Genomic DNA, 57334 nt, shown 5'->3' on the forward strand with positions numbered 1-57334 from the left:
GGACCCCCCCCTTTCCCCCAATTTTGCGGTCCCGGGCCAACCCGGACGCCGCAATGTCGGCGAAACGGAGTCGATCAACCTGGCCGGGCGGTCAGAGCGGCAGCCGGCCGGCGCCGGCGAGGGGGTCCACCAGGAGTGGGATCAGTGGGGCCGGTAGGACCGGGTCGCGGCGCAGGGTGGGCGTCCAACCCGCGTCGGCCCCGAGGTCGGGGTCATGGGTCGCGTTGTACGCCGCCAGCAGGTCGACCGGCCGCGCTGGCCCGCCGCCGCGACGCACCCAGGAGCCCCGCTCGGTCAGCGCGGTGCCGCCCCAGTCGTAGAGCAGATCGGCCGGGTCGACCATCGTGTCCAGGGTGAAGAAGTTGTTCTGCGCGTAGATCGCCGACTGGACACCGACACCGAGCGCGTACTGGAAGTCGTCCCCACCGAGCCGGTAGTGGTTGTTGTAGACATCGACCTGACCGAAGCGCACCCGGGGCAGCCGTTGCAGGACGCCGTCGAAGAGGTTGTGGTGCAGGGTGACCTTCAGCCGGCCCACGTCCGGGCCGACGGTGTTGGACGAGCCGATCAGCATCAGCTTGTCCCGCCCGGTGAAGCGGTTCCACGACGCGGTGACCAGGCTGGCGGTGTGCGTGACGTCCAGCGACCCGTCGTGCACCTGGTACGGCCGTCCGAAGTAGACCGGTTGCGCGCTGTCCGGGTTGTCGCCGTCGGTGAAGGTGTTGTGGTCGATCCAGACGTTCTCGCTGCGACGTACCGAGATCTGGTCGTACTGGCTGTTCCAGTTGCCGGCCTCGCCGTCGGTCGGTGACCAGGCGGGGAAGCAGTCCCGGGCGTCGACGAAGGTCACATTGCGGACGATGACGTTCGACGCCCGGTCGATCATGAGGGTGAGCCCGGTCAACCGGGCGCCGCGCAGCCCGACGATGGTGGTGTTCGGCCCGACGTTGATCTGGGTCTGCCGGGTCTGGTTGGCGACCGACCGCACCCGGGCCTCCTCCAGTGGCCCGCTCGGCGCGACCCGACCCCACACCGCCGGGTCGTACGCGGCCAGGTAGGCGTCCAACCGGTACGCCGGATCGGCCAGGTCGCCGCAGCTCAGCGGCGTGCCGTCGGGCCCCTCGAAGCCGTCCACGGCACCGTCGACGTAGATGAGCTTCGGAGTGGCATCGGTAACGTTGCTGGCGTTGTCGCCGCCCAGCGCGGCGACCAGCTCGGCCCGGCTGCGCACCACCCGGGTCCGCTCGGGGGTGGCTGCCGAACCGCCGGTGGTGCCGGCGGCCTCGGCCGCCCAGCCGTCCCGCTCGGGCAGGGCCTGCCGGCCGAGGTGACGGGCCGACCAGGACAGCCGGTCGGGGTCGGGACTGGGCGCCGCCGCAGCCGGTGCGGCGACGAGCAGGAGTGCGGTCGCCGTAGCGCCGGCGAGGAGTCTGCGCATCGATTCTTCCCATTCGCTGGTGGTGGGGGTCTGTCGGAGGTGGCCCGCGGAAGTCCGGGCGGCGTTCGCACTCCGGTCGCCGTCGCCCCCTATCCCGCCAGCTCGGCGCGGTAGGCCGCGGCCGCCCACGGCACCGCCAGCTCGCTCGGGAGGGCCCCCCGCTCGGCCGACCGGCGCAGCACGTCGACCACGCCCCGCAGGTGGCGGACCCGCTCGCCGCCGTCGCCGACCGTGGTCACCAGGTCGCCGTCGAGCAGCCGGGGCTCCGGCGCGGCCCGCAACGCGTCCAGCAGCGCGGTGAACGGCGCGGTACGGGCCAGCGGTGCGATCAGCGGCACCCCCGTCGGGTCGGCCCGGTGCGCGAGCAGGTTCTCCAGCAGCCCCAGCCGTCCCGGGACGCGGCGGGTCACCACGTCCCCGGGCAGCCGGAGCCGGTCCGTCGGGTATTCCAGCACCGCCTGCCCCGCCGTACCGGTCACCACCACCTCGCCCGCCACGAACTCCTCGGCGGCCAGGGTGACCGCCGCCAGCACGGGCGGGCCCGCGCGGAACAGGACCCGCAGCACCGCGGTGTCCTCCACCTCGATCGGGCGGACCCGGTAGCGCTCCACCTCGATCGCGACCGGCCAGGGTGTCGCCCCGTTGAGCGCCTCGGCGATCGCCAGGCACTGCATCACCGCGTGCGCGAGGGGGTTGGCCAGTGCGCCGTCCAGCACCGGCCGGCCGTTCAGGCTCCGTCGACCGGCCCAGGGGGAGCGGGCGTAGTAGGCGTCCGGCCGCTGCCACGCGGCGACGGTGGAGATGCCGGTGACGGTGCCCAGCCGGCCGGCGGCCAACGCGTCGGTCAGCGCGGTCAGCGCCGCCGAGCCGAGCGCCTGGAAGCCGACCTGGGCCACCCGGCCGGCGGCGGTCAGCGCCCAGGTCAGCTCCTCGTGCTCGGCCAGCGACAGCACTGGCGGCTTCTCCAGCAGCAGGTCCGCACCGGTGGCCAGGGCGTCGCGGGCGATCGCCAGATGGGTGTGTGGCGGAGTGCAGATCACCACGATCTCCGGCCGGGTGGCGGCGAGCATCGCGCGGTGGTCGGTGAACACCTCGACCCCGGGCGGCACCGGCGCCGCCTGGTCGTCCTCCACCGGGTGGACGTCGACCAGGGCGACCAGCCGTAGGCGACCGGCGGCGTGCAGCGGCGCGATCACCCGCCGGTGCCACCGGCCGTGCCCGTTCGCCCCGATCACCGCCACCCGGGGCGGCGTCGCCCCGGTCACCGGGCACCGGCCAGGGTGGCCTCGACGCCGTGCCGCTCCAGCGCGGTCAGCCAGGCGATCACGTCGGCGCGGACCTCGTCGTCCCCGGCCACCTCGACCGGGATGACCTCGCGCAGCGCGAAGACCGCGTCGACGGTGCCCGCCGGGCTCTGCACGCCGGCGTCCAGCGCGGCGCGGATCGGCCCGGCCAGTGGGTCCTGGAACGGCAACGGGTGCCCGTCATCGGCGTAGCCCAGCGCGAAACGCAACCAGGCGGCCACCACCAGCGCGCCCCAGCGCGCGGACCGACCGGCGGCACGCAGGTCGGCGATGGTGTGCAGGACCCGCTGCGGCAGCTTCTGCGAGCCGTCCATCGCCACCTGCAGGGTGCGGTGGCGGATCGCCGGGTTGCCGAACCGGTCGAGGACCTGCTCGCCGTAGTCGACCACCCGGACCCCGTCCGGCGGCGTGAAGCTCGCCGCCACGTCCTCGGCGATCAACCGGCGCAACACGTCGGTCAGGTGCGGGATCTCCAGCGCGTCGGCGATCGTCTCCCGACCGGCCAGCGCCCCCAGGTACGCCACCGCCGAGTGCACGCCGTTGAGAGTGCGCAGCTTCAACCGCTCCCACGGGCCGGCGTCGTCGGTGAGCACCGCCCCGGCGTGCTCCCAGCCCGGCCGGCCGCCGGGGAAGTCGTCCTCGATCACCCACTGCGCGTACGGCTCGGCGGCCACCGCGGCCAGGTCGGTCACGCCGAGCGCCCGGCGTGCCGCCTCGATCGTCTCCGGGGTGCTGGCCGGCACGATCCGGTCCACCATGGTGCCCGGGCACGTGACGTTGCCGGCCACCCACTCGACCAGCCCGGCGGGCACCCCGACGGCCCGGCCGACCGCCTGGTCGACCATGCCGCGCAGTCGTCGGCCGTTGGCCGGCAGGTTGTCGCAGCTGACCAGCGCCACCGGTCCCGCGTCCGCGGCGGCCCGGGCGGCCAGCCCGCGCAGCAGCAGCCCCGGCACGGTCATCGGCGGACGGCCGCCGGCCAGGTCCGCGGCCAGTGCCGAATCCGGGGACAACCGACCGGTCACCGGGTCGAGTTGGTACGCCTTCTCGGTGACGGTCAGCGTCACGACGCGGACCGCCGGGTCGGCGAGCAGCGCCACCACGGCATCCGGGTCGCTGGCCGCGTGCCGTACGCCGCTCAGGGCGCCCACCACCCGGGTGGCGCTGCCGGCCGCGGAGAGGGTGCTGACGCTGAACAGGTTGTCCTGCGCGGCGAGCGCCTCGACCAGGGCGGTGCTGCGCGGGGCGACGGCCACGATGCCCCAGTCGCCGCCGGCCGCGCCGACCGCCGCCTCGGTGTAGACGGCCTGGTGCGCCCGGTGGAACGCGCCCAGCCCCAGGTGCACGACGCCGGCCGGCACGGTGCCCGGCCGGACCAGGGGACGGGCCTCGGCGGGCAGTTGACGCAGCATCCCCAGGCCGAGGCGGGACGCGCCGACGGTCACCGCCACGCCGGGCCGTCCGGGAAGCGGAACTCGGCGATCGACGCCGGCTTCATGGTGGCGCTGTAACCGGGTCGCTCGGGCAGCAGGTAGCGGCCACCACGGGTGCGTACCGGGTCGACGAAGTGCTCGTGCAGGTGGTCGACGTACTCGATCATCCGACCGTCCAGGCTGGCACCCACCCGCAGGTAGTCGAAGATCGCCAGGTGCTGGACGTACTCGCAGAGGCCGACACCGCCGGCGTGCGGGCAGACCGGCACCCCGAACTTCGCCGCCAGCAGCAGCTCGGCAAGGACCTCGTTGACCCCGCCGACCCGGCACGCGTCGATCTGCATCACGCCGATCGCCTCGGCCTGGAGCAGCTGCTTGAAGATCACCCGGTTGGCGGCCACCTCACCGGTCGCCACCCGACACCGGCCGTCGGTCAGCTCGGTCACCGCGCGGGCGATCCGGGCGTGGCCGAGGATGTCGTCGGCGTGCGTCGGCTCCTCGATCCAGTACGGATCCACCTCGACCAGCGTGGCCATCGCGGTGATCGCCTCGTCGACGTCCCAGACCTGGTTGGCGTCCATCATCAACAGCGCGTCCGGGCCGATCTCCTCCCGGATGATCCGGGCCCGGCGCAGGTCGTCGACGAGCGGGCCGCCGACCTTCATCTTCATCGCCCGCCAGCCCTCGTCGTACGCCTGCCGGGTCAGGGCCCGCACCTTGTCGTCCGGGTAGCCGAGCCAACCAACCGAGGTGGTGTACGAGGGAAAGCCGTCCCGTTCGAGCGTGCCCAGTCGGTCGGCCAGCCCGTCGCGCCCCTTGTCGAGGATGGCGGCGGCCTCGTCCGGGGTGAGCGCGTCGGTGATGTGCGTGAAGTCGATGCTGGCGACCAACTCGTCGGTCGGCAGCTCGGCGAGGAACCGCCACATCGGTTTGCCGGCCAGGGTGGCCCGCAGGTCCCAGACCGCGTTGACCAGCGCGCCGGTCGCCATGTGGATGACGCCCTTCTCGGGGCCCAGCCAGCGCAGCTGCACGTCCGCGCTGAGCGAGCGCCAGAACGCCACCGGCTCGGCCGCGATCTCCTCGATCGTGCGTCCCCGCACGTGGTGGGCCAGTGCGCGGACCGCCGCGCAGGTGATCTCGTTGCCCCGGCCGTTGGTGAAGGTGAAACCCGCGCCGACCGGCCCGGCGTCGGTGCCCAGCTCCACGTACGTCGCCGAGTAGTCGCCCCGGTTGATCGCGTCGGAGCCGTCGCCCCGGGCGGCGGTCGGGAACCGCACGTCGTGCACCTCGACAGAGGTGATGGTCACCGTCACTGAGCCTGCCTTTCGTTCGCGACTGCGGGGCTCCGCTGCGCTGCACTCCTCGCGCTCACCGGTCGTCCCCTCCGAAGTTGAAGACCCGCTTGGGCAGCCGGTACGCCAGGTCGACGATGGTCTCGGCCGCCTCGTCCATCGGCAGCCGGTGCTCGGCGACCAGCCGAGCCAAAAAGCCGGCGTCCACCCGACGGGCCACGTCGTGGCGTACCGGGATGGAGCAGAACGCCCGGGTGTCGTCGACGAACCCGGTCGTGTTGTAGAAACCGGCGCTCTCGGTGACCGTCTCCCGGAAACGGCGCAGCACCTCGGGGGAGTCCAGGAACCACCAGGGCGCGCCGAGCAGCAGCGCGGCGTACCCGCCGGCCAGCGGGGCCAACTCGCGGGTGAAGGTGTCCTCGTCGAGGGTGTAGAGCACCAGCCGCAGCCGTGGGTCGTTGCCGTAGCGCTCCAACAGCGGGGCGAGCGCGTGCACGTACTCGGTGGCCTGGGGGATGTCGCCGCCGACGTCGCGGCCGTGCCGCGCGTGCAGCCAGCGGTTGTGGTTGCGCACCGCGCCGGGGTGCAGCTGCATGACCAGGCCGTCGTCGAGCGACATCCGGGCGAACTCCATGAGCATGTGCGCCCGGAACGCTTCAGCGTCGGCGGCGTCGGCCGCGCCGCGTCGGCCCCGGTCGTACAGCCGCTCGGCCTCCTCCGGTGTCAGGTCCAGGGTGCGCGCGGTGGGGTGACCGTGGTCCGACGAGGTCGCGCCGGCGGCGATGAACGCGCCCCGCCGGGCCCGCAGCGCGGCCAGGTAGCCGGCGTACGTGCCGGTGTCCTCGCCGGCCAGCTCGCCGAGGCGCTCCACATTTGTCGACCAGCCGTCGAACTCCATGTCCACCACGTCGTCCGGGCGGAAGGTGGTGACCACCCGGCCGCCCGGCCCGCCCCAACCGTCGGCGGCGAGCTTGGCGTGCTCGCCGAGGTCGTCCAGCGGCGATTCGGTGGTGGCCAGCACCTCGATGCCGAACCGCTCGAACAGCGCCCGGGGCCGGAAGTCCGGCTCGGCGAGCCGGGCTGCCAGCTCGTCGTAGAGGGTGTCGGCGGTGGCCGGGCCGAGCGGCGTGTGCACCCCGAACACGGTGCGGAAGGTCTGCTCCAGCCAGAGCCGCGACGGGGTGCCCCGGAACAGGTGCCAGTGCGCGGCGAAGCGTCGCCAGATGACCCGGCCGTCGGTCTCCACCGGGCTGCCGTCGCGGGTGGGCACGCCCAACTGCGCCGGGGGTACGCCCTGACTGAGCAGCATCCGGGTCAGATAGTGGTCGGGCACGATGAGCATCTGCGCCGGGTCCGGGAATGGCTGGTCCTCGGCGAGCAGGGCCGGGTCGACGTGCCCGTGCGGCGAGATGATGGGTTGCGCCGCGGCCAGCGCGTACAGCTCCCGGGCGAGCGCGCGCTGGCCGGGCTCGGGTGGCAGGAGCAGGTCGGTGTGGTCGAACGTCGGCACGGGGATGGGCTCCTCGTCGGTGGTCAGCGGGGGGTGAGCAGGTCAGCGACCCGGACGGGTTGACCGGTCTCGAAGGACCGGTTGGCGGCCAGGCCGGTGAGCAGGGCCAACGCGCCGTCGTCGGCGGTCGCGGCGCGGTCCAGCGGGTCGGGTTGGCCGCCGAGGAGCACCCCGGTCATCCGGGCGTCCGCGCCGCCGTGCCCGTGCCGGCTGCGACCCTCGACCGGGATCTGTCGGGGCGGTTCCCAGAACGGGCGCACGGTGAGCGTCGCGCCACCGCCCTCGGCCGGCGCCTCGGTGCCGTGCAGGGCCGCGCCCTTGACCGCACCGGCGGTGCCCCGGTCGACGAAGTCGTTCTCGGTGACCTCCAGCTCCAGCCGGCCCCGGCTGCCGTTGACCATCACCCGGTAGCCCTCCCAGGGGGCGTACGCGGTGAGGTGGTACGTCATGGTGGCGCCGGTGGAGTAGCGGGCCAGCACCGCCATGTCGTCCTCGATGCTCACCCCGGGGGCGAAGACATTACGGTCGCGCTGGTAGCCGTCCTCGGCCTCGCTGTCGAGGTACAGCTCGCGGAGCCGGGGGTGCGCGTCCAGCCGTAACGCGAACGGGTCGTCGACCGCGGCGGGGGAGCCGTGTGCCCGCTCGTAGTCGCGGGCGTAGCCGTGTCGGCGGCCGTCCTCGCCGTAGAAGAAGAGCCGACCGGCCGCGTACACCTCGACGGGGGTGGCGGCCAGCCACCAGTTGACCAGGTCGAAGTGGTGGCTGGCCTTGTGCACCATCAACCCGCCGGAGGTGGCCTTGTCGCGGTGCCAGCGGCGGAAGTAGTCGGCGCCGTGGCGTACGTCGAGCAGCCACTCGAAGTGCACCGAGCCGATCTCGCCGACCGCGCCCTCGGCGAGCAGCCGGCGGACCTGTTCGTGCAACGGGTTGTAGCGGTAGTTGAACGCGACCGTCACCCGACCGCCGGTCTCGGTCACCGTGTCCAGGATCCGCCGGCAGCGCGGCACGTCCACGGTCATCGGCTTCTCGGTGACGACCTCCCGGCCGGCGCGCAGCGCGGCCACCACGTACTCGTCGTGAGTGACGTCCACGCTGGTCACCAGGACGACGTCGACGCGCTCCTTGTCCAGCATCGCCGTGAACTCGGCGGCCGGGTACGTGGGCACCGGACGGTGGCCCAGCTCGGCCAGCCAGCGGTTGTGCGCGTCCATCCGGGCCTGGTTGACGTCGGCGAAGGCGACCAGCTCGGTGGTGTCGGCGTGGTCGAGCACCAGGGCCCGAACGAACATCTCGGCTCGTGCGCCGGTGCCCACGACGGCGTATCGGACCCGTCCGTCGGCTCTCGGTGACATTCGGTCGCCTCCCCGGTGATCCTGCAAAGGTTTGCAGTGAAGTAATCACGATCGATCCGACTGCGTCAACGATGGCGATGCAATCAGCGGTATTTGTCGGTGTTTGCGCGGTGACTGATCACCAAGGGGAGCCTGGGCGCAACAAAGCCGTAACCATCCACCGTTGACACTGGAGCAACCGTTTGCATTAATGGGCCACACCCACGTGACCGCCACCACATCGGACGAAGGAGCCGCCGTGCCAGTCACCATCCGGGACGTCGCACGGGCATCCGGTGTGCACATCTCCACCGTGTCCCGCACCTTCTCCGCTCCGCACCTGGTCAACCCGGAGACCCGGGTCCGGGTGCTGGCCTGCGCGGAGGATCTGGGCTACCGGCCGAACCGAGCCGCCCGAGCCCTGATCACCGGACGTACGCACAACATCGGGCTGATCATCGCGGACATCGCGAACCCGTTCTTCCCGCCGCTGATCAAGGCGGCGGAGAGTCAGGCCCGGCACCGCGACTACCACGTCTTCGTGGCCGACACCAACGAGGACCCGACCGTCGAGGAGGAGCTGGTCCACGCGCTGGCCAAGCAGGTGGACGGTGTGCTGCTGTGCAGCCCCCGGATGAGCAACAGCCTGATCGAGCAGCTCAGCCGTGAGGTGCCGCTGGTGGTGGTGAACCGCCAGGTGACCGGTCTGCCCTGCGTCCTGATGGACGTCGGGCAGGGCGCCCGGGCGGCCATCGAGCACCTGGTCGGCCTGGGTCACCGCAGCATCGCGCTGCTCGGTGGCCCGCGCAGCTCGTGGACCAACCGGGAGATGCGCCGAGCCGCCGGCACGGCCGCCCGAGCCGGCGGCGCGGAACTGACCGTGCTCGGCCCGAACGCGCCCACCGAGATCGGCGGCTCCGCCGCCGCCGAGCAGGTGCGGCGCAGCGGCGTGTCGGCCGTGCTCGCCTACAACGACCTGATGGCGATCGGCCTCATCGAAGGGCTGGACGCGCTCGGGGTCCGGGTGCCGCAGGAGGTGAGTGTCGTCGGGGTCGACGACATCACCCTGAGCCGGCTCACCCGCCCCAAACTGACGACGGTGGCCACACCAACCGGGGCCGCCGGCCGGACGGCCGTCGACATGCTGCTGCAACAGGACATCGAATCACCGCGCGGCGCGCGGGGCTCCGGTGCCGGCACGGCGCTCGGCGTCCGTCGTACCACCGCACAGGTAATGCTCCAGACCGACCTGGTCATCCGCGACTCGACCGGCCCGGGCCCACACGCCCGACCGGCACGTCCCCTGGCCGCGCCGCAAGGCCCGGACCCGCATTGCCCTGCGGGCCCGGGCATCCCGACCGCGGCCACCGGTGACGCCGTCGCCTCCTAATGCCAAGGAGTGAGCGCACATGCACCCCGCAACGCCCCCCACCACTGACGCGCCCGTCGGGCGCACCCACCGTACCCCGCTGCCTCGACGGCGACTGTTGCGCGGCCTGCTCGCCGCGACGGTCGCCGCGCCGCTGATGTTCGGGGCCGCCGCCTGCGGAGACGACGGCGGCGCCGCCGACCCGAACGCCCCGGTCAAGCTCTCCATCTTCTGGTGGGGCGCCGACGCCCGGGCCAAGCTGACCGAGGACGCCCTGGCCCTCTACACCAAGAAGCACCCGAACGTGACCTTCGAGAAGACCTGGCAGGCCAACCAGGGCTACTTCGACAAGCTGGCCACGCTCACCGCCGGCGGCAACCCACCGGACCTGTTCCAGATCGACGACAACTACCTGGCCGAGTACGCGGGACGCAACACCACGCTGGACCTGACCTCCTACCAGGAGTCCGGCAAGCTGGACACCTCCAAGTTCCCCAAGAGCCTCTGGCAGTACGGCGTGGTCGACGGCAAGCTCGCCGGCCTGGCCGCCGGGGAGAACACCCAGGGTCTGGTCTACAACAAGACGCTGCTGACCAAGAACAACCTGCCCGAGCCCACCACCGGGATGTCCTGGGAGCAGCACATCGCCTGGGCCGAGGAGGTGGCGAAGAAGACCGGCGTGCCCGGCACCCAGGACCCGAGCGCCGACTACAAGGCGTTCTGGGTCTGGCTGCGCCAGCAGGGCAAGGACCTCTACAAGGGCAAGGAACTGGGCTTCACCGCCGAGGACGTGACCACGTGGTTCGACCTGTGGAAGGGCGCCCGGGACCGCAAGGCCACCCCGACTCCCGACGTCATCCACGAGGGCAACTCCAGCGACATCAGCAAGCAGTTGGTGGTCACCGGCAAGTCGGCGACCTCCTGGGTCTGGGCCAACCAGATGCCGGACCTGAAGAAGAACACGAAGGACGAGCTCGGCGTGATCGCCTACCCGGGTGACCCGAGCGCGCAGTGGGCCCGGGCCTCGATGTACTGGTCGGTGTTCAAGGGCAGCAAGCACAAGGACGTCGCGGTCGACGTGATCAACTTCCTGAACAACGACCAGGAGGCGGTCAAGCTGCTCGGGACCGACCGAGGCCTGCCGTCCAACCTGGACCTGCGCCGGGTGGTCAGCGACGACACCACCGACCCGGCGATGAAGCAGTCCATCGCCGTCGAGGCGGAGCTGACCCAGAAGTTCGGCGAGTCCCCGCAGGTGCCGATCAAGGGACACAGCAAGGTCAAGTCCGAGCTGATCAAGGCCGCCGAGAACGCCCAGTACGGCCGCGCCACCCCCGCCCAGGCCGCCGCCCAGTTCGTCGAGGCGTGCAAAGCCGCCATCGCCTGACCGCCTCACCAGGCGAGGAGAGGAGCTGTTCGTGGCGTTGACCACGGCGCCCGACCCGACCCGACGCGGCCCCGGCTCCGTCCGGGCCCACGCCGACCGGCGTGGGCCCGGACGCCTCCGGCACAGCGAAGGTCTGGCGGGGTACGTCTTCCTGTCGCCGTGGCTCATCGGCCTGATGGGTATCACGGCGGTCCCCATGCTGTTGTCGCTCTACCTGAGCTTCACCAACTACGACATCCTCACCCCCTTCTCCGAGGTGGAATGGGTGGGGCTGGCCAACTACGAACGGATGTTCACCGCCGACCCGTCGTACTGGCACGCGGTGCGGGTCACCCTGACCTTCGCGTTGATCGCCGTACCGCTGAAGCTGGCCGCGGCGCTCGGCGTGGCGCTGCTGCTCAACCGCGCCTGGCGTGGGGTCGGGCTGTTCCGAGGGCTGTTCTACCTGCCGTCGCTGCTCGGCGGCAGCGTCGCGCTGGCCATCGTCTGGGTCAACATGTTCAACCGCGACGGCGCGTTCAACTCGCTGCTGAGCCTCTTCGGCATCCAGGGCAAACCATGGGTCAACGACCCGGACTGGGCCCTGGAGACGCTGATGGTGCTGGCCATCTGGCAGTTCGGCGCGCCGATGGTGATCTTCCTGGCCGGGCTCAAGCAGGTGCCCACCGAGCTGTACGAGGCCGCATCGGTCGACGGCGCCGGCCGGATCCGCCAGTTCCGCAACGTCACCCTGCCGATGCTCTCCCCGGTCATCTTCTTCAACCTGGTGCTGGAGACGATCAACGGGTTCCAGGGTTTCACCGCCGCGTTCGTGCTCAGCAACGGCACCGGCGGCCCGGTCGACTCCACCCTGATGTACACGCTGAACCTCTACATCACCGGCTTCACCGACCTTGAGATGGGCTACGCCTCGGCGATGGCCTGGGTGTTCCTGCTCGCCATCGCGGTGATCACCGCGATCTTCTTCAGCACCGGGCGGTTCTGGGTGCACTACTCCGACGGGGAGGACCGGTGATGGTGACGGTGACCCCGACGGCCGACGTGCCGACCGGAGCAGCGACAACGGCCCGCCGACGGACCGGCGGTCGGCCGGTGCTGCGGCTGCTCATCCTGGTGGCGATCGTCGCCGTGGTGCTCTACCCGCTGATCTGGATGATCGGCACCTCGGTGAAGTCCCAGGAGGAGATCGTCAACAACGTCGGGCTGCTGCCGGAGCGGTTCACCCCGGGCAACTACACCGACGGGTGGTCCAACTTCGACGTCAGCTTCGGCCGGTTCTTCCTCAACAGCGCCATGGTCAGCCTGCTCACCGTGCTCGGCAACGGGCTCTCCTGCCTGCTGGCCGCGTACGCCTTCGCCCGGCTGCGGTTCCGGCTGCGCGGCATGTGGTTCGCCGTCATGATCGGCACGCTGCTGCTGCCCCAACACGTGCTGATCGTGCCGCAGTACATCCTGTTCCGGACCCTGGGACTGGTCGGTGGGGACTGGCCGTACCTGCCGCTGCTGATCCCGCAGTTCCTGGCAACCGAGGCGTTCTTCGTGTTCCTGATGGTGCAGTTCATGCGCGGGGTCCCACGCGAGCTGGACGAGGCGGCCCGGATCGACGGCGCCGGCCCGTACGGCATCTTCCGGCACATCATCCTGCCGCTGAGCCGCCCCGCGCTGGTCACCACCGCGATCTTCTCGTTCATCTGGACCTGGAACGACTTCTTCCGCCAGTTGGTCTTCCTGTCCCAACTGGAGGACTACACCGTGCCGGTCGCGTTGACGCTGTTCATCGACTCGACGAGCCAGAGCGCGGTCGGGCCGATGTTCGCCATGTCGGTGCTGTCGCTGTTGCCGGTCTTCCTGTTCTTCGTCGCGTTCCAGCGGATGCTCGTCGAGGGGATCAACACCAATGGCATCAAGGGCTGAGCCGGAGGATGCCGGCGGGCGGCGGGACTGGCGCGACGTCGCCCGCGACGCCGCCGACCTGGCGCTGCTCGGCATCCTGCTGACCCTCGCTGCGGCGCCCCTGCTCACCGCCGCCACGGCGGCGGGCACGGCCAGCGCGGCGGTGCACGACTGGACGCGGACCGGCAGTTGGCCGTCGGCGCGGGCCACCCTGCGCCGGTTCGGCCGCTCGGTGCTGCCCGGCGTGCCGGTCAGCCTGCTCGCGCTCGTCGTGGCCGGGCTGCTCGCCGCCGATCTGGCGGCGCTTGCCACCGGCCGGGTGCCGGGCGGCCCACCGGCGTTGGTGGTGACCGCACTGGTCGCGGCCGGCCTGGCCGGGTACGCCGGGCTGGTCGTCGTCGAGGTGGGCGGCAACGGGGGCGGGCGCTGGCGGGCGGCGGCCCGGTCCGCCGCCCGCGCCTGTCTCGACGCGCCCACCCGTTGGGCGGCGCTCAGCGGGGTGGCCGCGCTGGCCGGGCTGCTCGCCGTGCTGGTCACCCCGGTCGCGGTGCCGATCCTCGCCGGCTACACCGTGGCCGCCCTGCACGCCGTCGCCGCCCGCCGGTCGGCCTCTGCTGGCCCCGCCGGCCGCCGCACGGCGCCCGCCCACCCGGAGCTGCCGTGAGCGGGGCGCAGGAGCCCGCGCGGCTGCTGGTCGACGGGACGGAGGTGGCCCGGTACGTGGTCGACCCGGCGCTGGACGCGCGGCACGGGCCCCGGCCGTACCTGCACCCGGTGCGAACGCTCGGCGGCACGGTGGTCACCGACGCGCTGCCCGCCGACCACGTGTGGCACCTCGGCGCCTCCCTCGCGGTGCAGGACGTCAACGGCGCCAACCTGTGGGGAGGCCGCACTTATGTTCGCGACGTCGGCTACACCTGGCGTGACGACCACGGTCGGATCGCGCATACCGGCTGGTCGGAGCGCTCCATCGACCGACTTGCCCACCGGCTGGAGTGGCGCGACCCGCACGGGGCGGTGCTGCTCACCGAGCACCGCCAGCTCACCGCCGTGCCGCTGACGCTTGACCGACCGAGCGGCGGCGTGTCGGCGTGGCGGCTGGAAATGGACTACACGCTGAGTGCCCCGCCTGGGCAGGACGTGCGGCTGGGCAGCCCGGCCACCAACGGTCGCCCCGGCGGGGCCGGGTACGGCGGGTTCTTCTGGCGAGCGGTCTCGGCCGAACCGGCGTCGGTGTTCAGCGCCTCGGCGACGGGGGAGGAGGCGGTCAACGGCTCCACCGAGCCGTGGGTGGCGCTGCGCGGCACCGGGCCGGACGGTAGGGCGTACACCCTGGTCTTCACCGGGCTCGGCGACGGCGACCGGTGGTTCGTGCGGGCCGCGATGTATCCGGGTGTGGGGGTGGCCTTCGCGTTCGCGCAACCGGTCACCGTCGCGGCCGGCAGGGAGCGGCGGGGCCGGCACGGCGTGGTCGTCGCCGACGGAACCCTCGACCGCGATCGGGCCGCCGCTCTGGTCGCGACGATGTCGTGAACTCCGCGCCGGGTCGGGCGGCGCGGTCAGCGGGACCAGTCGATCAGCTCGCGGATCGCCACCTGGTACGCGGCCTGGGTGTGGTAGGGCCAGTGTCGTTCGATCGGAGGCGGGACGGTGTCCGCCGGGTCGATGGTCAGGCCGCGGGGATCACGGAGTCGAATGTCGACGTCTCCGGCCGCCGGGTCGGCGCAGGGCGGGGGCGTGTCCGGGACCCTGGGGAAGATCGACCCGCCGATCGGATCGGTGTCCCGCCACAGGTTGCGCCATCGCCACCCGATCCGCCCGCCGAGGTCGCAGAGCGCCTCCGGCCCCAGGTACGCCGGATAGAGCCGGGCGTAGGTGCGCCGCAGCGGTGAGCCGTAGGTCAACAGCGAGACCCGGGCCAGCACGGGCGGCGGTAGTTGCAGGATGGTGGCGGCGGCGAGCACCGAGCCGTGGCTGTGGCCGGAGAGGACCACCGGCCCTCGCGCGGTGAGCCCGGTGATCCGTTTCGCCAGCTCCGGGACGGCGCGGGCGGCGTAGCAGGGGGGAGCGAACGGGTGGACCGTGCGGGGCCAGAAGGTGCCGAGGTCCCACAGCACCGCCACCAGCCGTCGGGTCTGGGACGACCGGTACGAGCGGAAACCCAGCACCATGAGGCTGATCACCAGGAGGCTGATCACCCAGACACCCGCGTCGGTGACGTAGGCGGCGAGCACGGGGAGTGCACCGCTCTGCCCACCGAGCCGGGCGGCGAGCTGGGTGGGACCGATCCCGATCACGTCGAGAGTGACGGTGGCCAGCCCGAGCGACGCGATCACCAGGAACGCGATCAGCACCGGGCCAAGTTCCTCGGAGACCCGGGACCGGGCGATGGTCTCCCGGACCAGGCGCAGCCGGTGGGCGTCCTCCGCCGGCACGTCGGGGTAGTCCCGCTCGATGATGCGCGCCGCCAGCTCGCGCCGGCGCCGCCGGCTCGCCAGAAGGGTGGCTGAGGTCACCGCCGCGCCGATCAGCAGCGCGGCGAGCCCGGCGAGCGCGGCCCACCAGTAGGCGACCGGCGGCTCCAGTGGGCCGACGAGCGGCGAGTTGGGCCGGATCGGATCGGGGATGTCGCCGTGGTCGAGGGCGTCGGCGATACGGTAGACCAGGGTCGCGGTGAAGGCGGCGCCGACGCTCACCGCCGCCGCTGCCATGATCGGGGTGCCGAGCCCGCGCAGGAAGGGGCGCTCGGTGCGGACACCACGCTGGCGGGTGTACGTGACGACGGTGAGCATGACGAGCAGGACGCCCTGCACGGCGACCACCCCGGCGGCGGCGCCCTCGTACCCGGGCAGTTTGCCCGAGCCGGACGGTGTCGCGCCCGCGAGGGTGGCGACGGCGAGGCACAGCACGCTCACCCCCACGGTGGCCGCCCACAGGGGGCGCAGAAGCCGTCGGGCCCCCGCCGCGCTGGCCGGCGCGGGCAGGCAGAGAAGAATCACGTTGAACACGAGCAGCCCGACGGCCACCCCGAACGGCGCGACGTGTCGGGGCGCGCCGAACCCGGCCGGCGAGATACCCGCGATCAGAGAGACGTTCAGCGTGCTGATGCCGAGCGCCACGTGGATCTGACGCAGCCAACCGATCGTCTGCTCGTCCTGCCAGAAGCCGGCGTCGGCGAGGCTCCCGGTCTCGCCGTCCGCGAGCGCTTGCGCCGATGACGGGCCGAACCCCTCGAAAGCCCGCGCCGACCGGGTGCCGATGGCCCAGACGACCCGCAACGCCAGCAGCGGGACGGCCGACAGCAGGGCCAACCGGGGGCCGGACGGAAGCATGTAGAGCCAGGCCAGGTAGGGGCGGCTGGCCCGGCACCCGGGGTACGGCACGCACTGCCACCCGATCAGGTCCAGCGTGACGCCCACGATCGCCAGCACGAACGTGGCCGTGAGGGTGCCGGCGAGCAGGCGGCACAGCATGCTGAGCAGCCCCCACCGGTCGTGCCCCGGCGGTCGCAGCCAGACCGCGAGGTTGCTCAACATGAAGGGCAGCAACAGCAACATCGAGGCCGTCCGCACCGCCGCGCCAGCGGTCAGGGAACCCCAGCGGTACGCCTCGACGGCGACTCCGGCCGTGGCCCCGCCGGCGGCGCCGCTCCCCGGCCGGGGCCGGAAGAAGCCCGCGTGTGTGTCCCCGGCGACGCGGGCCACGATCGGGTGGTCGAGGATCCGTTCGGCGGTGACGCCGGAAATGCCGTGCACGCGCAGCTCCACTGCGTCGCACCGCGGCGTCCTGTCCACGCCGTCAGGGTCACAGACAATCCACCCGAGCGTTGCCGATATCGCAAACGTCAACGGGTGGGCAGCGCGGCGGTGACCCGGATGGCCTTGACGATCGCCGGGATCGAACCGATCAGCAGCACCAGCCCCCAGATGATCGCGATCACCGCGAAGACCAGCGCCGCCACGTCGTCGACGATGCTGACCAGGATCACCGGCACCAGGTTGTGCAGGAACTCCAGCACGACCGTGCACAGCAGGGTGGTGAGGATCAGCAGGACGAGGCCCTTGTTCTGCAGGAAGCGTGGCTGGGCCAGCACCAGCAGCCCGGCCCACACGAGCTTGAGCAGCAGCACCAGCCCGAGCAGCACCGCTGCCTCGCCCACCGGGAAGAACCCCCACAGGGCCAGGTACGCCAGCGTGCCGAACGGGACGGCCAGGAACAGCGACACCATGATGGACAGCTCCACGAATGCGATGACCAGCGCGATCAGCCCGACGATGATCAGGACGATCGAGAAGATCAGGCTGGCGACGCCCTGCACCCGACCCTGGACGCGCTCGGGCAGCAGCAGGCCCAGGCAGAACAGCCCGGTGCTCCACACCGCCACCGCGTCGATCAACGCCAGGTAGCCGGTGCCCCGGCCGGACGGCTCGCTGACCCCGGACACGTCGTCGAGCTGGACGTCCAGCGTGCCGGCGCTGTCGGCCAGCGCGGCGCCGGCGTCGGCGCCGCCGAGCAGCAGCCCGGCACCCAACTCCACGCCGATCGCCAGGACGATGGCGAGCATGGCCAGCAGCAGGAACGGCTTGCGCAGGTCACCCACGGTGGCACCTTCCTCTCGGGTCAGGATGTGGCCACGACGACGGTGCAGCCACCCAGGCCGGGGCAGGTCAGGCCCACCTCGGTGGCCTGGTCGACGGCGATCTTCGCCACCGCGCCGGTGCCGTCCGACGCCGGCTCGACCTCGTCGCGGATGGTGAGGTGGGCGTCGCCGGGTGCCGGTGCGACGACCGTGAACCGTGCCGCGCTGCGCAGCACCAGCGTGCGCAGCCCGCCGGGGTCGACGACCCGCACCACGCAACTGCCGGTGAAGACCAGCCGGCCCGTCTCGTCGGCGCAGTCGGCGCTGACCGTTGTCGGGTCCACCGCGGCACGCTCGCCGCCCAGCGCACCCAACCGGTCGATCAGCCCGTGCCGGGCTCCCGGATCGCCCTGGTCGTCGCGGCCCGTGCCCACCGCGACCACGAACAGCGCCACCAGCAGGACGGCGAGCAGCCCCAGCAGCGCCTTCTGTCGGCCGCTCATCGCGCGGCAGCCTGCGCCACGATCTCGGTGAACCGGATCTCGTCGACGCCCGCGAAGTAGCGGTTGGTGCCCTGTGTCTTGCCCACCACCGCCAGGGTGAGCCGATGCGGACCCTTGGTCAGCCGGACCGTACCCACGTCCAGGAAACCGGTCTTCTGCACCTTCGGGGTGAAGCCGAGGAAGGCCCCGCCGACCTGGGTGCCGTCGATCACGAACACGGTGTTGGCGTAGTCGAACGAGGTGGTGCGCACCGCGGCGAAGCGCCACGTGCCGTCGGCCGGGATCTGCACCGTCACGGTGACCTGGTCGCCGATGGCCAGCCCCTGGAAGAACAACTGCTTGTCCCCGGACCAGGTCACCTCGCAGCAGTTGGGTTGCGCCCCCACGACCGCCCCGCTGGTCCGGGGCGACTCCACCACCGCGGCCTCCACCAGGCTCTCCGCCTCGATGGTGACCACCCTCGGCTCGCCGGGGGCCGGCTCGCCGTCGCGGGTCAGCAGCACCACCCCCACGGTCACCACCACCAGCACCAACGCCGCCGCGGCGGCGATCCACAACCATGGGGTACGCCGTGGCGGCGCGACCGCCCGCACCTCGTACGTGACCCGGCCGCTGGAGCGGGAACTCTCCTCCGGCGCGGTGTTCGCCGAGTACGCGAACCCGGTCATGTCGTAGCGCCGTGGCGGGGTGCCCGCCGGCACGGCGAGCTTGACCAGGAACGACACCGAGCCCTGCCCGGGGACCACCCGCTGCGGCTCGGCGACGGTGAACCACGCACGCTGGGAGCCGTCACCGGGCGCCACGTCGAACACCACGGTGTCCGGCGCGTTGCCCGGGTTGGAGACGGTGAAGGTCAGCTCGCCGCTGTTGCGCGGGTCGAGGGTGAACTGCTCGGCGGCGGCGACGACCGCCCACTCGGTGGTCATGACGACTCCTCTTCCAGGACGATCTCGACGGTGGTCGAGGCGGGCTTCTCCGCCTCGACGATGCGGGTGATCACGGCGAGTTGGCCGGCGGCGGCGGCCGGCACCCGCACCACGACGTGAAAGGGCTGCTCGGCGGGTTCGTCGATCGCGAAGCCCGGCATCCCGGTGGCCAGCTCAAGGGCCCTGCGCATCCCGTACGGGGTGCCCCGCCAGCGGGCCAGCAGCGCCCCGTTGGCCACGAGGTCGCGCAGCCGGCCCACCGGCAGCGGCAGCGGGGTGTCCGGCCGGGGCGAGGCCACCACGTGGTCCATCGCCACCCAGCGGGTCAACTGCACGACCAGCCCGTCCGGTGCCCGGTACGGGTCGAACAGGGCGTCCACCTCGGCGAGGATCGCCTCGTCCGGGGCGTGCAACCCCTCCATCACGTCCAGCAGCGCCCAGAGCACGCTGCCCGGCACGCAGGCCCGCTGATAGGCGGCGGGCAGCAGCCGTTCAATCGCCGAGCGCCGCATCTTGGCGCACCACCTCGATGTCGTGCTCGCCGGAGCAGAGCAGCCAGGTATCCGGGACGGTCACCACGTCGGCGGTGGCCTGGTTGGCGCTGGGCGTCCAGTCGACGGCGTCGGCGCTGCGGTACACGCCGCGTTGACCGCCGGCCAGGATCAGCCGCTCCGCGGTGCCGGAGCCGCCGCCGGTTGCGTGGCCGCCCGCGCCCCCGCTCACGGCGAGGGCGTCGACCGGCACGAACCGGGTCCGGTCGCGCAGCGGCAAACCGCAGTTGACCATCACCGGTTGCCACTGCGGCTGTGCGGCCAGGGTGTCCAGCCGCAGCACCCCTCCGCTCTGCGTGGCCGCCACCGCCTGCTGGCCGGCGAACGCGAGATCCCGGCAGGTGCCGCCGATCCACCCGGCCTGCATCGACTGCCACTTCACGTCGGACTCGAACAGCCGGGTGCGGTGACAGCCCTGGCCGGGCTTCTTCGGGTCGGGTTCGCCAGCGCCGCTCCACAGCAACGTGGCCGGGCCGTCGTACTGCACCGTCAACACGCGGTTGTCCACGTTGGAGAGACCGACGTGCGTGAAGCTGCCCGGCCGGCCGCCAGCGGTCGACAGGTACACCCCGAAGCTGGCCTGCGCGGCGACCGCGACGCCCGGCGCACCCCGCTCCGAGACAAACGCGCGCACCGCGTAGAACCCCCGGTCGGCGTCGGACGGGTCGACCAGGATCTGCAACGGCACCGCCCCGGGCAGCAGCGACACCTCGTACAGGCCGGTGTCGGTGGCCACCAGCAGCGCGCCCGCGCCGTCGCGGTCCAGCCAGGCCACGTCGGAGATCCGCGAATCCAGGTCGGTGAGCAGCGACCACGTCTCGCCCAGGTCGGTGCTCAGGTGCACCCGGGAACCGCCGGAGGCGCGCAGCGTCACCACCGCCACCGAGCCGGGACGCGCGACGATGCCCGGCCGCACCGGCGCGGGCGCGGGCGCCACCCGCACCACCGTCTCGCCGTCGAACCGGCCGGCCGGCTCCCAACCCGCGCCGCCGTTGCTGGAGCGGAACATCACCGGGCCGCGCCCGGCGTACCAGGTGCGGGGCTGGTACTGGTCGACGGCGAGGGCGCGTACCTCGGCGTCGGGCGCCTCGTCGACCACGAACCGGACCGACTCGACGTAGCGCACACCCGGTTCGGCCTGCTCCAGCAGCCGGTACACGTTGGACGCCCGCAGTGGCTCGCCGAACGGCCAGCCGGCCGGGTTGAGCGCGGTCGGCAGCGGGCTCAACGTCTGGTGCAGTCGGTCGTGGATCCGGCGACGGACCGCGTCCACGTCCTCCTCCCGCCGGACCACCACCCGGGCCCGTACCGACACCGCCTTGAAGCGGGCCCAGGTCGCCCGGGACCGGATGCCGACCATCCGGCGTTCCTCCAGGTCCGCCTCCACCCGGTGCCGCGCCTCGGGCACCTCGTGCTCGCGCAGCACCGCCACCGGCAGCCGTCCACCGGGGCGGGCCGTCGGCGGCACGTACGGGACCAGCACCACCTCCACCTCACCCGGCCGGGCGAAGCTGTAGACCGCCGCGCGGGTGAACGCCCGGGCCCTCGCCACCGCGCCGGAGCTGGTGGCCAGCACCTCGAAGTCGCGGGCGGTGACCGCCCGCTGCTGGGCGAAGAACTCGTACGGGCCGCGCAGCAGCACCGATTCCAGCGCCTCCATCTCCCGGCCGCCGGCCGCCGGCGCGGGGTTGTCCACGCGTACCCCCGGTAGTGGGTCACGCAGGCTGGTCAGCGTGCCCGCCGCCACGTTGCCGGTGGGCCCACCGCCGGCCCGGTACCAGAGCCGGATCTGCCGTCCGGCCGGCGGCACGGCCGCCACGGTCACCGACGCCGGACCGCTCGCCGTGGCCGGTTCGGGCGCGGCCGGCGTGGCCTCGTCCGTCGCGGCGTGGGCCGCACCGGCGGGCGGTCGCAGATCGAGGGCCGGGGCGAAGGTGACGGTGCCGGAGCAGCGATCGACCAGGTAGACCTTGGCCTGCGGGCCGAGCCCGGCGAAGCTGTCCACCGGCCGCCAGATCTCGAACGTGCGGCCGTCGTGCTCGCGGGCCGCCGCGCCCAACTCCACCGAGCCGGCCGGCACCTCCACGCCGAGCAGCAGGTCCAGCGGTTCGGCGGTGTGCGCGAGCGGAGCGTGGGCCGCCCGCAGCACCTGACCCGGCTGGCCGGTGCCCACGCCGAGCAGCTCCGCCTCGACGGGTTCGCAGTGGTGCATCCGGACCGTCACCGAGGTCTCGCCGGCGGGCAGTAACGTCGGCTCGGTGCTGACGAACACGACCGGCCGGGGATCCGCGCCACGGGCCGCCGCGACCCGCAGGCCGGCCGGGATCCGCACCGCGCCCCGGTCGGTGCCGCTGCGGGTGAACCGGACGTCCGCCCAGGCCGCGGTGGGCGCGTGCCGGGTGACTCCGAGCAGGTTCAGGAACGAGACGTACGCCTTCTCCGGCAACTGGTTCAGCCGGTAGATCATCACCTCGGTCAGGTGCGCGAACGCCTCCACCAGCGCCATGCCCGGGTCGTGCGCCGACAGGTCGGTCCACGCCGGGCAGGACTGCCGGATCCGTTCCCGGGCCTCGGTGACCAGGTCGAGGAACCCGCGGTCGTCCAGGTGCGGCACAGGCAGCGTCATGACGGTCCTCCCTGCGCGGGTTCGTCGACCGGGAGCAGGTCCACGGAGAAGACCAGCTGTCCGGGTGTCAGGCTGGCCCGCACCCGGTAGTCCAACCGGATCACCAGCCGCCACGCGTCGTCCGGGTCCGGCCCGGCGTCCACGTCGATCACCTCGACCCGTGGCTCCCAACGGGCGATGGCCTGCCGGACGTAGTGGATGGCCAGGCCGGCCGTGGTGTCGTCGTTGGGCGCGAAGACCAGCCGGTGCAGCCGGGAGCCGTACCCGGGTCGCATCAACCGCTCGCCCGGCGTGGTCGACAAGAGCAGAAACAGCGCCTGTCGTACGCTCTCGTCGCCCTCGGTCATCGCCAGGCCGCCGGCGGCGGTGAGCGCCAACCCGCCGGTACGGCCGGCGTCGAAGCCGGCGCCGACGAAGCGGAAGGCCCTCACCGGTCCGCCCCCAGGAACTGCTGGCGGGGGTCGCGCACCGTGTGGTGGACCAGCCCCGGCGGTGTGCCGTCGGTGAACCCCTCCAGGTGCGACAGCACCACCCGGTGCCCGCCGACGCGGACCCAGTCGCTGTAGCCGACCCGGACGGTCAGCGTCTTGCCGCACGGCTTGATCGTCGGCCCGTAGTTGGGGCAGGCTTTGATGTCGCGCCCTTCCGGATCGGTGTCCACCAGCACGGGCACGCCGGTGACGGTCACCCACTGCTGCGAGGGTCGGTTCTCGACCCGGCCGTCGTGATCGCAGGTGATCACGGAGTCACGGTGGATCCAGCGCATCAGCCGCCTCCTTCGTGGTGGGCGCGGGCGAGCGAACGGGCCTGCTGCGCCGCGGTGGTCGGGTCCTCGGTCGACTCGGCGTGCAGGAAGTCCACGCTGCGGGCGCGCACCACCATGGCCCGACCGGGCGCCGAGATCACCAGGTCGGACGCCGCGTGCAGAGTGGCCAGATCGGGGGTCAGTTCCAGATAGCTGCCGCCCTCGGTTGCCAGCCGCAGGCTGCGCTGCACGTCGTCGACGACGATCGACTGCCCGCCGGCGGTACGCAGCGTCCAGCGCCGCGCCCGGCCGTCGTCGATGCCCGCGTCGTACGGCTCGACGGCGCCGAACAGCGAACCGAGCACGATGCCCGAGGCCGGCTCGCCACCGGGTAGCACCACCAGCACGGTGTCGTCCGGATCGGGGAGCGCCACCAGGCCCTTGCCGCGCCCGGCACCCGGGCAGAGGACGGCGAGCCAGCCGGCGTCCAGGTCCCCGTAGGCCGGCAGGGTCAGCCGGACCCGGCCCAGCCCGTCCGGGTCGGCGACGTCGGTGACGGTGCCGAGGGTGACCACCGCGCCGCCGATGTGGGCCGCTGGAGTGGTCGGCGGCACCGTGGAGAAGCGGGTCAGGTGCCCGTTGCCGTCCACGGTGTGCACCACCTCGGTCAGCACGTACGCCCCGGCGACCGGGTCGGGCACACCGCGCAGGTCGATCCGGCGGCCCGGCCGCAACGCCGGATCGCCCTCGGCGACCCCCTCCGCGGTGACCAGCGCCGCCGCGCGAGTGTCCAACCGCGCCTGCGCCAGCGCCGCCAACTCGTCGTCGCTGCGGCCGGGCTGGTCGACGGCGGTGCGTACCCCGTCGGCACCCACGTCGGCCGGGTCCGGCCGGTCACCGGCCGCTCGGCCGCAGCGCGCCTCGTCGGCCTGCTGGCTGATCAACTCGGCCCGCTGCGGATGCCAGCCCAACGCGGCGCTGGCACCGCTGGCCTGGTCGGCGTTGGTCGCCAGCCGCAGGGTGTGCACACCCGCGCCGAGGGTCAACGCGACCGGCTCCCCGTAACCGGCGAGCGTGACCAGCCGGACCCCGTCGCCGTCGGCGGCCAGGTGCAGCCCGGCCCGACCGGACACCTCGCGCAGCAGCTCCAGATCGTTGTGCCGGTGTTGCAGCAGCCGCTCCAGCCGTGGCCCGTCGACCTCCGCCGTCACGTCCAACCCCACCTCGCCGCACAACTCCCGGGCCAGCTCGACGGCGGTCACCGAGGTGAAGACCCGCAACCCCTGCCGCTTACGCAACCGGTGCAGCGCGTCGTACGCCCGCAGCCGCAGCACCGCCGCTCCGTCGGCGGCGTACTCGACCTCCACACCGGTGACCTCCCCGCTGAACAGGGCGTCCTCCTGGTCGGCGAGCCGGACGTCCAGCGCCGTGCCGGGGCGGACCGCCGGGTCGAACGCGCCGGCCCCGACGGTCGTGGCGAGCACCAGCTCGGCCTGGGTGGGCTGGTCGAGCCGCGCTGCCACCCGCAGCGAGCGGACCCGCTGACGGGCGGCACCGGCCAACTCGACGCCGTCGAGCAGGACGGTCAGCGCGCGGGGCGCGACGCTGCTCACGGCGTAACCCCTGGGGCTGGGTTCGGGCCGGTTGGTGTGGGGCCGGTCGTCGGTCCGGGCGTCGGGCCCCAGGCGGCGGGCGCGGTGGCGATCGAGGCGCCCACGAACGATGCGCCAGCACCTACCGCGCCGGCCAGCGCCCGCGCGACTCCGGCCACCGCACCCGCCACCGTCGACCCGCCGCCCGCGGTGCCGGGCGGCGGGACGGCGAGGGTGGTGCCGGCCGGCACCGCCAGCGGATCGGTGATCCGGTTGTGTTCGGCCAGCAGGCGCCAGCGCAGCGGCGAGCCGAGCGCGTCGTTGGCCAGCAGGTCGAAGCGCACTCCGGAGCGGCCCGGCTCCGCCGCGCCGTCGCCAGCGGCGATCACCGCGCTGCCCGGTGCGGCGGTCGGGGTGCTCGCCGCGGCCAACTCCTCGGCGAAGCCGGCCTCGGCCTGATCGGCCGTCTCAGCGGCCCGGACGAGCTTCAGCCGCAGCCAGGAACGGCGGGGCGAGCCGGTGCCGGTGAACGCGTCGAACCGCTCCGCCACCGCGATGATCACACCGGGCACGTTCCAGGTCTTGCCCCAGACCAACCGGACCAGCGGCGGTCGCAGCCAACCATGCTCAGCGGTGGAGTTCTCCGCCAGCATCCACAGGGGACGGGTGAGCACCCGGACGTCGGCCGGGCGGACCTGCGCCTCCACGAAGTCGACGTCGAAGAGCAGATCGAGCACCAGCTCGGTCCGACCGCCGCCGGTGAACACCAGTGGGTCGTCGGCCAGCCCGGACCCGGTCAGCTGCCCGCCGGCGGCACCCCGGGGGCGTACGCCGGCGAGTCGGGTCACCTGCACGGTCTCCGGGTTGAGCAGGCAGTCCACCCGCTCGCCGGAGGAGTCGATGAGGAAGGCGACGCGTTCCATCAGTCACCCGCCTGTTCCCGGTCCAGGCGCGCCAGGTGGGCCGCGTCCACCGCCGCATCCGGCACCGTCCACAGCGGTTGGTCGTCCGGCAGCGCGGGCCATGGCCCGTTGGCCACCACCGACCATCCACCGCCGGCCAGGCCCGAGCCCGATTGCCCCGTCCACGCCCCCCTGGTTACCGCCTCACCGGCTCGGTGCCCGGGCCACGCTGGCTCGTCCGGAAGGGCCGGCCAGGGGCCGCTGGCCGCCGCATTGGCCAGGGACGTCAGCGACGCAGTGCTCGCCGACCATCCGCCGGCCGGGCCGCGCTCCCAGCCATCGGCCCGGGCCCCTGCTCCGACCGCCCCCGCCTCAGGGCCCCACTGTCCAGCCTGCTGCGCGGCGTGCTGCCCGGCGTGCTGCGCGGCGTGCTGCGCGGCGTGCTGTCCGGCGTGCTGCGCGGCGTGCTGTCCGGCGTGCTGTCCGGCTCGTTGTCCAGGCCATGCCGGTTCGTCAGGCAAGGCCGGCAAGGCCGGCAAGGCCAGCGAGGCCGGCGAGGCCCCGCTGATGGTGGCGCGGGCCAGGCCACCTCGCCTATCGCTCGTGGCGAGCCCGGTACCCCCTGCCAACGGCGCACCAGCCGAATCTGTCCCCCTCGGCCCGCCCCCACGTCGATCCCCCGGAAACCCGCCCGGACCGCCCCCTGACTCGTGTTGGCTGCCCGCGAACCCGCGCTGGCCGCCCCCGAACCCGTCCCGCCCGCCCGAAAGCCCGTCACCGGCGACGCCACCGGTGCCGGCAGTAGATCTTGGAAGGAAAGTGCCCCTGGAGGGGCCGAAATCTTCCAAGATCTGCGCGGGCCGCCTCGAAGCCGGGGATGCGGGGGGTGCGGTTCGGGTGGGAATCGGTTCCCTGGTCCGTTGGCGGGAGCGGCTGGTAAGCGATGCGAGCGGGCCGGGGGTCGCAGGGCGGATCAGCGGGCGGTCTGGGGTAGCGGTTTCGCCCGCCCGGGTCAGCCCGTTCCCGCCTACGGCTGCGGCATCGCCCCACGGACCTCGTTGCGCCGTCTTATCCGGTCCGCCCGACTCCCAGGACTTCGTCCCCGCGCCGGGCCCACCGGCAGTACCTGTGGCACCGGACCTGCCGAGGCTGTTTGCCGTATCGGAATCCTGGGACCCACTCGCACCAGAGCCACCGCGCTCGCCAGCGGCACCAGCCCCGCCCGCACCGGCAGGCGACCAGGTCGACGCCTCGGCTGGGGTGCCGTAGCCACCCGACTGATCGGCGCTGGACCGTTGGCCCGGTTCACCCGTTCCCTGCGCGGCCGGAGCCGTACCACCGGCTCCGGCCCAACCGGTCGGCCCGAATCCGACGTGCCGTTCGTCGTGGACCGCCGCGTCGCTGGTGCCGGCCCGGGGTATGTCGAGGTCCAGGTCGTGCAGCAGACCGGGCGCGTGTTCGGCGACCAGGTCCAGCCAGTGCTGCGGGGGTTCCCCGAAGCGTCGCGGGGTCGGCCTGAAGGTGTCCGAACGTTGGTGCTCGACGCGCCCGGCGAGGCGCTGCATCGTCCCGGCCGCCGAGCGCAGTCGGCCGGCCAACCAGCTACGCGGGAGTCGGCGCGGTGGCACCGCCGGACTCCAGCTCCAGGCCCTCGTAGCGCAGGGTCAACGAGGCGATGGCGATCTCGTGGCTGAGTGTGTTGAGATGTGCGCCGCGCCACCGGGTGGGCCAGGCGTCGATCAGGTTCCAGCGCAGCACCTCGGCGGTCCCGACCGAGTCCAGCAGCACGACCGAGACGTTGCGACGGTTGAGCGTGCCCTGCGCGGTGGCGTTCACCCAGTCCCACAGCTCCCGGGAGGCGGTGAGACCGAAGTGCAGCGTCACCGGCTCGTACTCGGCCTGGCCGGGCACCATCCGCATCCGGCCCAGGCCGTGCTCCCGGTACGGCTGCCCGGGGATGTTCACCTCCAGCCCGGTCATCTCGGTGAAGTGGCCGTTGGTGACGCCGTTGATGAGTAGCCGGAAGTTGTACGCCCGGTACGGGTCGACCGGGGCGCCGGGCTGTGGGGTGGCTGTGGTGGGCATGTCAGCCTCCGATCGTCTCGGTCTCGGTGCCGCCGGCCCACTGGCTCAGCTTGAACACCACGAATTCGGCGGGTTTGACGACGGCGATGCCGATGTGGGCGATCACCATGCCGGCGTCGCGCACATCAACCGGGTTGGTCTCCTCGTCGCACTTGACGAAGAACGCCTCCTCGGGGCTGCGCCCGAGCAGCGCGCCGTCGCGCCACACGCGGGTGAGGAACGCCCCGATGTCGCGCCGGATCGAGCGCCAGAGGGTGAAGTCGTTGGGCTCGAAGACCATCCAGCGGGTGCCGTTGGCGATGGCCTGTTCGATGGCGATGCTGAGCCGCCGTACGTTGAGGTAGCGCCACTCGCTGGCCTCGGCGGCGAGCGTACGGGCGCCCCAGACGCGGATGCCCTCGCCGGCGAAGTAGCGGATCACGTTGACGCCCTTGGGGTTGAGCACGTCGTGTTCCGGTCGGGTGACCAGGTAACCGAGGTCGACGGCACCGCGTACGGGTTCGTTGGCCGGTGCCTTGTGCACACCGCGCAGGGCGTCGGTGCGGGCCCAGATGCCGGCCAGGTGCCCGCTCGGCGGGGTGAGTTCCAACTCCCCGCTGATCGGGTCGCGTACCCGAAGCCACGGGTAGTAGAACGCGCCGAACTCGGACTGCCGGGGCCGGTACGCGGCCCCCTCCGCCCCGCCCGAGCCACCAGGGCTACCCGAGCCGCCACCCGTACCCTCGGCGGGCTTGGGGGGTTTGCCGGAGGACGGCGTGGCGACCCGCGTCAACGCGGAGATGTCGTCGATGTCCGGTGCCGGGTCGCAGATCGCGACCATGGTGCGGGTGCGCTCGGCCATGCTGAGCAGCGCCTCGTGTGAGACCACGTCGTGGAAACCGGGTGCGGCGATGATGGAGATCTCGTCGACGGCCTCCAGGAGTTGCAGGCCGCCGCGCCGCTGCCCGGTGCCGGTGATCGCTCCGCCCTCGCCGACGTTGACGATCCAGCAGCGTGCGCCTCCGTTGTCCAGGAAGCCGAAGACCGCCCGGGCCAGCGGGGTGCTGTCCACCCGTTCCCCGTCGGCGAAGAGCCGCAGGAACTCCGTCCAGTTGTTGACCGGCACCGCCTTGCCCAGGTGCGCGTTGCGGTTCGGGGCGACGCCGACGAAGGCGGCGATGCTGGTGCTCGCCGGCCCGATCGGTCGGGCGCCGCTGGGGACCTCCTCGACATAGATGCCGGGGGAGAAGTAGCTGGGCATCGGTCCTCCTGTGCGGGTGGGCGTCAGTGGGTCGGTGGCGCGCAGACGATGACGATGTCGTCCTCGGCGGGGTCGACGTCGGCGGTGAGCACGAGCCCGCGCCCGGTCAGGCGGAGCCGTACCGGGCTCGGATGTTCGGGGTCGTGCGGGACGCCGACGATCAGGAACCGGCCGTCGGTGTCGGTGCGGGTGGCGGACCCGGTGCCGGGAAGCTCGATCCGCATCGCGGCGAGGGGTTGGTCCTCGGTGCCGACCACGCGGCCGGTGAGGGTGCGCACCTCCAGTTGCCGCAGCCGCAGCGGTTGCAGCACCGGCGGCGCGGCGGGGGTCGGGTGGTCCACCTGCGCGGGCACGTCGATCAGCAGCGCCGGGCGCGGCGTGGCACCGAACGCCGTCCACAGCGGTGCGTCACCCGCCTCCAGGACGACCGGGTAGCTGCCGTCGCTGGTGGCGGCGGTGAGCACCCGGTCCAGCCGGGGCAACCCGGCCGGCCCGGTCACGCAGAGCAGGTAGCGGACCGTGAACCGGTACGGCTCGCGGACCGCGCCGCTGGAGCGGGTCTGCCGGGCCGGGCGCAGTTCGAGGGGCCAGAGGGTGAGCCCGGCGGCGTCGCCGTCGGTGCGGGGCGGGCCGATCGGGACAGGTTCCCCCGCCGCGCTGGTCAGCCAGGCTGCCAGCTCGGTGGTGGCCGTCTCGATCGGTCCGCGCCCGTCGGTGCTCATCGCGGCGGCGTCCCCTGGATCCGGTACGCGATGGCCTCGTTCCACACGTGTGGGTAGACGCCGATCTCGAAGTACCGGGTGAACCGGTTGATCGGGGCGTTGGTGTGGTCGTGGTAGAGCAGCCACACCGGGGCGATGGTGAACAGCACGTAGTTCGCCAGCACCAGCGGGATGTAGAGCGGGCCGAGCAGGCGACCCTGGAAGATGTGCACGTCCTCGTGCCGCTGGATGCCTGAGCTGGAGCCGGCGCAGACGGTGCCGATGGTGGTGGCGTAGCGGGGCGAGACCCCCTCCACCACGCTGACCCGGCCGCTGCCGGACGAGGTGGGCCGGTCCAGCGAGTGGCCGAAGATCAGGTGCACGGCCAGGTAGATGGCCCCGACGACCGTGTTGAGCAGGCTCCAGGTGTGGTCGACGACGAAGAGGAAGATGCCGCGGGCGTCTGATGCGTACACCCCGGCGGAGGCCACCGACCAGCCGAAGACCGCGCCGACCAGCAGGCCCACGACGGCGCCGATCAGCAACCCGATCGGGCCGCCGGCGAGGAAGCCGAACAGGGCGCCGAAGCCGACCTGGACCGCCGCGCTGATGATTCCGAAGACCATGACGTCACCCCTCAGACCCAGGAGCGGAAGACTCGGGGTTCACGACCCTGCGCGACCTGGGTCGGCGACGCCTGTGTCGCCTGCCGGTTGCCGGGCGGGAACTGGTTGACGCCGAGCGCGGCGGAGAAGATGACTAGCGCGTTGAAGAACGCGATGATCCACTTCTCGCCGCCGGCGTCGTCGGCGAACGCCGCTGTCACGTAGGACAGCAGCAGCGCGATGCCGATGGCGATCCACTTGCGAATCTTGTCGCCGCTGGGGCCGATCAGCCCGCCGATGACGTTGGTGGCCAGCAGGGTGGCGGCGCTCGCGCCGGCGAGGCTCCCCAGAGCTGCCCAGGTGAAGAGATCGTTCATGGCGATCCCCCTTTTCTGCGATGGTGCGACCGGGATGTGGTGGTGGTGAGGTTCGGTGCTCCCAAGCTGGGAGCACCGGGGCCGGTCGCCGTCGTCGCGGGCGGCCGGGGCCGGGCGCGGCCGGCTGAGCCGGCCACCAGGTGGATCAGCCGGGCCCCGGGGCGCCGGCGGGCGGGCCCGGCGAGGTCGGGCCGGGCGCAGCCGGCGTCGCGGGATGGCGGCGGCGCACCAGGAGTACGCCCACCGCGGCGAGCAGCAGCAGGAGGAGCGCTCCGCCGACGACCAGCAGCCAGGGGAACCCGCCTCCGTCGCTGGCGGCGGCCGGCGAGGCGGACGGTCGAGGTGGCGCCTCGGCGACGGCCCGCAGCTCGGTCGGCTTGTCCTGGTTGGGGTCCACCTTCCAGCTGACCGATCGACCGTTGACGGTGCCATTGCTGTCGATCACCCGGCCGGGAAATGTCACCGAGATCTCGAATGACATCAACTTGAGGAAGGCCTGCTGGTTCTGCGGATTCTGCTGCGCCACCTTTCCGCCGTATTTCGTCGGATCCAGTGGCAACGTGAAGCGGTAGAAATCGCCGTCCCGGACCAGTTTCACACTTTCGGTGTCGAAGCTCGCCAGCGGCGCCTTGCGATAACTGATCTGGGTGCCGAAGAGTTTGTCGTCCTCGTAACCGGTCTCCTCGCCCTGCGGCAGGGCGGGAATGTTCTGCCGCAGCTCCGCGAAGGCCGCCGGAACGTTCTTGTTCCGCGAGGTCAGCAGGGACTTCTGGGCCGTCAGCAGCAGTTGCCCGTCGACCGTGTCGTCGGCGTTGACGGTGAGGCCCATGTTGAGTTGCATGCAGCCGCTCAGCGCGGCGAGAAGGAGGAGACACACCGCGACGCGGAGTGCCTTACCGCGGTTGACTCTCCTGTTCATGGGCTCAGTGTGTGTGATCGATTTCACCATGGGCAGTCAGCGATCGGTCACAACGCAGTCGCCGATTTTACCGGCACGCTGTCGCATTTTATTTAGTCCGATGGTGGCCCAATTGACTACTCTGGAGTTTTGGGGCAACGACGGTTCCTCGTCGGTCGTAGGCTGACCGGATGATGATGATCGCGTGCGTGCTGCTGGTGGATCCCGATGGCCAACTGCTGCTGCAACTACGCGATGGCAACGCCCGCTACCACCCCAACGTCTGGGGGCTGCCCGGCGGCCACGGCGAGCCGGGGGAGACGCCGGAGCAGACCGCCGAGCGCGAGCTGTGGGAGGAGACCGGCCTGCGCGCCGAAGGGCCGCTGCGCCCGATCGCCGTGCAGACGCTGCCCGAGCTGGGCCGGGTGAAGCACTACTTCCTCGGCAGCACCCGGGCCCGGCAGGAGGACGTGGTGCTCGGTGAGGGCGCGGCGATGGTCTTCGTGCCCGGCGACGAGGTGCTCAACGGTCGACCCTGGACTCCGGGCACCGTCGAGGTGCTGACCCGGTTCCTCGCCTCACCCGAGTCCGCCATCGCAGGCTGAACTGCCGTCAGGGCCCTCCGCCGTCCGGGCCGGTGATGACCAATGGATCATCGGTGGTGAGCCAGGCGGTGGCGGAATCGCGGATCGGGGTGGGGATCTCGTGGCCGCCGTGGAACTCTTCGTAGGTGACGTCGTAGCCGAGTCCGTGCAGGTGTGGGACGAGCCGACGGCTGCACACGTCGATCGGCAGCACCCGGTCGTCGACTCCGTGCGAGATGAAGATCCGTGGATGGCCGTGGGTGACCGGTGGCGCGGCGAAACCAGGGGAGAAGGCCAGCACCGCGTCGATCAGGTCTCCGTTGGCCAAGCCCAGCGACAGCGCGTACGAGGCGCCGTCGGAGAAACCGCCGAGCGTCACGTCGCGCACCGGGTAGCCGTCGAAGACGGTCGCCAGCAACCCGTCGATACGCCCCACGTCCGCCCCGAATCCGCCGGCGATCAGGTCCCAACTGGCCGCCGACGACTGCGGGGCGACCAGCAGCAGGTGGTGCGCGTCCGCGACGGGCAGCAGCAGGTCCAACCCTTGCCGCGCCGAGCCGCCCGCACCGTGCAGGAGCAGCACCAACCGGTACGCCGAACCGTCGATCGCCGGCTCCGGGGCGTACGCGGTCGCCACTTCGCCGCCGTCGGGGCCGGTCATCGGCACGAGCCCGGTAGGCCCCGGCGCCACCGGCGGGTGAGGGCGAATGGTCAACCGGCCGTGCCGCGGATTCCGGTGCGGCGACGCGGAGTCGGACACGGGTCACCACTCCTCGCGATCGACGGATCGTCCGACGCGGTTACCCGGCTCGTGACGAGTTAACCGGCGGCAGACCCACGCGCCGGCCCGGGCCAGCAGGTCGGCGCTGGCGTGGGCCGCCAGGAAGGGCGACGGGCAGTCGATTCAGGCGCTGGCCCGGGCCACCAGGTCGGACGGGAAGAGAGTCACCCGAGCGGCCGGACGTCCGTCCAGCAAGGCGGTCGCCGCGGCGACCGCGATCTGCCCCACCGGGTGGCTCGCCGTGGTCAGCGCCGGTGCGGTCATCGCGGCCAGCGGGATGTCGTCGAAGCCGGCCACCGCGACGTCGCCCGGCACCCGCACGCCGGCGTCACGCAGCCCGGCGATCACCCCGAGCGCGGTGTCGTCGCTGATCCCGTAGATCGCGTCGACATCCGGCCAGCGGCGCAGCGCCTCGTCGGCCGCCGACCGGCCGCGCGCCGCCGTGAAGTCCCCGAGCAGCACCCGCTCCGGCAGGCCCGCCTGGCGCATGAGTCGGCGGTACGTCTCCACGGGGCGTTGCGCGCAGGGCAGCCACTGAGGGCCGGTCACCATGGCGATCCGGCGGCGACCCGTGGCGTACAGGTGACGCAGCACCGCGTCGGAGCCGGCGGCGTTGTCGACGTCGAACGACGGCACGGTCGCCGAGCCGATGCCGATCGAGGCCACCCGGCCGTGTAGCGACCGTGGCACCGCGTCGAGCAGATCCTCGGTGGTGTTGATCAGAATCACCCCGCAGACGGTGCGATCCCCGGCGAGCTGGTCGAGGCCGCGCGGCTCGCCGAGCGGCAGCCAGTGCAGCGCCACCCCGACGCCGGCGGGCGTGCACACCCGGGCGGCCGAGCCGACCACCCGGTGGACGTACGGGTCGTCCAGCACCGCCGCACTGGTCCCCAGAGCGGCCACGACCAGTCGTACGCCGCCGCCGCCGCGGACCAGCGCCCGGGCGGCCGTGTTGGGTACGTAGCCGAGCTGGTCGACGGCTGCCGTGACCTGTTCCCGGGCTGTCGGCGAGGCGAACCCCGTGCCGGCGATCACCCGCGACGCGGTGGACCGGGACACCCCGGCGACCCGCGCGACGTCCTCGAGAGTGGCCGGTCGGTGTGCCGCTGCTGTCATCGTTGCCTCCTGCGGCGGCCCATCTGGTCGGACAAACGCCAGTTCACATCATGCCCCGGCCAAGCTCACCAGCGGTAAGGGGTGATTGCCGGTTGTGGTGGTAGCGCTCTCAGGTGTGCGATCGTCCCAGGAGATCACCCCGAGGAAGAGGACCTGACCCCGTGAGCGCCCCCACCAGCCCATCTGTTGTCCCGGCCACCGCGCCTCCGCCGTCGCGGGCTGTGCGGCTCGCTCGCAACGGCGTCGCTGTCACCTTCACCCTCAACGGGCTGGCCGTCGGCAGCTGGTTCTCCCGGGTGCCGGCGGTCCGCGAGGCGTTGGACCTGTCCGCCGGCCGGCTCGGGCTGCTGCTGCTGGCGATGAGCGTCGGCGCGTTGCTCGCCATGCCGACCTCCGGCCTGCTCGCCCAGCGGCTCGGCGCGGCCCGCACCGTGACCCTGGCCGCCGTGCTGGTCGCGGTCGGCGTGACCGTGGCGGGGCTGGGCGCCACGGTGGCCGGGTCGTTCGCCGTCGTCGCCGTGGGGTTGGTGGCCTTCGGCTACGGCTCCGGCGCCTGCGATGTGGCGATGAACGTGGAGGCCGCTGCGGTGGAGCGGCGGTTGGGGCGCACGATCATGCCCCGCTTCCACGCGGCGTGGAGCCTGGGCTCGGTGGCCGGCGCCGGCCTCGGCGCCGGGGCGGCCCGGTTCGACGTGCCGGTCGGCGCGCACCTCGCCGGCGTGGCGGTGGTCGTGTTGAGCGGCACCGTGCTCGCCGCTCGAATGTTCCTGCCCCTGCCGGGAGGCGACCCCAACGGCGATCCGGTGGACTCCACCCCGGCAGCCCGTCGTCGGGCACAGCTCGCCGCCTGGCGGGAGCCGCGCACCCTGCTGATCGGGCTGTTCGTGCTGGTGGCCGCCTTCACCGAGGGTGCCGCCAACGACTGGCTGGCCGTGGCGTTCGTCGACGGTCGGGACCTGAGTGAGGCCGCCGGCGCGGCGGTGTTCGGTGTCTTCGTCGTGGGCATGACCGTCGGGCGTACCGCGGGCACGGTTGCGCTCGACCGGTGGGGCCGGGTGCCGGTGCTCATCGGCACCATCGGGCTCGCCGTGGTCGGCGCCACCCTGGCCGTGCTGGCCGGCTCCGGGCCGGTGGCCATCGTCGGCGTCGCGTTGTGGGGTCTCGGCGCGTCGCTGGGTTTCCCGGTCGGGATGAGCGCGGCAGCCGACGAGGAGGCCCACGCGCCCGTGCGGGTGAGCGTCGTCGCGGTGATCGGCTACACCGCGTTCCTGGGTGGGCCGCCGTTGCTGGGGCTGCTCGGCGACGATTTCGGCATCCTGCGCGCGCTGTTGGTGGTGCCGCTGCTGCTGGTGCCGACCCTGCTGCTGGTGCCGGTGCTGCGCCCGCGACACAGCGCCGACCAGGCTCCTTCAGCACAGTAAAACTAACCCGGACCGTGGCCGGGCGGTATCGGGTGCGCGGCCGACTGTGCCGCGTACCCGCGCTGGCTAGGGTCGCCGAATGCCAACCGACGAGATCACCGCCGCCGCGGCGGGCACCTGGACCCTGGGCGACCGCCCCGTGCACCGGATGGGCTTCGGCTCCATGCGGATCACCGCGAACCCCGACCGCGACCGGGCCGTCGCCCTGCTGCGCCGCGCCGTGGAACTGGGCGTCAACCACATCGACACGGCCGCGTTCTACGTCTCGCCCGGCGGAACCCTGCGGGTCGGGACCGGCCCGGCCCGCTACGCCACCGAGCTGATCCGCGCGGCGCTCGCCCCGTACCGGGAGGATCTGGTGATCGTCACCAAGGTCGGCTTCGGGTACGACCCGGAGGCGGGCTTCACCGAGGCGCTCACCCCGGCGCAGTTGCGTGCTCAGGTGGAGGAGAACCTGCGTCGGCTCGGCCGCGACCACCTCGAGGTGGTGAACCTGCGCCTCGGTCGGGGACCGGGCACGGTGCCGCTGGTCGACCGGTTCGGCGCCCTCGCCGAGCTGCGTGCCGCCGGGCTGATCCGGCACCTCGGGCTCTCCAACGTCCGTCCCGAGCAGTTGGACGAGGTGGCGGGCATCGCGCCGGTGGTCTGCGTGCAGAACAACTACGGGGTGGACGCCTACCGGGAGCAGGACGACTTCGTCCGGTTCTGCGGCGAGCGGGGCATCGCCTACGTGCCGTTCTTCGCGCTGGCCGGCCGGGGCCGGGAGGCGGGCGCGAGCGCCGCGCAGGGCGAGGCCGTCGAGGCGGTCGCCCGCGCCCACGGCGTCACTGCGCATCAGGTACGCCTGGCCTGGACGCTGCACCAGGGCCCACACGTGCTGGCCATCCCCGGCACCGGAGACCCGGAACACCTGGCGCAGAACATAGCGGCCGGAGCCCTACACCTGACCCCCGAAGACCTAACCACCCTCACCTAACCCCACCCCGCCCCCCTGCCCCCGCCCCCGTGCCTCGTTGATCATGAAGTTAGCGGCGCGACACGCCGGTATCGACGTCGCTAACTTCATGATCAACGGGACGGGGTGGGGTGGGGTTGGTCGTGGAGCCAGACTCGGAGGGGGCCGGTGGGGGTGAAGCCGGCTTCCAGGGCTGGGGTCAGGTCGGGGGTGGATTCGTAGCCGACCAGGGTTGTTCTGGGCAGGGTGGCGCAGACGCCGTGCCAGATGGACCTTGGGTTGTTGGTGTGGGTGAACAGGTTGGAGACGCCGTACACGTCGCTGCCGCCGCTGAGCACCGCGCCGCCGGTGAGCCCGCCCTGGTCGTTGTGGCGGGCGAGTACCCGTACCCGTGGGTCGGTCAGGAGGGCTGGGCGGAACAGCTCCCCGCCGCCGTGTGCCGCCGCCCAGACCGCCAGATCTTCGGGCGTGGTGACCGGGATGAGCGGCGCTTCGAGCGGTGGGTCCGTCGGTGCGCGGTGGATCCACTGCGCGTCGAAGAGCACCCGGAAGCCGTACCCGGACAGGTCGAGGTCGGCGAAGCTGTCCTTCACCGACGCACCGGATCCCGCGTCGATCCGGGCCAGCAGGGCTTCGGCATCGACACCGGGCCGCAGGGTGACCGCGTCCGGGTACCACGGTGGGGAGCGGCGGGGGACCGACCAGGCCTCGGCGTCGGTACGACCTGCCAACCCGTGGCTGCCGCAGACGATGTCGCACCATTCGGCGTTGTTACGGGCCGCCGCCGTCCGCAGGTCCTCAGGCACGTCAGGCAGCCTATGCGGCCCACCGACCGGCCCGAGCACAACTGTCGCTTCGACAGCTCCCGACGAACGGCAGTGGGCAGCTCATGGGGCGTAGACCAGGTCCATCGTGTCGGTGTGCCCGGACCAGCGGAGGTCGAGGTGCCAGCAACCGTCCTGTGGCATGTCGATGATCGATGGGCCCGGGCCGCCGGCGACCTCCCGGGTCACCCGGGTGTCGGTGCCGTCCAGCGTCGCGGTGATCACCAAGGTGGCCGGTGACGTCGGGTCGGGCGAGGTCGTGGCAGCGCGGGCGACCCACAGGATCTTGTTGTTCGACCCGTCCTTCCTGTGCAGCCGCAGCGGATGAGCGAACAGCACCGCAACGATGTCGCCCTTCGCCCCGAAGACGTGCGGGGCCCGCGCGTCCCCACTGAATCCGGCGTCCGCCCAGTCGGGCAGAGAGCCGGTCTCGACCCGCGTACCGCAGCCTGTCGCGGCGCTCGCCGTGGTGGCATTGGCGGTAGCGCCAGCCGGCGCGGCCGACCCGCCGCTGGTCGTGGTCGTGCACCCCGCCAGCAGGACCACCGATGATGCCAGCATCAACCTGCCCCATGAACCCATCTCGCCCCTTCCGGTACGCGTCGACGACTCGTCGCATCTTCACGACACCGGCCGGGCCCGCCAGGTTCCTAGCGCAACGAGCTGGCGACCTCGATCGCCTCAGCCTCGGTGAGAGCGCCCTCAAGCCGGTAGCTCACGTCGGCTTCCTGCCAGATCAGGGTCGAGGCGGCCAGTCGGGCGGTCTCCCTGCGGACCTCGCCCGCACGGTCCACGTACGACAGCACGTGTGGACTGTCGACCCAGATTGCGAAGTCGCCGTTGACCTGGACCCAGGCCACACCCGGCGGACTGGCCTCCTTGTGGAAGGCCAGATCGAGCCGACCGTCGAACGCGTCGATGCGCAGCGCACCCCCGTCGTAGAGCAGCGTCGCCACCCGGCAGTTGCCCGTGGCGTCGGGGTCGGCGACCAGCACCCGCTCGGGCGGGCCCAGCTTCGCCGGTAGGCGGATCGGGAACCGCACCGCCCGTTGTGCCTCGTCCAGCGCGGTGGCGCGCTGCGCGGGCAACGGCGACGGAGTGCCGCTGGGCAGTGCCGGTGCGGACGAGGTGGCAATGCTGACTCCGGCGAAGCGCAGCAGCCCAGCAACAGCGTCGGCGACGGCGGCACGCGTCGGCGGTAACACCGCCACGAGCAGGGCGACGAGCGCCATCGCGGCGAGCGAGCGCCACCGGCGGCGCCGGGGGGCGGGCCTGCTGAGCTGTACGCGGACGCGGGCGGTCACGTCGGGCGGATCGGGTGTCTCCAGCCAGGCGGAGAGGTCGCGCAACTCCCGTTCGAGGTCACCCATGCCGGACCTCCTCGCGGTCGAGCATGCCGCGGAGCTTCGCCAGTGCCCGGGATGTCCTCGACTTCACCGTGCCCCGGGGCCAGCCCAGTGCCGCCACCGTCTCCTCCTCGGTGAGATCGAGGAAGAATCGGCAGACGATCACCTCGCGGTCCCGCACCGGCAGTTGACGCAGGGCCTCCACCAGCGCGGCGCGCCGCTCCCCGGCGAGGACCGCGTCGACCGCTCCGTCCTCGGCGATCTCCGCCGTTGGATCCGCCGCCGCGGCCCGCAGGACGAGCCCGTCCCGCCGGCCGCGGGACCGGTGCAGGTTGCGGGTCTCGTTGGCGACGATCGCGAGCAGCCAGGATCGGAAGGACGACTCGCCCCGATAACGGGACAACTTGCGGTACGCCTTCACAAACGCCTCCTGGATGACGTCCTCGCAGTCCGAGCCCGCGCCGAGCAGCACCGCCGTCCGGTGCGCGGACGCGGTGTGCCGGGCGACCAGGAGGTCGTACGCCTCCAGGTCACCTGCCCGGGCGCGGGTGACGAGCGCGTCGTCGTCCAGGGGAGCCTCCGTTCGGATCACACTCATGACACCGCCCACGCGCCACGGGTTCCACCCGTGGTTCTTTCGGACCGGGTCAGCTCCCTCCCATCCGACGTGCAGGGTATTGCCAGGATTCGGTGCTGCACTGGAGGGGCGTCGAGGAGAGGGGCTGGGCATGAGCTGGTTCAATCGCCGGTCGCGGGGTGCCGAGGCGACCCCGACGAAGCTGGACCGGGAGGCGACCCGCGACGACCTCGCGGCGCTGGAGGAATTCGTCGCCACTCGGCAGGGAGTGGAGTTCTACCTGGAGCCGGAGACCACCGCGACGGACACCACCGTGATGGCGATCGCCCACGACGGCGAGTGGATCCGCCGCCGTACCGGCACGCCGCGCGCCGCCGGCACCATCGCCCGCAAGCACGCGGTGCCGCTGTACGAGGCGGCGCGCACCGGCTACCCGGAACGGATGCGGGTGTGGAATCGCGCCCACCCGGAACGCCACGCCCGCTGAACGCTGCGCCCGTTGGGTGCCGCACCGCCCTTGCGCTCAGGCGTCGTCGACGGCTGAGTGGGCCTGCTCCAGCGTCATCGGCTCGGCGTGGCTGGAGACGTACCAGCCGTACTCGTCATCGAGCAGTCGCCGGACCAGCGCCAGGTCGAGGCCGTCCTCGGGTCGGCGCAGGTGTGCCGGCGGCGGGTAGAAGCAGTCACCCAGCAGCATGACCCCTGAGTCGGGCACCAGCACCACGGTCGAGTCCGGTGCGTGCCCGCCGCCGACGTGGCGCAGCCGCACCCCGACCGGCACCTCGTCCGCGTCGGTGAACGTCCGGGTGGGCGGCAGAATGGCGAAGTCGTCCCACGAGTCCATGGCGAGTGCCCGGGCGCGAAAGCTCGGGCCGAGGCGCGGGTCGGCGCGTACCTGCTCGCGCAGGTAACGGTGACTCCACGGCCGAGCGGCCTCGGCGCGTAGCAGCGGCACGGCCGCCTCGTGCCCGATGATCTCCACCTCGGGCCAGGCGCAGGCGCCCCAGACGTGGTCCCAGTGATGGTGGGTGTAGACCAGCCAGCGCGGCTCCGGCAGCCCGGCGTCGGCGAGCGCGGCCCGGATCTCGGCGGCGTGCGCGGGGCTCTGCCCGGCGTCGATCATCACACTGCCGCGCTCGTCGGCGACCACCGCGACGCCGGCCTGGACCGCGTCCGGATCCGGATCGCCTGGGCAGAGCCAGACCTGGCCGGCGAGGTGACGGAACTGCATGGCGACGATGGTGATCGACCCCCGAGATTGATGGCCGACGCTGGTCCGGCGATCACCGATCCTAGGTGCCGGGGCCGGGAGCCACTGTCCCGCCGGGTGATCGGGGCAGGCCAGGGCATGCGTGCGGGCGCTTCGTTCTGCTTACGCGGGTGCACCGAATAGACGTCGGCACTGTTGCGTCGGGTGAAGCAGAGCAAAGGATCGGCCGCATTGACCCAGGGCATTGCGATCCTGGTTTTCACCCGCGAGCCAATCGTCAAACCTCGATGAATTGCACCCACCCGACGGTGTCGGGGTCGGCGTTGACCGGCGGCGCGGCGGTGTGGCAGCATTCGCGGCCTGACGGCAGTGAAGGAAGTCGGTGTGAATCCGACGCGGTCCCGCCACTGTCACCGGGGAGCGATCCCCCCTCGTGAGTCACGGCCGTGTGTCTGCGGTTGGAAGGCCGGGGGAGAGCGTCGATCCGGAAGCCAGGATACTTCGGCCGTCGGGACGTACCCCAGGGCGTGGACACCCGAGGAGGACCCGATGACGCACGGCGTCTCATTCATCGACGAGCATCGTCATGAACCGCACGGTGGGCGCTTCGCCGTGCCCGCGACCGGCGGCACCCGCATGCTCCGAACCGGCCGCGTCGGTGTGCTCCGAGCCGGCCGAGTCGGCCACCGATACCGCTGAGCTGACCGCCCGGCGCTGACCGTCCCCGACGCCCGCGTCGGTGAGTCGTCCGCCCGGCCGTCGTACCGGCTGACGCCGCGCCCACTCGCATCGTCCCGGTCACCCCCGTGGTGACCAGGGCGTCATCTCTCGGAGCCTGCCGTGCGCATCCTGCTGCTCTCCACCGCCGACACCGACCTGCTGGCCGCCCGCGCCAGCGACGCCGACTACCGGCTGGCCAACCCCGCGCGGGTCCCCGCCGACGAGGTCCCCGCCCTGCTCGACGGGGTCGACCTCGTCGTCGTACGCCTGCTCGGGGGTCGTCAGGCGTGGCCGGACGGCCTCGCGGTGGTGCTCGCCACCGGCGTGCCGACGGTCGTGCTCGGCGGCGAGGCGCTACCCGACGCCGAGCTGATGGCCATCTCCACCGTGCCGTCCGGGGTCGTCACCCAGGCGCTGGCGTATCTGGTCGAGGGCGGGCCCGACAACCTCGGGCAGCTGGCCCGGTTCCTCTCCGACACGGTGCTGCTCACCGGCGAGGGCTTCGCCCCACCCGCACCCACCCCGGCGTACGGCGTGCACGGCGAGCACCCGGCCGAACCGGGCCGGCCCACTGTGGGGATCGTCTTCTACCGGGCGCACGCGCTGGCCGGCAACACCGGTTTCGTCGACGTGCTGGCCGAGGCGGTGCGGGCGGCCGGCGGCAACCCGCTGCCCATCTTCTGCGGCTCGCTGCGGGGGCTGACCGGGGGCGCAGGTCCGCTCGGGCTCTTCGCCCGCTGCGACGCGCTGCTGGTCACTGTGCTCGCGGCTGGCGGCGCGGTCGCCGCGGACGCCTCCGGAGGCGGTGACTCCGACGCCTGGGACGTCGGAGCGCTGGCCGCCCTGGACGTGCCGATCATCCAGGCGCTCTGCCTGACCAGCACCCGTGCGCAGTGGGCCCGCAGTGACGCCGGACTGTCCCCGTTGGACGCGGCGATGCAGGTGGCCATCCCCGAATTCGACGGCCGGATCGTCACCGTGCCGTTCTCGTTCAAGCAGATCGACGCGGACGGGCTCTCGGTCTACGCCGCCGACGAGGAGCGGGCCGCGCGGGTCGCCGGGATCGCGGTGCGCCACGCCCGGCTGCGGTACGTACCCAACGCCGACAAGCGGATCGCCGTGGTGCTCAGCTCGTACCCCACCAAGCACTCCCGGGTCGGCAACGCCGTCGGGCTGGACACCCCGGTCTCGGCGGTCCGGCTGTTCGCCGCGCTCGCCGACGCCGGCTACCACCTGGGCGACGCGCCGCTGCCCGACGACGGTGACGCGCTGATCCACGCGCTGATCGCCGCTGGCGGTCACGACGTGGAGTGGCTCACCCCGGAGCAGTTGGCCGCGGCCGAGGCCCGGGTGCCCGGGCAGACGTACCGGCGCTGGTTCGACCAGGTCCCGGCAGAGCTGCGCGAGCGGATGCGGGAGCACTGGGGTGAGCCGCCGGGCGAGCTCTACACCGAGGGCGGGGACATCGCGCTCGCCGGGCTTCGCTTCGGCAACGTGGTGCTGCTGATCCAGCCGCCGCGCGGCTTCGGGGAGAACCCGATCGCCATCTACCACGACCCGGACCTGCCGCCCAGCCACCACTACCTGGCCGCGTACCGCTGGTTGGCAGCACCGGTCGCCGACGGCGGCTTCGGCGCGGACGCCGTGGTGCACCTGGGCAAGCACGGCACCCTGGAGTGGTTGCCCGGCAAGGGCCTCGGCCTCGCCGCCGACTGCGCACCCGACGCGGTCCTCGGCGACCTGCCGCTGGTCTACCCGTTCATCGTCAACGACCCCGGCGAGGGCACCCAGGCCAAGCGGCGGGCGCACGCCGTGGTGATCGACCACCTCGTGCCGCCGATGGCCCGCGCCGAAACCTACGGCGACCTGGCCAAACTGGAGCAACTGCTCGACGAGTACGCCACCGTGCAGGCCCTCGACCCTGCCAAGGTGCCGACCGTGCGGGCCCAGATCTGGGATCTGGTACGCGCCGCCGAGCTGCACCACGACCTGCACGCCGAGGCGATGCCCGACGCGGACGACTTCGACGACTTCGTGCTGCACCTCGACGGGTACCTCTGCGAGGTCAAGGACGTGCAGATCCGCGACGGGCTGCACATCCTCGCCGACGCGCCCACCGGGGAGCCACGGGTCAACCTGGTCCTCGCGGTGCTGCGCGCCCCGCAGATCTGGGGTGGTGCCCGGGCCCTGCCCGGCCTGCGGCAGGCCCTCGCCGTCGTTTACGGGCTCGACGAGCAGGCGCTGCTCGCGTCACCGGGCCAGCGACTGGCGCTGCCAACGGCGCTGACCGATGTGGTGGACGGGCCGGCCAGCACCGCCGCCGACGCCATCGACCTGATCGAGGCCCTCGCCCGGCGGTTGGTCATCGGCATGGAGACGCTCGACTGGGACGCCGAGACCGTCGACGCCGTGGTCGAAGAGGTCACCGGCCAGCCGATCCCGGACGTCGCCGCAGTGCTGCGTTTCGCCGCCACCGAGCTGGTGCCCCGGCTGGACCGGACCACCGACGAGCTGAGGAACACCCTCGGCGCGCTCGACGGGCGGTTCGTGCCGCCCGGCCCGTCCGGCTCACCCACCCGGGGCCTGGTCAACGTCCTGCCCACCGGCCGCAACTTCTACTCCGTCGACCCCAAGGCCATTCCCAGCCGCAACGCCTGGGACGTCGGGGTCGCCCTCGCCGACTCGCTGCTGGCCCGGCACCTCGCCGACACCGGGGCGTACCCCCGCTCGGTGGGTTTGACCGTGTGGGGCACCAGCGCCATGCGGACCCAGGGCGACGACATCGCCGAGGTGCTCGCGCTGCTGGGCTGCCGCCCGGTCTGGGACGACCGGTCGCGGCGCGTCACCGGCATCGAGGTGGTGCCCACCGCCGAACTGGGCAGGCCCCGCGTCGACGTCACCGTGCGCATCTCCGGCTTCTTCCGCGACGCGTTCCCGCACGTCGTGGCGCTGCTCGACGACGCAGTCCGGCGGGTCGCCGCCCTGGACGAGCCGGACGAGGAGAACTACCTGCGAGCGCACGTCGCCGCCGACCTCGCCGAGCACGGCGACGAGCGGCGGGCCACCGCCCGGATCTTCGGCTCCAAGCCCGGGGCGTACGGCGCGGGCCTGCTGCCCCTCATCGACGCCCGGACGTGGCGCAGCGACGCCGACCTGGCCGAGGTGTACGCGGTGTGGGGCGGCTACGCCTACGGCCGGGGCCTGGACGGGCGGGAGGCGCGCGCCGACATGGAACGCTCCTTCGCCCGGATCGCGGTGGCGGTGAAGAACCAGGACACCCGCGAGCACGACATCGTCGACTCCGACGACTACTTCCAGTACCACGGTGGGATGGTGGCGATGGTCCGTCACCTCACCGGCACGTCACCGCAGGCGTACGTGGGTGACTCGGCGATGCCGCACGACGTGCGTACCCGCACGCTGGGCGAGGAGACCCGGCGGGTGTTCCGGGCCCGGGTGGTCAACCCGAAGTGGATCGCCGCGATGCGCCGGCACGGCTACAAGGGCGCGTTCGAGCTGGCCGCCACCGTGGACTACCTGTTCGGCTACGACGCCACCGCCGGCGTGGTCGACGACTGGATGTACGAGCACCTGGCCGCCGCGTACCTCTTCGACGAGACCACCCGGGAGTTCCTGGAGCAGTCCAACCCGTGGGCGCTGCGCGGCATCACCGAGCGGCTGTTGGAGGCCGCCGACCGGGGGTTGTGGGCCAAACCCGAGCCCGCCACCCTCGACCGGCTCCGTGACACGTACCTGGCCAGCGAGGGCGACCTGGAGGACCGGGCATGAGCGCGAGGAGTGAGCCGGGTTTGCGAGCCCCGCAGTCGCGAATGAAGGAGGCACAGTGACCACGTACCCGTTCAGTGCTGTGCTCGGCATGGCCGACATGCGGCTGGCGCTGCTGCTCAACGCGGTGTCCCCGGCGATCGGCGGGGTGCTGGTCCGCGGGGAGAAGGGCACCGCCAAGTCGACGGCCGTACGGGCCCTAGCCGCGCTGCTGCCCCCCGTACCCCGGGTCGCCGGTTGTCGCTTCGGCTGTGACCCGGCCGAGCCGGACCCGGCCTGCCCGGACGGACCGCATCCGGCCGACCCCGCTGCGGAGACCCGCCCGGCGCGGCTGGTGGAGCTGCCGGTCGGTGCCGCCGAGGACCGCGTGGTCGGCTCACTGGACCTGGAGAAGGCCCTCGGCGAGGGCGTACGCGCCTTCGAACCGGGCCTGCTCGCTGCCGCGCACCGGGGCGTGCTCTACGTCGACGAGGTCAACCTCCTGCACGACCACCTCGTCGACCTGCTGCTCGACGCGGCGGCGATGGGTCGCAGCCACGTCGAGCGGGAGGGCGTCTCGGTCAGTCACGCCGCCCGGTTCCTGCTGGTCGGCACGATGAACCCGGAGGAGGGGGAGCTGCGCCCGCAGTTGCTCGACCGGTTCGGGCTCACCGTGGAGGTGGGCGCCAGCCGCGACCCGGCGGTCCGGGTCGAGGTGGTTCGCCGCCGGCTCGCCGCCGATGCCGACCCGGCCGGGTTCGCCGCCCGCTGGGCCGACGCCGATGCACAGATCGCCGGCCAGGTGGCCGCCGCACGCCACCGGCTTCCCGGGGTACGACTCCCGGACGCCGCGCTGCGGCAGATCGCCGAGGTGTGCGCCGCGTTCGACGTGGACGGGATGCGTGCCGACATCGTCACCGCTCGTACCGCCCTCGCCCACGCCGCCTGGCACGGCCGGGACCGGGTCACCATCGAGGACGTCCGGGTCGCCGCCCGGCTCGCCCTGCCGCACCGCCGTCGCCGCGACCCCTTCGACACCCCGGGGCTGGACGAGAAGCGCCTCGACGAGGCGTTGCAGCGCGCCCAGGACGCGCACCCCGACGACCCGGACGACGACCGCGGCCCCGATGACGGCAGCGGTCCCAACGGCAGCGGCGGTCCCGACGGAGGTGGCCCCGGCGGCCGTGGCCCGGCTGGCGGCGGCCCGGCTGGCGGCGGCCCGGCTGGCGGCGGCCCGGCTGGCGGCGGCCCGGACGGCGGCGGCCCGGCTGGCGGCGGCCCGGACGGCGGCGGCCCGGCTGGCGGTGGTGGCCGGGACGGCGGGAGCGGCGGCGACGGTGTCGACCAGGGTGCACCCGGTTCGGCCTGGCACTCGACGGCCCGTGACGACGCCGGCCCCGACGGGCGCACCGAGGGGCCGAGCGGTCCTGACGACGGCGGGTGGTCGCAGGGCCCGTCGGACAACCGAAGCGGCGACCGGCAGAACGAGGGTGCGCACGGCGGTCGGGAAGCGACGACCGGTGACGACGACCTTCCCCGTGGGCGGGGCAGCGGCGGGGAGGGGCAGCCGGTGGCCGTACCCCGAGGTGGGTTGACGGCGCGGGTGCTCACCGCGCCCGGTGTGGGTGACGGGGTGCCTGGCCGGCGTTCGCGTGCCCGCACCGGGCGGGGCCGCACCACCGGGGCCCGGGTGCCGACGGGCCGGGTCGGGGCGCTGCACCTGCCGGCGACGGTTCGTGCCGCCGCGCCGCACCAGTCCTCTCGGGGGCGGCTGACCGGCCCTCTGCGGCTGCGTCCGGACGACGTGCGCGAGGCGGTCCGGGAGGGGCGCGAGGGCAACCTGGTGCTGTTCGTGGTGGACGCGAGCGGCTCGATGGGTGCCCGGCAGCGGATGAGCGCCGTGAAGGACGCGGTGCTCGCCCTGCTCACCGATGCGTACCAGCGGCGGGACAAGGTCGCGGTGATCGCCTTCCGGGGTGCCGGCGCGCGAACGTTGCTGCCGGCCACCTCCTCGGTGCTGGCCGCCTCGACCCGGCTGGCCGAGTTGCCCACCGGCGGGCGTACGCCGCTGGCCGAGGGGCTGCTCGCCGCCGCCGACCTGCTGCGTGTGGAGCGCCTGCGCGACCCAAGGCGGCGACCCCTGGTCCTCATCGTCACCGACGGCCGGGCCACGGCGGGCAATCGCCCGCTGGATCGGGCGGCGGGAGCGGCGGCAGTGCTGGCCGCAACGGGCGCCGCCTGCGTGGTGATCGACTGCGAATCTGGTCCCGTCCGCCTGAACCTGGCCAACCGTCTGGCACGTCAACTGCGCGCCCCCTACCACCGACTCGACAACGTCGCCGCCAACCCCTTGCTGCACTCCCAACCACCAGTCCGCGGAGATCTTGGAAGGAAACGGCCCTTCCAGGGGCAGCTTCCTTCCAAGATCTCGACCGGCCCTTCCAGCAAGCCGAGCAGGGGAGACTGCTGATGCCGCAGGGACAGCCGAGCGTGGTGCCTGATGACGGGTTGACTACCCGGCAGCGGCGTCGTCGGCCACTGTTGATGGTCCACACCGGACAGATGAAGGGGAAGTCGACCGCCGCCTTCGGGTTGGCGTTGCGGGCCTGGACGGCCGGTCTGCCGGTCGGGGTGTTCCAGTTCGTCAAGAGCGCCAAGTGGCGGGTGGGGGAGGAGAACGCCTTCCGGGCGCTCGGCGAGGTGCACGAGCGTACCGGCCAGGGTGCACCCGTGGCCTGGCACAAGATGGGCGAGGGCTGGTCGTGGATCCAGCGCGGCGGCGACGCCGACCACGCCGCCGACGCCCTGGAGGGCTGGCGGCAGATCCAACGTGACCTGGCCACCGAGCGCTACGGGCTGTACGTGCTGGACGAGTTCACCTACCCGATGAAATGGGGCTGGGTGGACGTCGACGAGGTGGTCGCCACCCTGGTCGACCGACCCGGCTTCCAACACGTGGTCATCACCGGCCGGAACGCCGACCCGCGCCTGGTCGCCGCCGCCGACCTGGTCGCCGAGCTGACCAAGGTCAAGCACCCGATGGACACCGGCCAGAAGGGCCAGAAGGGCATCGAGTGGTGAGCACCCCTGCCGAGCCGTGGCCGCTGCCCCGGGTGGTTGTCGCCGCGCCGGCCAGCGGCCACGGCAAGACGACCATCGCCACCGGGCTGCTCGCCGCGCTGCGCCGTCGCGGCCTGACAGTCAGCCCGCACAAGGTCGGCCCGGACTACATCGACCCCGGCTACCACGCCCTCGCCGCCAGCCGGGCCGGCCGCAACCTCGACCCGTTCCTGGTCGGGGCCGAACGGATCGCCCCGCTGCTGCGGCACGGCGCGAGCGTCCCGACACCCGCCGACATCGCCGTGGTGGAGGGCGTCATGGGCCTGCACGACGGCGCGGTCGGCCGCCGCGACTACGCCTCCACCGCACACGTCGCCCGGCTGATCGACGCACCCGTGCTGCTGGTGTTGGACACCACCGCGCAGGGTCGCTCGGCCGCCGCGCTGACGCTGGGCATGGCCGCGTTCGACCCGGCGGTACGGATCGGCGGCGTGATCCTCAACCGGGTCGGCTCACCCCGACACGAGAGACTGCTGCGCGACGCCCTCGCCGAGGTGGGCGTACCGGTGCTCGGGGCGGTCACCCGCGCCGCCGAGGTGGCCGCGCCGTCCCGGCACCTCGGGTTGGTCCCGGTCGCCGAGCGGGCACCCGAGTCCCTCGCGATCGTTGCCGCCCTCGCCGAACTGGTCGAGGCCACCGTGGACCTCGACGCCGTGCTCGACCTGGCCCGCACCGCCCCACCGCTGACCACCCCGGCGTGGGACCCGGTCACCGCCGTCGGCGGGCCGGCCGGCACCGAGCGGCCGCGTGTCGCGCTCGCCGGTGGTCCGGCCTTCACCTTCTCGTACGCGGAGACCGCCGAACTGCTCGTCGCGGCCGGCGCGGACGTGGTCACCGTCGACCCGCTGCGCGACCCGGCGCTGCCCACCGGCACCCGCGCGATGGTGATCGGCGGCGGGTTCCCCGAGGCGTACGCGGAGGCGCTGGCCAGCAACGCGGGGCTCCGCGCCGAGCTGGCCGACTTCGACGGGCCGATCGTGGCCGAGTGCGCCGGGCTGCTCTACCTCGGGCGATCCCTGGACGGCGTACCGATGTGCGGCCGGCTGGACCTGACCGCCCGGATGACCAGCCGGCTCACCCTCGGCTACCGCGAGGCCGTGGCGGTCACCGATTCCCCGCTGGCCCTCGCCGGCCAGCCGGTACGCGGCCACGAGTTCCACCGCACCACCACCGACCCTCAGCACGGCGACCGGCCGGCGTGGCGCTGGGACGACGCGGCACACGGCTTCGTCACCGGCGGGGTGCACGCCTCCTACCTGCACACCCACTGGGCCGGTCACCCCGACGCGGCCCGTCGGCTGGTCGAGGCGTGCCGATGAACGCCGACGCCGCGCTGACCGGGGTGGGTGTCGGCCCGGGTGACCCGGAACTGCTCACCGTCAAGGCGGTGCGGGTGCTGCGCGAGGCCGACCTGGTCTTCGTACCGGTGATGGCGGACCGGGTCGAGACCACCGCGACAGCCGGTCCGGCGACGCCGGGCGTGGACGCCGGGCGGGCCGAGCGAACCGTGCGGGAATACGTCGCGGCGGACCGGCTGCGCCGGCTGCCGTTCGCCCTGGACGACCGGGGTGGGGTGACCGCCCGCCGGGCGGCGGCCTGGGACGACGCGGCCCGGGTGGTCGTCGAGGCGATCCACGCGGGCGCACGGTCCCTGGTTTTCGCGACCATCGGCGATCCGAACGTCTACTCCACCTTCGGCTATCTGGCGCAGAGCGTCCGGGCCCTGCGCCCGGCGGTGCGGGTGGCGACCGTGCCCGGCGTCACCGCCATGCAGGAGCTGGCCGCGCGCAGTGGCACCCCGCTCTGCGAGGGACGCGAGCCGCTGACCCTGCTGCCGGCCACCGCCGGGCTGGCGCTGTTCGCCGACGCGTTGGCCGGGCCGGGCACCGTGGTCGTCTACAAGGGCTGGCGGCGGCACCCGGAGCTGCTCGCCGAGCTGCGCCGACAGGGCCGGCTTTCCGACGCGGTGCTCGGGCGCAGCCTGGGGCTGCCCGGTGAACGGATCGGCCCGGTCGACGACACCGCGCACGACCTGCCGTACCTGTCGACGCTGCTGGTCCCGGCCCGCCGCGACCACCGAGGAGGAAAACTGTGACCAGCGACGGCAAGGTGTGGTTCGTCGGTGCCGGCCCCGGTGCGGCGGACCTGCTGACCCTGCGGGCCGCCCGGGTGATCGCCGAGGCGGACATCGTGATCTGGGCGGCCAGCCTGGTGCACGCCGACGTGCTCGACCACGCCCACCCCGGCGCGGAGATCGTCGACTCGTCGCAGCTGCCCATCGAGGGGGTGCTGCCGCTCTACGAGCGGGCCGCCGAGCAGAGGCTGACCGTGGCCCGGATCCACTCCGGCGACCCGGCGCTGTGGGGTGCGGTGCAGGAGCAGCTGGACCTGTGCCGGGCGCTCGGCCTGGCCGTCGAGATCGTGCCCGGGGTCTCCTCGTTCACCGCCGTCGCGGCGATCGTCGGGCGGGAACTGACCGTGCCCGAGGTCGCCCAGTCGGTGATCCTCACCCGCCTCGAAGGCGGTAAGACCCCGATGCCGCCCGGCGAGCGGGTCCGTGACTTCGCCCGGCACGGCACCACCATGGCGCTGTTCCTCTCCGCCGCCCGCTCCGGGCAGGTGCAGGCCGAGCTGCTGGCCGGCGGCTACCCGGAGGACACCCCGGCCGTGGTGGCGTACCAGGCGACCTGGCCCGACGAACTGGTCGTGCGCTGCACCGTCGGCACCCTGGAGGCGACGGTCAAGCAGCACCGGCTGTGGAAGCACACCCTGTTCCTGGTCGGACCGGCCCTCGAAGCCGAGGGCACCCGTTCGCACCTGTACCACCCCGGGCACTTCCACACCTTCCGCAAGGCGGAGCCGGCCGCCCGCGCCGAGCTGCGCCGCCAGGCCGGCGCCCGCACCGGGGGGACAGCCACACCGGGGCACACACCATGACGTACGCCGAGCCACCGCTGCGGGAGCCGGACCTGCCGCGTACCGCCAAGGTCCGGCCCACCGCGCTGCGGACCGGCTGGACCACCGGCGCCTGCGCGACGGCGGCGGCCAAGGCCGCGGTCACCGCCCTGGTCACCGGGGAGATCCAGCCGGAGGTGGAGATCGGTCTGCCCGCAGGGCGTCGGGTGCGTTTCCCGGTGGAACGCTGCGAGGTGACCGGCACCCCGCCCGTCCGGGCCGAGGCGGTCGTCGTCAAGGACGCCGGGGACGACCCGGACGTCACCCACGGGGCCGAGCTGACCGCCACCGTGGACTGGACCGACGTCCCCGGTCTGCGGCTCTCCGGTGGTGCCGGCGTCGGCACGGTCACCAAACCCGGCCTCGGGCTCGCGGTCGGCGGCCCGGCGATCAACGACACCCCGCGTCGGATGATCGGCGAGGCGGTGGCCGAGGTGGTCGACCTCACCGAGGTCGGCGTCCGTGTGCTGATCAGCGTGCCCCGGGGCGAGATCATGGCCCGCAAGACCACCAACCGGCGGCTCGGCATCCTCGGCGGGATCTCGATCCTCGGCACCACCGGGATCGTCCGTCCCTTCTCCACCGCGTCCTGGCGGGCCAGCGTCGTCCAGGCCGTGCACGTGATGGCCGCCCAGGGCGAGCCGACCGTGGTGCTCTGCACCGGCGGGCGCACCGAACAGGCCGCCCGTGCACTGTTGCCCGACCTGCCCGAGGTCTGCTTCGTCGAGGTCGGCGACTTCACCGGTGCCGCGCTGACCGCCGCCGTGGGCGACGCGATGACCGGGGTGGTCTTCGTCGGGATGGCCGGCAAGCTGGCCAAACTCGCCGCCGGCATCCTGATGACCCACTACACGCGCTCCCGGGTCGACCTGTCGCTGCTCGGCGCGGTGACCGCCGAGGCCGGTGGCGACCCGTCGCTCGTCGCCGCCGTGACCGAGGCGAACACCGGGCGGCACGCGTACGAGCTGTGGGAGGCCGCCGGGCTGCTCACCCCGGCCGGTGACCTGCTCTGCCAGCGGGTCCGCCAGGTGCTGCGACGCTTCGCGGGGCCGACGGTCACCGTGGACGTGGCGATGGTCGACTTCGCCGGAGCGCGCGTCGTCGCCTCTTCCGGGCGGTGGCCGCGGTGACGCGGATGGAGCTGGTGGCTCCGGTGACCGGCGTGACCGTGGTCGGGCTGGACGCCGCCGGCGCACCGCCGCACCCCGTGCTCGCGCCGGTGCTGGCCGCCGCCGGGCTGATCGTCGGGGCCGCCCGACACCTGGCCGCGGTGCCCGTACCGGCCGGCACGGACACCGTCGCCCTCGGACCGCTCGCCCCCGCCCTGCACCGGCTGGCCGACGCCGTCGCCGCCGGGGTGCCGGCCGTGGTGCTGGCCAGCGGGGATCCGGGCCTGTTCGGCATCGTCCGGCGGCTGCGCGCGGCCGGGCTGCCGCTGCGGGTGGTGCCGGCGGTGTCCAGTGTGGCCGCCGCGTTCGCCCGCGCCGGGCTGCCCTGGGACGGTGCCGCCGTGGTCACCGCGCACGGGCGCGACCCGGGACCGGCCCTGAACGCCTGCCGGGCGTTGCCGCTGGTCGCGGTGCTCACCGCGCCCGGCGCGGGTGCCGCCGAGCTGGGCGCGGGCCTGATCGGATGGTCCCGCCGCCTGCTGATCGCCGAGCACCTGGGCACCGACGCCGAACGGATCCGCGAGGTGACCCCCGAGCAGGCCGCCGCCGAGACCTGGTCCGACCCGCACGTCCTGCTCAGCCTCAACGCCGATGGGGGCACGCCCGGCGGCCTGCGCTCCGACAATCAGCCGGCTGCCGCGCCGGTCGGCGGTTGGGCGCTGCCGGAGACCCGGTACGCCCACCGCGACTCAATGATCACCAAGTCGGAGGTGCGCGCCCTCGTCGTCGCCCGGCTGCGACCACGACTGGGCCGGCTGATGTGGGACGTCGGTGCGGGCAGCGGCTCGGTCGGCATCGAGTGCGCGCTGCTCGGCGCGGCCGTGCTCGCCGTCGAGCAGGACCCCCGTGCCGGCGCGACCATCCGGGCCAACGCCACCGCCCACGCCGTGGATGTCCGGCTCGTCACCGGGCGAGCCCCGGAGGCGCTGGCCGGTCTGCCCGAGCCGGACGCGGTCTTCGTCGGCGGTGGCGGTGCCGACGTCCTCGCCGCCGTGGTGGCCCGCCAGCCCGAGCGGGTGGTGGTCACCCTGGCCGCCCTGGACCGGGTCGCGCCGGCCGTGGGCCTGCTGCGCGCCGCCGGCTACACGGTCGAGGGCAGTCAGCTCTCCGCCGCCCGCCTCGCCGACCTGCCCGGCGGGTCGATCCGCCTCGCGGCCACCAACCCGGTGGTCGTCCTCACCGGGGAGCGCCCGTGAACGACCAGAACCCGTCTGCCCGGATCGGCCTGGTGGCGGCCACCGTCGCCGGCCGACGGCACGCCCACATCGTTACCGCAGCGTGGCCGCACGCGCGGCTGATCGAGGGGGAGACCGTGGCCGACGCGCTGCGGAGCGCCTGGGCGGGGTGTGACGCGGTGGTCGCGTTCCTGGCCACCGGCGCGGTGGTGCGAATCCTCGCACCGCTGCTCGCCGACAAGCGCAGCGACCCGGCCGTGGTGGTCGTCGACGAGGCTGCTCGGCACGCCGTGGCGCTGCTCGGCGGGCACGCTGGCGGCGGCAATGACCTCGCCGAGCAGGTCGGCGCACTGCTGGACGCCCGACCGGTGATCACCACCGCCACCGACGCGGTCGGCCTGCCGGGGCTGGACACCCTCGGTTGGCCGGTGCAGGGCGCAGTTGCCGCGGTGTCCCGGGCCATCCTGGACGGCGAGCCGGTCCACCTGATCGCCGACGCCCAGTGGCCGCTGCCCGCACTACCCCCGAACGTTTACGCAGAGTCCACCGGCAACACCGTGGCCTACCGGCTGCTGGTCACCGACCGGGTGGTGCCGCTGGACGAGCGGACCGCCGTGCTGAGGCCGCCGTCACTGGTCGCCGGCGTGGGCGCGAGTCGGGGCGTACCCGCCGCCGAGGTGACGGAGCTGCTGCACCGGGTGCTGGCCGAGGCCGGCCTCAGCCCGGCGAGCCTGCGCTGCCTGGCCAGCGCCGACGTCAAGGCCGACGAGGCGGGCATCCTCAGCACCGCCGACGCGATCGGCGTACCCCTGGTGACCTGGCCGGCGACGCGGCTGGCGGCGGTCGACGTGCCGCACCCCAGCGAGGTGGTCCGCGCCGCGGTCGGCACACCGAGCGTGGCGGAGGCCGCGGCGCTGCTCGGCCCGGCGGGCAGTCCGGGCGACGCCACGCTGCTGGTGGGAAAGACCGCGACGGCGATGGCCACCGTGGCGGTGGCCCGGCATGCGCCGCGCGGCCGGCTGGCCGTCGTGGGGCTCGGGCCGGGCGCCGCCGACCTGCGCACCCCCCGCGCGGTGGCCGAGCTGCGTCGCGCCGCCGTGGTGGTCGGCCTGGATCAGTACCTCGACCAGGTCCGCGACGTGCTCCGTCCGGGCACCCGGGTGCTCTCCAGTGGGCTGGGCGCGGAGGAGGCGCGGGCCCGCGCCGCCGTCGCCGAGGCCACCGCCGGCCGGGCCGTCGCGCTGATTGGCTCCGGCGACGCCGGGGTGTACGCGATGGCCAGCCCTGCCCTGGAGTACGCCGACGAACGCATCGACGTGGTGGGGGTGCCCGGGGTGACCGCCGCGCTGGCCGCCGGCGCGCTGCTCGGCGCCCCGCTCGGTCACGATCACGCCTATCTGAGCCTGTCCGATCTGCACACTCCGTGGGAGGTCATCGAGCGGCGGGTGACCGCAGCAGCCGAGGGGGACTTCGTGACGCTGTTCTACAACCCGCGCAGCCGGGCACGTGACTGGCAGCTCGGCAAGGCGCTCGGCATCCTCGCCGCGCACCGGCCACCGGACACCCCGGTCGGTGTGGTGCGCAACGCCAGCCGCCCCGGTGAACGGGTGCACCTGGCGACCCTGGGCACCCTGGACCCGACCGTGGTCGACATGTACAGCGTCGTGGTGGTCGGCAGCAGCGACACGAGGCTGGTCGCCGGCCGGATGGTCACGCCCCGGGGGTACCGGTGGCGATCGTGACGATCGGCGCCTGCCAGGGCTGCGGCGCCTGCCTGCTCACCTGCCCCACGCACGCGATCCGGCCGGTCGCCGGTGGCCTGACGGTCCGCGCCGACCGCTGCACCGGCTGCCTGGAGTGCCTGGAGATCTGCCCGGTCGACGCGATCCGCGTCGCCGAGCCCGACCCTTTTGGAGGAGCCCGATGAGCCGGGTCGTGCACCCGATCGAGGTCGAGTCGTACCGCATCCTGCGCGAGCGGGTCGACCTGTCGCACCTGCCGCCGCTGAGCCGCGCGGTGACCGAGCGGGTGGTGCACGCCAGCGCCGACCTCGCGTACGTCGACGAGTTGGTCTGCGACGAGGCCGCGCTGGAGTCGGGGCTGGCGGCGCTGCGCGGCGGCGCGCCGGTGGTCACCGACGTGGCGATGGTCGCCGCCGGGATCACCCGGGCCGGCCTGGACCTGGTCTGCCCGGTGGCCGAGCCGGCCGCCGCCGAGCTGGGCCGCTCGGCCGGGATCACCCGGTCGGCGGCGGCCGTGCGGATCGCGCTGGCCCGGGTCGGCCCGGGTGCGGTCTGGGTGGTCGGCTGCGCGCCGACCGCGCTCGTCGAACTGCTCACCCTGGACGCCGCGCCCGCGCTGGTCATCGGCCTGCCGGTCGGTTTCGTGGGTGCCGCCGAGTCGAAGGCGGCGCTGCGGGCCAGCGGTCTGCCCGGAGTGTCCAACGTGGGCGAGAAGGGCGGTTCGGCGGTCGCCGCCGCCGCCCTCAACGCCCTGCTCTACGTCGAGGAGAAGTCATGACCGGATTGGTCATCGTCGGGCACGGTACGCGCAGCGCGGCCGGGGTCGACCAGTTCGCCGCGTTGGTCGAGCGGGTCCGTCGTCGCGGTGACGTCGGCGACGTCGAGGGCGGCTTCATCGAGCTGTCCCGTCCGCCCCTGACCGACGCGGTCGGCGCGCTCGTCGCACGCGGGCATCAGGCGCTGGTGGCGTTGCCGCTGGTGCTCACCGCCGCCGGACACGGCAAGGGCGACATCCCCGCCGCGATGTTCCGGGAGCAGCAGCGTCACCCCGGGCTGAGCTACCGCTACGGGCGCCCGCTCGGCCCGCACCCGCTGCTGCACGACGCCCTCGAACAGCGCATCGACGCGGTGCTGGCCGGTGCGGACCCCGCCGGCGCGGCGGACCGGGCCGACACGTGGGTCGCGCTGATCGGCCGGGGTTCCACCGACCCGGACGCCAACGCCGAGGTCGCCAAGGTCGCCCGGCTGCTGTGGGAGGGGCGCGGCTACGCCGGCGTGGAGCCGGGGTTCATCTCCCTCGCCCAGCCGTCGGTGCCGGCGGTGCTGGAGCGGCTGCGTCGGCTCGGCGCGCGGCGGATCGTCGTGTCGCCGTACTTCCTGTTCGCCGGGGTGCTGCCCGACCGGATCGTCGCCCAGTCGGCGGAGTTCGCCGCCGCCCACCCCGACCTGGACGTGCGGGTCGCCGGGGTGATCGGCGACTGTGACGCCCTCGCCGACCTGGTGCTGGAGCGCCACGTAGAAGCGCTGGGCGGGGACATCCGGATGAACTGCGACACCTGCGCGTACCGGGTGTTGATGCCCGGCTTCGCCGACAAGGTGGGCCGCCCGCAGCGCCCGCACGACCACCCCGACGACCCGGTCGGCCACCACCACCATCACCACGGGCACGACCACCACGACCACGGCTCGGTCGCCGTGGTCGGCGGTGGGCCGGGGCCCGACGACCTGATCACGGTACGCGGAAAGGCCCTCCTCGACGCGGCGGACGTCGTGGTGGTCGACCGGCTCGCCCCGCAGGGGCTGCTCGCCGGGCTGCGCCCCGACGTGCTGGTGGTCGACGCCGCCAAGGTGCCCCGTGGCCCGTCGATGGCCCAGGAGGCGATCAACGCGGCCCTGGTGTCGCACGCCCGCGCCGGCCGACGGGTGGTCCGACTCAAGGGCGGCGACCCGTACGTCTTCGGTCGCGGTCACGAGGAGGTGCAGGCCTGCGTGGCGGCCGGTGTGCCGGTGACGGTGGTCCCCGGGGTGAGCAGCGCCTTCGCCGCCCCGGCCCTCGCCGGCGTGCCGGTGACGCACCGGGGTGTGGCGCACGACGTCACCGTCGTCTCCGGGCACCTGCCACCCGGGCACCCCGACTCGCTGGTCGACTGGGCGGCGCTGGCCCGCACCCGGGGCACCGTGGTGCTGCTGATGGCCGTCGACACCATCGCCAAGATCGCGACTGTGCTGATCGAGCACGGCCGTGCCCCGGAGACTCCGGTGCTCGCCGTGCAGGACGCAGGGCAGCCCGACCAGCGGTCGGTGCCCGCCCGGCTGGACGAGATCGGCGCGGTCGCCGCCCGTGCGGACATCCGCCCACCCGCCGTCTTCGTCCTCGGCCCGGTGGTCGCTCTCACGACCACCGGGCCCACGGACTGACGACTACTCGCTGCGGGCGGTCTCCGGACCGGTGATGCGTTCCAGCAGCGGCAGGGTGGAGGCGATGATGCCGAGGCAGGCTGCCAACCCGACGACCACGATCACGTAGAAGGTCGGTCCTGGCGCGACGAGTGTGTAGTCCATCTGTGCCCGGAGGAACAGGTGCGCG

Annotated in this window: 51 protein-coding genes, 1 pseudogene and 1 riboswitch (1 of these 53 cut by a window edge); of the genes and pseudogenes, 22 read left to right on the top strand and 30 right to left on the bottom strand. The window is 73.2% G+C overall.

Annotated elements, in window-relative coordinates; all coding sequences use genetic code 11:
* Positions 1-91: 91 nt before the first annotated feature.
* From ABZS37_RS20985 to ABZS37_RS21010, 6 genes are all read right to left on the bottom strand, one after another.
* Positions 92-1438, bottom strand: a complete 1347-nt coding sequence (locus ABZS37_RS20985) for a pectate lyase (RefSeq protein WP_355171280.1) — start codon at positions 1436-1438, stop codon at positions 92-94.
* An 89-nt stretch (positions 1439-1527) separates the two neighbouring features.
* On the bottom strand, positions 1528-2703 hold the full coding sequence (locus tag ABZS37_RS20990) for a Gfo/Idh/MocA family oxidoreductase (protein WP_355171282.1): 1176 nt from the start codon (positions 2701-2703) through the stop codon (positions 1528-1530).
* Entirely contained in the window at positions 2700-4193 is a 1494-nt protein-coding gene (locus ABZS37_RS20995) for a mannitol dehydrogenase family protein (RefSeq protein ID WP_355171284.1), read from the bottom strand. The genes ABZS37_RS20990 and ABZS37_RS20995 overlap by 4 nt, the downstream gene beginning before the upstream one ends.
* Entirely contained in the window at positions 4184-5488 is a 1305-nt protein-coding gene (locus tag ABZS37_RS21000; RefSeq protein ID WP_355171286.1) for an enolase C-terminal domain-like protein, read from the bottom strand. Before ABZS37_RS21000 ends, ABZS37_RS20995 begins: the two co-directional genes overlap by 10 nt.
* Positions 5489-5543: 55 nt before the next feature.
* A complete protein-coding gene (gene uxaC, locus ABZS37_RS21005) occupies positions 5544-6977 on the bottom strand; it encodes a glucuronate isomerase (RefSeq protein WP_355171288.1) in 1434 nt (477 codons plus the stop codon).
* A gap of 23 nt (positions 6978-7000) precedes the next feature.
* Positions 7001-8329: a Gfo/Idh/MocA family oxidoreductase gene (locus tag ABZS37_RS21010; RefSeq protein ID WP_355171290.1), complete on the bottom strand. Its 1329-nt coding sequence runs from the start codon at positions 8327-8329 to the stop codon at positions 7001-7003.
* Between the two features lie 238 nt (positions 8330-8567).
* Here ABZS37_RS21010 and ABZS37_RS21015 point away from each other — a divergent pair, with 238 nt between their 5' ends.
* Genes ABZS37_RS21015 through ABZS37_RS21040 form a run of 6 tightly spaced genes read left to right on the top strand, consistent with a single transcriptional unit; the run spans position 8568 to position 14490 of the window.
* Positions 8568-9698, top strand: a complete 1131-nt coding sequence (locus ABZS37_RS21015; RefSeq protein WP_355171292.1) for a LacI family DNA-binding transcriptional regulator — start codon at positions 8568-8570, stop codon at positions 9696-9698.
* Between the two features lie 19 nt (positions 9699-9717).
* Positions 9718-11064, top strand: coding sequence for an extracellular solute-binding protein (locus ABZS37_RS21020; RefSeq protein WP_355171294.1), 1347 nt, complete (start codon positions 9718-9720; stop codon positions 11062-11064).
* Between the two features lie 31 nt (positions 11065-11095).
* Positions 11096-12079, top strand: a complete 984-nt coding sequence (locus tag ABZS37_RS21025; RefSeq protein WP_355171296.1) for a sugar ABC transporter permease — start codon at positions 11096-11098, stop codon at positions 12077-12079.
* Entirely contained in the window at positions 12079-12978 is a 900-nt protein-coding gene (locus ABZS37_RS21030) for a carbohydrate ABC transporter permease (protein WP_355171451.1), read from the top strand. Before ABZS37_RS21025 ends, ABZS37_RS21030 begins: the two co-directional genes overlap by 1 nt.
* Entirely contained in the window at positions 12962-13621 is a 660-nt protein-coding gene (locus tag ABZS37_RS21035; protein ID WP_355171298.1) for a hypothetical protein, read from the top strand. The genes ABZS37_RS21030 and ABZS37_RS21035 overlap by 17 nt, the downstream gene beginning before the upstream one ends.
* Entirely contained in the window at positions 13618-14490 is an 873-nt protein-coding gene (locus ABZS37_RS21040) for a PmoA family protein (protein ID WP_355171300.1), read from the top strand. Before ABZS37_RS21035 ends, ABZS37_RS21040 begins: the two co-directional genes overlap by 4 nt.
* A gap of 26 nt (positions 14491-14516) precedes the next feature.
* Here ABZS37_RS21040 and ABZS37_RS21045 read toward each other — a convergent pair whose 3' ends face one another.
* The 16 genes from ABZS37_RS21045 to ABZS37_RS21120 form a co-directional block, all read right to left on the bottom strand.
* Complete coding sequence (locus ABZS37_RS21045) at positions 14517-16751, bottom strand: hypothetical protein (RefSeq protein WP_355171302.1); 2235 nt, start codon at positions 16749-16751, stop codon at positions 14517-14519.
* A gap of 50 nt (positions 16752-16801) precedes the next feature.
* Entirely contained in the window at positions 16802-17557 is a 756-nt protein-coding gene (locus ABZS37_RS21050; RefSeq protein ID WP_355171304.1) for a hypothetical protein, read from the bottom strand.
* A gap of 20 nt (positions 17558-17577) precedes the next feature.
* Positions 17578-18039, bottom strand: coding sequence for a hypothetical protein (locus ABZS37_RS21055; protein ID WP_355171306.1), 462 nt, complete (start codon positions 18037-18039; stop codon positions 17578-17580).
* On the bottom strand, positions 18036-18965 hold the full coding sequence (locus ABZS37_RS21060) for a hypothetical protein (RefSeq protein ID WP_355171308.1): 930 nt from the start codon (positions 18963-18965) through the stop codon (positions 18036-18038). Before ABZS37_RS21060 ends, ABZS37_RS21055 begins: the two co-directional genes overlap by 4 nt.
* Positions 18962-19477: a phage tail protein gene (locus ABZS37_RS21065; RefSeq protein ID WP_355171310.1), complete on the bottom strand. Its 516-nt coding sequence runs from the start codon at positions 19475-19477 to the stop codon at positions 18962-18964. Before ABZS37_RS21065 ends, ABZS37_RS21060 begins: the two co-directional genes overlap by 4 nt.
* A complete protein-coding gene (locus ABZS37_RS21070; protein ID WP_355171312.1) occupies positions 19458-22142 on the bottom strand; it encodes a putative baseplate assembly protein in 2685 nt (894 codons plus the stop codon). Before ABZS37_RS21070 ends, ABZS37_RS21065 begins: the two co-directional genes overlap by 20 nt.
* Entirely contained in the window at positions 22139-22573 is a 435-nt protein-coding gene (locus tag ABZS37_RS21075) for a GPW/gp25 family protein (protein ID WP_238661987.1), read from the bottom strand. The genes ABZS37_RS21070 and ABZS37_RS21075 overlap by 4 nt, the downstream gene beginning before the upstream one ends.
* A complete protein-coding gene (locus tag ABZS37_RS21080; RefSeq protein ID WP_354994207.1) occupies positions 22570-22908 on the bottom strand; it encodes a hypothetical protein in 339 nt (112 codons plus the stop codon). Before ABZS37_RS21080 ends, ABZS37_RS21075 begins: the two co-directional genes overlap by 4 nt.
* Positions 22908-24500 carry a phage baseplate assembly protein V gene (locus ABZS37_RS21085; RefSeq protein ID WP_355171314.1) on the bottom strand — a complete coding sequence of 531 codons (1593 nt, stop codon included), beginning with the start codon at positions 24498-24500 and terminating at the stop codon, positions 22908-22910. Before ABZS37_RS21085 ends, ABZS37_RS21080 begins: the two co-directional genes overlap by 1 nt.
* A complete protein-coding gene (locus ABZS37_RS21090) occupies positions 24497-25402 on the bottom strand; it encodes a hypothetical protein (RefSeq protein WP_355171316.1) in 906 nt (301 codons plus the stop codon). The genes ABZS37_RS21085 and ABZS37_RS21090 overlap by 4 nt, the downstream gene beginning before the upstream one ends.
* Before the next feature lie 1581 nt (positions 25403-26983).
* Positions 26984-27466, bottom strand: a complete 483-nt coding sequence (locus ABZS37_RS21095) for a phage tail protein (RefSeq protein ID WP_354994203.1) — start codon at positions 27464-27466, stop codon at positions 26984-26986.
* Between the two features lies 1 nt (position 27467).
* On the bottom strand, positions 27468-28706 hold the full coding sequence (locus ABZS37_RS21100; protein WP_355171318.1) for a phage tail sheath subtilisin-like domain-containing protein: 1239 nt from the start codon (positions 28704-28706) through the stop codon (positions 27468-27470).
* A 23-nt stretch (positions 28707-28729) separates the two neighbouring features.
* Positions 28730-29428 (bottom strand): carboxypeptidase regulatory-like domain-containing protein, encoded by a 699-nt coding sequence (locus tag ABZS37_RS21105; protein ID WP_355171320.1) that lies wholly within the window; start codon positions 29426-29428, stop codon positions 28730-28732.
* Complete coding sequence (locus tag ABZS37_RS21110) at positions 29425-30033, bottom strand: glycine zipper family protein (protein WP_355171322.1); 609 nt, start codon at positions 30031-30033, stop codon at positions 29425-29427. The genes ABZS37_RS21105 and ABZS37_RS21110 overlap by 4 nt, the downstream gene beginning before the upstream one ends.
* An 11-nt stretch (positions 30034-30044) precedes the next feature.
* Positions 30045-30389 carry a hypothetical protein gene (locus ABZS37_RS21115; RefSeq protein WP_355171324.1) on the bottom strand — a complete coding sequence of 115 codons (345 nt, stop codon included), beginning with the start codon at positions 30387-30389 and terminating at the stop codon, positions 30045-30047.
* 145 nt (positions 30390-30534) lie between these two features.
* Positions 30535-31308 carry a DUF3153 domain-containing protein gene (locus tag ABZS37_RS21120; RefSeq protein WP_355171326.1) on the bottom strand — a complete coding sequence of 258 codons (774 nt, stop codon included), beginning with the start codon at positions 31306-31308 and terminating at the stop codon, positions 30535-30537.
* 170 nt (positions 31309-31478) lie between these two features.
* On the opposite strand from ABZS37_RS21120, the gene ABZS37_RS21125 reads away from it, so the two are divergent.
* Positions 31479-31892, top strand: a complete 414-nt coding sequence (locus ABZS37_RS21125; protein WP_355171328.1) for an NUDIX domain-containing protein — start codon at positions 31479-31481, stop codon at positions 31890-31892.
* A gap of 7 nt (positions 31893-31899) precedes the next feature.
* Here the strand turns inward: ABZS37_RS21125 and ABZS37_RS21130 are convergent, their stop codons facing one another.
* A complete protein-coding gene (locus ABZS37_RS21130; protein ID WP_355171330.1) occupies positions 31900-32532 on the bottom strand; it encodes a phospholipase in 633 nt (210 codons plus the stop codon).
* Positions 32533-32775: 243 nt separating this feature from the next.
* Positions 32776-33768, bottom strand: coding sequence for a LacI family DNA-binding transcriptional regulator (locus tag ABZS37_RS21135; protein WP_355171332.1), 993 nt, complete (start codon positions 33766-33768; stop codon positions 32776-32778).
* 161 nt (positions 33769-33929) lie between these two features.
* Between ABZS37_RS21135 and ABZS37_RS21140 the strand changes: the two genes are divergently transcribed.
* Entirely contained in the window at positions 33930-35189 is a 1260-nt protein-coding gene (locus ABZS37_RS21140) for an MFS transporter (RefSeq protein WP_355171334.1), read from the top strand.
* A gap of 79 nt (positions 35190-35268) precedes the next feature.
* Positions 35269-36165 (top strand): aldo/keto reductase, encoded by an 897-nt coding sequence (locus ABZS37_RS21145; protein WP_355171336.1) that lies wholly within the window; start codon positions 35269-35271, stop codon positions 36163-36165.
* A 92-nt stretch (positions 36166-36257) separates the two neighbouring features.
* Here the strand turns inward: ABZS37_RS21145 and ABZS37_RS21150 are convergent, their stop codons facing one another.
* The 4 genes from ABZS37_RS21150 to ABZS37_RS21165 form a co-directional block, all read right to left on the bottom strand.
* Positions 36258-36950 (bottom strand): hypothetical protein, encoded by a 693-nt coding sequence (locus ABZS37_RS21150; protein WP_355171338.1) that lies wholly within the window; start codon positions 36948-36950, stop codon positions 36258-36260.
* Between the two features lie 81 nt (positions 36951-37031).
* A complete protein-coding gene (locus ABZS37_RS21155) occupies positions 37032-37529 on the bottom strand; it encodes a hypothetical protein (protein ID WP_355171340.1) in 498 nt (165 codons plus the stop codon).
* 89 nt (positions 37530-37618) lie between these two features.
* Entirely contained in the window at positions 37619-38338 is a 720-nt protein-coding gene (locus tag ABZS37_RS21160; protein WP_355171342.1) for a hypothetical protein, read from the bottom strand.
* The gene (locus ABZS37_RS21165; protein WP_355171344.1) at positions 38331-38912 is read right to left on the bottom strand and encodes an RNA polymerase sigma factor; all 582 of its coding nucleotides are present in this window, start codon (positions 38910-38912) and stop codon (positions 38331-38333) included. The genes ABZS37_RS21160 and ABZS37_RS21165 overlap by 8 nt, the downstream gene beginning before the upstream one ends.
* A 130-nt stretch (positions 38913-39042) precedes the next feature.
* On the opposite strand from ABZS37_RS21165, the gene ABZS37_RS21170 reads away from it, so the two are divergent.
* Complete coding sequence (locus tag ABZS37_RS21170) at positions 39043-39378, top strand: hypothetical protein (protein WP_354994188.1); 336 nt, start codon at positions 39043-39045, stop codon at positions 39376-39378.
* A gap of 36 nt (positions 39379-39414) precedes the next feature.
* Here the strand turns inward: ABZS37_RS21170 and ABZS37_RS21175 are convergent, their stop codons facing one another.
* Positions 39415-40122 (bottom strand): MBL fold metallo-hydrolase, encoded by a 708-nt coding sequence (locus ABZS37_RS21175; protein WP_355171346.1) that lies wholly within the window; start codon positions 40120-40122, stop codon positions 39415-39417.
* Between the two features lie 351 nt (positions 40123-40473).
* Positions 40474-40603: riboswitch (cobalamin riboswitch) on the top strand.
* 338 nt (positions 40604-40941) lie between these two features.
* Between ABZS37_RS21175 and cobN the strand changes: the two genes are divergently transcribed.
* The 12 genes and pseudogenes from cobN (at position 40942) to cobA (ending at position 57165) form a co-directional block, all read left to right on the top strand.
* The gene (cobN, locus tag ABZS37_RS21180; protein ID WP_355171348.1) at positions 40942-44610 is read left to right on the top strand and encodes a cobaltochelatase subunit CobN; all 3669 of its coding nucleotides are present in this window, start codon (positions 40942-40944) and stop codon (positions 44608-44610) included.
* Positions 44607-46915: pseudogene (locus ABZS37_RS21185) on the top strand (VWA domain-containing protein); the annotation flags it as partial. The gene cobN and the pseudogene ABZS37_RS21185, both read left to right, overlap by 4 nt.
* Positions 46916-47055: 140 nt before the next feature.
* A complete protein-coding gene (cobO, locus tag ABZS37_RS21190; protein WP_355171350.1) occupies positions 47056-47667 on the top strand; it encodes a cob(I)yrinic acid a,c-diamide adenosyltransferase in 612 nt (203 codons plus the stop codon).
* Complete coding sequence (locus tag ABZS37_RS21195) at positions 47661-49025, top strand: cobyrinate a,c-diamide synthase (protein ID WP_355171352.1); 1365 nt, start codon at positions 47661-47663, stop codon at positions 49023-49025. Before cobO ends, ABZS37_RS21195 begins: the two co-directional genes overlap by 7 nt.
* Positions 49022-49801 carry a precorrin-2 C(20)-methyltransferase gene (gene cobI / locus ABZS37_RS21200; protein WP_355171354.1) on the top strand — a complete coding sequence of 260 codons (780 nt, stop codon included), beginning with the start codon at positions 49022-49024 and terminating at the stop codon, positions 49799-49801. The genes ABZS37_RS21195 and cobI overlap by 4 nt, the downstream gene beginning before the upstream one ends.
* Positions 49798-50643 carry a precorrin-4 C(11)-methyltransferase gene (gene cobM / locus ABZS37_RS21205; RefSeq protein WP_355171356.1) on the top strand — a complete coding sequence of 282 codons (846 nt, stop codon included), beginning with the start codon at positions 49798-49800 and terminating at the stop codon, positions 50641-50643. The genes cobI and cobM overlap by 4 nt, the downstream gene beginning before the upstream one ends.
* Complete coding sequence (locus ABZS37_RS21210) at positions 50640-51791, top strand: cobalt-precorrin-5B (C(1))-methyltransferase (protein WP_355171358.1); 1152 nt, start codon at positions 50640-50642, stop codon at positions 51789-51791. Before cobM ends, ABZS37_RS21210 begins: the two co-directional genes overlap by 4 nt.
* A 5-nt stretch (positions 51792-51796) precedes the next feature.
* On the top strand, positions 51797-53026 hold the full coding sequence (gene cbiE / locus ABZS37_RS21215) for a precorrin-6y C5,15-methyltransferase (decarboxylating) subunit CbiE (protein ID WP_355171453.1): 1230 nt from the start codon (positions 51797-51799) through the stop codon (positions 53024-53026).
* On the top strand, positions 53023-54747 hold the full coding sequence (gene cobJ, locus ABZS37_RS21220; protein ID WP_355171360.1) for a precorrin-3B C(17)-methyltransferase: 1725 nt from the start codon (positions 53023-53025) through the stop codon (positions 54745-54747). Before cbiE ends, cobJ begins: the two co-directional genes overlap by 4 nt.
* A complete protein-coding gene (locus tag ABZS37_RS21225; RefSeq protein ID WP_355171362.1) occupies positions 54735-54932 on the top strand; it encodes a 4Fe-4S binding protein in 198 nt (65 codons plus the stop codon). The genes cobJ and ABZS37_RS21225 overlap by 13 nt, the downstream gene beginning before the upstream one ends.
* Positions 54929-55525, top strand: coding sequence for a precorrin-8X methylmutase (locus ABZS37_RS21230; protein WP_355171364.1), 597 nt, complete (start codon positions 54929-54931; stop codon positions 55523-55525). The genes ABZS37_RS21225 and ABZS37_RS21230 overlap by 4 nt, the downstream gene beginning before the upstream one ends.
* Positions 55522-57165 (top strand): uroporphyrinogen-III C-methyltransferase, encoded by a 1644-nt coding sequence (cobA, locus tag ABZS37_RS21235; protein ID WP_355171366.1) that lies wholly within the window; start codon positions 55522-55524, stop codon positions 57163-57165. Before ABZS37_RS21230 ends, cobA begins: the two co-directional genes overlap by 4 nt.
* A 3-nt stretch (positions 57166-57168) precedes the next feature.
* Here the strand turns inward: cobA and ABZS37_RS21240 are convergent, their stop codons facing one another.
* On the bottom strand, positions 57169-57334 hold the 3' portion of the coding sequence (locus ABZS37_RS21240) for an FtsX-like permease family protein (RefSeq protein ID WP_355171368.1). The gene runs 1991 nt beyond the window's last position; 166 of the gene's 2157 nt are visible here — the last part of the coding sequence; its start codon lies off the right edge, out of view; the stop codon is at positions 57169-57171.

The sequence above is a fragment of the Micromonospora sp. NPDC005413 genome, assembly GCF_040606435.1.
GTDB lineage: Bacteria > Actinomycetota > Actinomycetes > Mycobacteriales > Micromonosporaceae > Micromonospora.

Excerpts from the sequence above, each read along its gene's own strand:
- ABZS37_RS20985 (WP_355171280.1), bottom strand. The coding sequence starts at position 1,438 with ATGCGCAGACTCCTCGCCGGCGCTACGGCGACCGCACTCCTGCTCGTC.
- ABZS37_RS21010 (WP_355171290.1), bottom strand. The coding sequence starts at position 8,329 with ATGTCACCGAGAGCCGACGGACGGGTCCGATACGCCGTCGTGGGCACC.
- ABZS37_RS21020 (WP_355171294.1), top strand. The coding sequence starts at position 9,718 with ATGCACCCCGCAACGCCCCCCACCACTGACGCGCCCGTCGGGCGCACC.
- ABZS37_RS21030 (WP_355171451.1), top strand. The coding sequence starts at position 12,079 with ATGGTGACGGTGACCCCGACGGCCGACGTGCCGACCGGAGCAGCGACA.
- ABZS37_RS21035 (WP_355171298.1), top strand. The coding sequence starts at position 12,962 with ATGGCATCAAGGGCTGAGCCGGAGGATGCCGGCGGGCGGCGGGACTGG.
- ABZS37_RS21055 (WP_355171306.1), bottom strand. The coding sequence starts at position 18,039 with ATGAGCGGCCGACAGAAGGCGCTGCTGGGGCTGCTCGCCGTCCTGCTG.
- ABZS37_RS21060 (WP_355171308.1), bottom strand. The coding sequence starts at position 18,965 with ATGACCACCGAGTGGGCGGTCGTCGCCGCCGCCGAGCAGTTCACCCTC.
- ABZS37_RS21065 (WP_355171310.1), bottom strand. The coding sequence starts at position 19,477 with ATGCGGCGCTCGGCGATTGAACGGCTGCTGCCCGCCGCCTATCAGCGG.
- ABZS37_RS21070 (WP_355171312.1), bottom strand. The coding sequence starts at position 22,142 with ATGACGCTGCCTGTGCCGCACCTGGACGACCGCGGGTTCCTCGACCTG.
- ABZS37_RS21080 (WP_354994207.1), bottom strand. The coding sequence starts at position 22,908 with ATGCGCTGGATCCACCGTGACTCCGTGATCACCTGCGATCACGACGGC.
- ABZS37_RS21090 (WP_355171316.1), bottom strand. The coding sequence starts at position 25,402 with ATGGAACGCGTCGCCTTCCTCATCGACTCCTCCGGCGAGCGGGTGGAC.
- ABZS37_RS21095 (WP_354994203.1), bottom strand. The coding sequence starts at position 27,466 with ATGCCCACCACAGCCACCCCACAGCCCGGCGCCCCGGTCGACCCGTAC.
- ABZS37_RS21100 (WP_355171318.1), bottom strand. The coding sequence starts at position 28,706 with ATGCCCAGCTACTTCTCCCCCGGCATCTATGTCGAGGAGGTCCCCAGC.
- ABZS37_RS21105 (WP_355171320.1), bottom strand. The coding sequence starts at position 29,428 with ATGAGCACCGACGGGCGCGGACCGATCGAGACGGCCACCACCGAGCTG.
- ABZS37_RS21110 (WP_355171322.1), bottom strand. The coding sequence starts at position 30,033 with ATGGTCTTCGGAATCATCAGCGCGGCGGTCCAGGTCGGCTTCGGCGCC.
- ABZS37_RS21115 (WP_355171324.1), bottom strand. The coding sequence starts at position 30,389 with ATGAACGATCTCTTCACCTGGGCAGCTCTGGGGAGCCTCGCCGGCGCG.
- ABZS37_RS21120 (WP_355171326.1), bottom strand. The coding sequence starts at position 31,308 with ATGAACAGGAGAGTCAACCGCGGTAAGGCACTCCGCGTCGCGGTGTGT.
- ABZS37_RS21125 (WP_355171328.1), top strand. The coding sequence starts at position 31,479 with ATGATGATGATCGCGTGCGTGCTGCTGGTGGATCCCGATGGCCAACTG.
- ABZS37_RS21130 (WP_355171330.1), bottom strand. The coding sequence starts at position 32,532 with ATGACCGGCCCCGACGGCGGCGAAGTGGCGACCGCGTACGCCCCGGAG.
- ABZS37_RS21135 (WP_355171332.1), bottom strand. The coding sequence starts at position 33,768 with ATGACAGCAGCGGCACACCGACCGGCCACTCTCGAGGACGTCGCGCGG.
- ABZS37_RS21145 (WP_355171336.1), top strand. The coding sequence starts at position 35,269 with ATGCCAACCGACGAGATCACCGCCGCCGCGGCGGGCACCTGGACCCTG.
- ABZS37_RS21155 (WP_355171340.1), bottom strand. The coding sequence starts at position 37,529 with ATGCTGGCATCATCGGTGGTCCTGCTGGCGGGGTGCACGACCACGACC.
- ABZS37_RS21160 (WP_355171342.1), bottom strand. The coding sequence starts at position 38,338 with ATGGGTGACCTCGAACGGGAGTTGCGCGACCTCTCCGCCTGGCTGGAG.
- ABZS37_RS21165 (WP_355171344.1), bottom strand. The coding sequence starts at position 38,912 with ATGAGTGTGATCCGAACGGAGGCTCCCCTGGACGACGACGCGCTCGTC.
- ABZS37_RS21170 (WP_354994188.1), top strand. The coding sequence starts at position 39,043 with ATGAGCTGGTTCAATCGCCGGTCGCGGGGTGCCGAGGCGACCCCGACG.
- ABZS37_RS21175 (WP_355171346.1), bottom strand. The coding sequence starts at position 40,122 with ATGCAGTTCCGTCACCTCGCCGGCCAGGTCTGGCTCTGCCCAGGCGAT.
- cobO (WP_355171350.1), top strand. The coding sequence starts at position 47,056 with ATGCCGCAGGGACAGCCGAGCGTGGTGCCTGATGACGGGTTGACTACC.
- cobI (WP_355171354.1), top strand. The coding sequence starts at position 49,022 with ATGAACGCCGACGCCGCGCTGACCGGGGTGGGTGTCGGCCCGGGTGAC.
- ABZS37_RS21210 (WP_355171358.1), top strand. The coding sequence starts at position 50,640 with ATGACGTACGCCGAGCCACCGCTGCGGGAGCCGGACCTGCCGCGTACC.
- cbiE (WP_355171453.1), top strand. The coding sequence starts at position 51,797 with ATGGAGCTGGTGGCTCCGGTGACCGGCGTGACCGTGGTCGGGCTGGAC.
- ABZS37_RS21230 (WP_355171364.1), top strand. The coding sequence starts at position 54,929 with ATGAGCCGGGTCGTGCACCCGATCGAGGTCGAGTCGTACCGCATCCTG.
- cobA (WP_355171366.1), top strand. The coding sequence starts at position 55,522 with ATGACCGGATTGGTCATCGTCGGGCACGGTACGCGCAGCGCGGCCGGG.